This is a genomic window from Thiobacillus sp. (genome assembly GCF_018780105.1).
In the GTDB taxonomy this organism is placed as follows: domain Bacteria; phylum Pseudomonadota; class Gammaproteobacteria; order Burkholderiales; family Thiobacillaceae; genus Thiobacillus.
This window is the reverse complement of record NZ_JADMKC010000013.1, coordinates 1-48,900: the sequence shown is the minus strand read 5'-3', so window position 1 is coordinate 48,900 and position 48,900 is coordinate 1. Positions and strand designations below refer to the sequence as shown.

At 54.8% G+C, this 48,900-nt stretch carries 48 protein-coding genes and 1 pseudogene; 4 read left to right on the top strand and 45 right to left on the bottom strand.

Going from position 1 to position 48,900, the window contains the following annotated elements:
- Nucleotides 1-127 precede the first annotated feature (127 nt).
- The 43 genes and pseudogenes from IV098_RS09600 to cysS form a co-directional block, all read right to left on the bottom strand.
- Complete coding sequence (locus tag IV098_RS09600; protein ID WP_296888519.1) at nucleotides 128-1,069, bottom strand: SDR family oxidoreductase; 942 nt, start codon at nucleotides 1,067-1,069, stop codon at nucleotides 128-130.
- Nucleotides 1,066-2,193: a non-hydrolyzing UDP-N-acetylglucosamine 2-epimerase gene (gene wecB / locus IV098_RS09595; protein ID WP_296888517.1), complete on the bottom strand. Its 1,128-nt coding sequence runs from the start codon at nucleotides 2,191-2,193 to the stop codon at nucleotides 1,066-1,068. Before wecB ends, IV098_RS09600 begins: the two co-directional genes overlap by 4 nt.
- The gene (locus IV098_RS09590; protein WP_296888515.1) at nucleotides 2,190-3,317 is read right to left on the bottom strand and encodes an NAD-dependent epimerase/dehydratase family protein; all 1,128 of its coding nucleotides are present in this window, start codon (nucleotides 3,315-3,317) and stop codon (nucleotides 2,190-2,192) included. The genes wecB and IV098_RS09590 overlap by 4 nt, the downstream gene beginning before the upstream one ends.
- Nucleotides 3,310-4,347: a polysaccharide biosynthesis protein gene (locus IV098_RS09585; RefSeq protein WP_296888513.1), complete on the bottom strand. Its 1,038-nt coding sequence runs from the start codon at nucleotides 4,345-4,347 to the stop codon at nucleotides 3,310-3,312. Before IV098_RS09585 ends, IV098_RS09590 begins: the two co-directional genes overlap by 8 nt.
- Nucleotides 4,344-5,576, bottom strand: a complete 1,233-nt coding sequence (locus IV098_RS09580; RefSeq protein ID WP_296888511.1) for a glycosyltransferase family 4 protein — start codon at nucleotides 5,574-5,576, stop codon at nucleotides 4,344-4,346. The genes IV098_RS09585 and IV098_RS09580 overlap by 4 nt, the downstream gene beginning before the upstream one ends.
- A complete protein-coding gene (locus IV098_RS09575; protein ID WP_296888510.1) occupies nucleotides 5,573-6,730 on the bottom strand; it encodes a glycosyltransferase family 1 protein in 1,158 nt (385 codons plus the stop codon). The genes IV098_RS09580 and IV098_RS09575 overlap by 4 nt, the downstream gene beginning before the upstream one ends.
- A 45-nt stretch (nucleotides 6,731-6,775) precedes the next feature.
- The gene (locus tag IV098_RS09570) at nucleotides 6,776-7,645 is read right to left on the bottom strand and encodes a methyltransferase domain-containing protein (protein ID WP_296888508.1); all 870 of its coding nucleotides are present in this window, start codon (nucleotides 7,643-7,645) and stop codon (nucleotides 6,776-6,778) included.
- A 39-nt stretch (nucleotides 7,646-7,684) separates the two neighbouring features.
- The gene (locus tag IV098_RS09565) at nucleotides 7,685-8,467 is read right to left on the bottom strand and encodes a glycosyltransferase family 2 protein (RefSeq protein ID WP_296888506.1); all 783 of its coding nucleotides are present in this window, start codon (nucleotides 8,465-8,467) and stop codon (nucleotides 7,685-7,687) included.
- On the bottom strand, nucleotides 8,464-9,375 hold the full coding sequence (locus tag IV098_RS09560; RefSeq protein ID WP_296888505.1) for an alpha-1,2-fucosyltransferase: 912 nt from the start codon (nucleotides 9,373-9,375) through the stop codon (nucleotides 8,464-8,466). Before IV098_RS09560 ends, IV098_RS09565 begins: the two co-directional genes overlap by 4 nt.
- A gap of 2 nt (nucleotides 9,376-9,377) precedes the next feature.
- Entirely contained in the window at nucleotides 9,378-10,457 is a 1,080-nt protein-coding gene (locus tag IV098_RS09555; protein ID WP_296888502.1) for a glycosyltransferase family 2 protein, read from the bottom strand.
- 177 nt (nucleotides 10,458-10,634) lie between these two features.
- A complete protein-coding gene (locus IV098_RS09550) occupies nucleotides 10,635-11,885 on the bottom strand; it encodes a glycosyltransferase family 4 protein (protein ID WP_296888500.1) in 1,251 nt (416 codons plus the stop codon).
- Nucleotides 11,886-11,913: 28 nt separating this feature from the next.
- Complete coding sequence (locus tag IV098_RS09545; RefSeq protein WP_296888498.1) at nucleotides 11,914-13,299, bottom strand: hypothetical protein; 1,386 nt, start codon at nucleotides 13,297-13,299, stop codon at nucleotides 11,914-11,916.
- A gap of 23 nt (nucleotides 13,300-13,322) precedes the next feature.
- Complete coding sequence (locus IV098_RS09540; protein ID WP_296888497.1) at nucleotides 13,323-14,285, bottom strand: GDP-mannose 4,6-dehydratase; 963 nt, start codon at nucleotides 14,283-14,285, stop codon at nucleotides 13,323-13,325.
- 144 nt (nucleotides 14,286-14,429) lie between these two features.
- Nucleotides 14,430-15,935 (bottom strand): oligosaccharide flippase family protein, encoded by a 1,506-nt coding sequence (locus IV098_RS09535; RefSeq protein WP_296888495.1) that lies wholly within the window; start codon nucleotides 15,933-15,935, stop codon nucleotides 14,430-14,432.
- Between the two features lie 211 nt (nucleotides 15,936-16,146).
- Nucleotides 16,147-16,740 (bottom strand): annotated as a pseudogene (locus tag IV098_RS09530) (transposase); the annotation flags it as partial.
- Between the two features lie 48 nt (nucleotides 16,741-16,788).
- Nucleotides 16,789-17,781, bottom strand: coding sequence for an STELLO glycosyltransferase family protein (locus IV098_RS09525; protein ID WP_296888493.1), 993 nt, complete (start codon nucleotides 17,779-17,781; stop codon nucleotides 16,789-16,791).
- Nucleotide 17,782: 1 nt separating this feature from the next.
- Nucleotides 17,783-18,754: a glycosyltransferase gene (locus IV098_RS09520; protein WP_296888491.1), complete on the bottom strand. Its 972-nt coding sequence runs from the start codon at nucleotides 18,752-18,754 to the stop codon at nucleotides 17,783-17,785.
- A gap of 67 nt (nucleotides 18,755-18,821) precedes the next feature.
- Nucleotides 18,822-19,658 carry a class I SAM-dependent methyltransferase gene (locus tag IV098_RS09515; protein WP_296888489.1) on the bottom strand — a complete coding sequence of 279 codons (837 nt, stop codon included), beginning with the start codon at nucleotides 19,656-19,658 and terminating at the stop codon, nucleotides 18,822-18,824.
- Entirely contained in the window at nucleotides 19,637-20,731 is a 1,095-nt protein-coding gene (locus IV098_RS09510; protein ID WP_296888487.1) for a glycosyltransferase family 2 protein, read from the bottom strand. Before IV098_RS09510 ends, IV098_RS09515 begins: the two co-directional genes overlap by 22 nt.
- A gap of 28 nt (nucleotides 20,732-20,759) precedes the next feature.
- Nucleotides 20,760-21,608: a class I SAM-dependent methyltransferase gene (locus IV098_RS09505; protein ID WP_296888484.1), complete on the bottom strand. Its 849-nt coding sequence runs from the start codon at nucleotides 21,606-21,608 to the stop codon at nucleotides 20,760-20,762.
- A gap of 209 nt (nucleotides 21,609-21,817) precedes the next feature.
- On the bottom strand, nucleotides 21,818-21,961 hold the full coding sequence (locus IV098_RS09500; RefSeq protein WP_296888482.1) for a dTDP-4-dehydrorhamnose 3,5-epimerase family protein: 144 nt from the start codon (nucleotides 21,959-21,961) through the stop codon (nucleotides 21,818-21,820).
- A 93-nt stretch (nucleotides 21,962-22,054) separates the two neighbouring features.
- Nucleotides 22,055-22,900 (bottom strand): glycosyltransferase, encoded by an 846-nt coding sequence (locus IV098_RS09495; protein WP_296888480.1) that lies wholly within the window; start codon nucleotides 22,898-22,900, stop codon nucleotides 22,055-22,057.
- The gene (locus IV098_RS09490) at nucleotides 22,897-23,727 is read right to left on the bottom strand and encodes a glycosyltransferase (protein WP_296888478.1); all 831 of its coding nucleotides are present in this window, start codon (nucleotides 23,725-23,727) and stop codon (nucleotides 22,897-22,899) included. The genes IV098_RS09495 and IV098_RS09490 overlap by 4 nt, the downstream gene beginning before the upstream one ends.
- A gap of 764 nt (nucleotides 23,728-24,491) precedes the next feature.
- Nucleotides 24,492-25,340, bottom strand: a complete 849-nt coding sequence (locus IV098_RS09485) for a class I SAM-dependent methyltransferase (protein ID WP_296888476.1) — start codon at nucleotides 25,338-25,340, stop codon at nucleotides 24,492-24,494.
- Between the two features lie 162 nt (nucleotides 25,341-25,502).
- Complete coding sequence (locus IV098_RS09480) at nucleotides 25,503-27,284, bottom strand: ABC transporter ATP-binding protein (protein WP_296888475.1); 1,782 nt, start codon at nucleotides 27,282-27,284, stop codon at nucleotides 25,503-25,505.
- A 106-nt stretch (nucleotides 27,285-27,390) separates the two neighbouring features.
- Nucleotides 27,391-28,320: an NAD-dependent epimerase/dehydratase family protein gene (locus tag IV098_RS09475; protein WP_296888521.1), complete on the bottom strand. Its 930-nt coding sequence runs from the start codon at nucleotides 28,318-28,320 to the stop codon at nucleotides 27,391-27,393.
- Nucleotides 28,321-28,328: 8 nt separating this feature from the next.
- Nucleotides 28,329-30,038, bottom strand: a complete 1,710-nt coding sequence (locus tag IV098_RS09470) for a thiamine pyrophosphate-binding protein (RefSeq protein ID WP_296888473.1) — start codon at nucleotides 30,036-30,038, stop codon at nucleotides 28,329-28,331.
- A 25-nt stretch (nucleotides 30,039-30,063) separates the two neighbouring features.
- Nucleotides 30,064-31,377: a lipopolysaccharide biosynthesis protein RfbH gene (rfbH, locus tag IV098_RS09465; RefSeq protein ID WP_296888471.1), complete on the bottom strand. Its 1,314-nt coding sequence runs from the start codon at nucleotides 31,375-31,377 to the stop codon at nucleotides 30,064-30,066.
- A 33-nt stretch (nucleotides 31,378-31,410) separates the two neighbouring features.
- Complete coding sequence (gene rfbG, locus IV098_RS09460; protein WP_296888469.1) at nucleotides 31,411-32,490, bottom strand: CDP-glucose 4,6-dehydratase; 1,080 nt, start codon at nucleotides 32,488-32,490, stop codon at nucleotides 31,411-31,413.
- Nucleotides 32,484-33,254 carry a glucose-1-phosphate cytidylyltransferase gene (rfbF, locus tag IV098_RS09455; protein ID WP_296888467.1) on the bottom strand — a complete coding sequence of 257 codons (771 nt, stop codon included), beginning with the start codon at nucleotides 33,252-33,254 and terminating at the stop codon, nucleotides 32,484-32,486. The genes rfbG and rfbF overlap by 7 nt, the downstream gene beginning before the upstream one ends.
- 123 nt (nucleotides 33,255-33,377) lie before the next feature.
- Nucleotides 33,378-34,031, bottom strand: a complete 654-nt coding sequence (gene hisG, locus IV098_RS09450) for an ATP phosphoribosyltransferase (protein WP_296888465.1) — start codon at nucleotides 34,029-34,031, stop codon at nucleotides 33,378-33,380.
- A gap of 1 nt (nucleotide 34,032) precedes the next feature.
- Nucleotides 34,033-35,286, bottom strand: a complete 1,254-nt coding sequence (murA, locus tag IV098_RS09445; protein ID WP_296888463.1) for a UDP-N-acetylglucosamine 1-carboxyvinyltransferase — start codon at nucleotides 35,284-35,286, stop codon at nucleotides 34,033-34,035.
- Entirely contained in the window at nucleotides 35,287-35,523 is a 237-nt protein-coding gene (locus IV098_RS09440) for a BolA/IbaG family iron-sulfur metabolism protein (RefSeq protein WP_296888461.1), read from the bottom strand. It lies immediately after the preceding gene.
- Between the two features lie 2 nt (nucleotides 35,524-35,525).
- Entirely contained in the window at nucleotides 35,526-36,281 is a 756-nt protein-coding gene (locus IV098_RS09435; protein ID WP_296888459.1) for an ABC transporter permease, read from the bottom strand.
- Nucleotides 36,278-37,183, bottom strand: a complete 906-nt coding sequence (locus tag IV098_RS09430) for an ABC transporter ATP-binding protein (RefSeq protein ID WP_296888457.1) — start codon at nucleotides 37,181-37,183, stop codon at nucleotides 36,278-36,280. The genes IV098_RS09435 and IV098_RS09430 overlap by 4 nt, the downstream gene beginning before the upstream one ends.
- The gene (locus IV098_RS09425; protein WP_296888456.1) at nucleotides 37,180-37,458 is read right to left on the bottom strand and encodes an STAS domain-containing protein; all 279 of its coding nucleotides are present in this window, start codon (nucleotides 37,456-37,458) and stop codon (nucleotides 37,180-37,182) included. The genes IV098_RS09430 and IV098_RS09425 overlap by 4 nt, the downstream gene beginning before the upstream one ends.
- A complete protein-coding gene (locus IV098_RS09420; protein WP_296888455.1) occupies nucleotides 37,455-38,042 on the bottom strand; it encodes a phospholipid-binding protein MlaC in 588 nt (195 codons plus the stop codon). Before IV098_RS09420 ends, IV098_RS09425 begins: the two co-directional genes overlap by 4 nt.
- Nucleotides 38,043-38,139: 97 nt before the next feature.
- Complete coding sequence (locus tag IV098_RS09415) at nucleotides 38,140-39,525, bottom strand: TolC family protein (RefSeq protein ID WP_296888453.1); 1,386 nt, start codon at nucleotides 39,523-39,525, stop codon at nucleotides 38,140-38,142.
- The gene (gene mlaD, locus IV098_RS09410; RefSeq protein ID WP_296888451.1) at nucleotides 39,522-39,989 is read right to left on the bottom strand and encodes an outer membrane lipid asymmetry maintenance protein MlaD; all 468 of its coding nucleotides are present in this window, start codon (nucleotides 39,987-39,989) and stop codon (nucleotides 39,522-39,524) included. The genes IV098_RS09415 and mlaD overlap by 4 nt, the downstream gene beginning before the upstream one ends.
- A gap of 5 nt (nucleotides 39,990-39,994) precedes the next feature.
- A complete protein-coding gene (gene mlaE, locus IV098_RS09405) occupies nucleotides 39,995-40,783 on the bottom strand; it encodes a lipid asymmetry maintenance ABC transporter permease subunit MlaE (RefSeq protein ID WP_296888449.1) in 789 nt (262 codons plus the stop codon).
- Nucleotides 40,776-41,588, bottom strand: coding sequence for an ABC transporter ATP-binding protein (locus IV098_RS09400; RefSeq protein WP_296888447.1), 813 nt, complete (start codon nucleotides 41,586-41,588; stop codon nucleotides 40,776-40,778). The genes mlaE and IV098_RS09400 overlap by 8 nt, the downstream gene beginning before the upstream one ends.
- 96 nt (nucleotides 41,589-41,684) lie before the next feature.
- A complete protein-coding gene (locus IV098_RS09395; RefSeq protein WP_296888445.1) occupies nucleotides 41,685-42,134 on the bottom strand; it encodes a hypothetical protein in 450 nt (149 codons plus the stop codon).
- A complete protein-coding gene (cysS, locus tag IV098_RS09390; protein ID WP_296888443.1) occupies nucleotides 42,131-43,498 on the bottom strand; it encodes a cysteine--tRNA ligase in 1,368 nt (455 codons plus the stop codon). Before cysS ends, IV098_RS09395 begins: the two co-directional genes overlap by 4 nt.
- A 106-nt stretch (nucleotides 43,499-43,604) precedes the next feature.
- On the opposite strand from cysS, the gene IV098_RS09385 reads away from it, so the two are divergent.
- From IV098_RS09385 to IV098_RS09370, 4 genes are read left to right on the top strand one after another with little or no spacing between them, the layout of a single operon-like run.
- Nucleotides 43,605-44,573, top strand: a complete 969-nt coding sequence (locus IV098_RS09385) for a tetratricopeptide repeat protein (protein WP_296888441.1) — start codon at nucleotides 43,605-43,607, stop codon at nucleotides 44,571-44,573.
- 5 nt (nucleotides 44,574-44,578) lie between these two features.
- Nucleotides 44,579-45,733, top strand: a complete 1,155-nt coding sequence (locus IV098_RS09380) for a murein L,D-transpeptidase family protein (RefSeq protein ID WP_296888439.1) — start codon at nucleotides 44,579-44,581, stop codon at nucleotides 45,731-45,733.
- Between the two features lie 8 nt (nucleotides 45,734-45,741).
- Complete coding sequence (locus tag IV098_RS09375; protein ID WP_296888417.1) at nucleotides 45,742-46,233, top strand: peptidylprolyl isomerase; 492 nt, start codon at nucleotides 45,742-45,744, stop codon at nucleotides 46,231-46,233.
- Nucleotides 46,234-46,241: 8 nt separating this feature from the next.
- Nucleotides 46,242-46,973 carry a UDP-2,3-diacylglucosamine diphosphatase gene (locus IV098_RS09370; RefSeq protein WP_296888415.1) on the top strand — a complete coding sequence of 244 codons (732 nt, stop codon included), beginning with the start codon at nucleotides 46,242-46,244 and terminating at the stop codon, nucleotides 46,971-46,973.
- Here IV098_RS09370 and IV098_RS09365 read toward each other — a convergent pair.
- Both IV098_RS09365 and IV098_RS09360 read right to left on the bottom strand, forming a co-directional pair.
- A complete protein-coding gene (locus tag IV098_RS09365; RefSeq protein WP_296888413.1) occupies nucleotides 46,968-47,639 on the bottom strand; it encodes a hypothetical protein in 672 nt (223 codons plus the stop codon). The genes IV098_RS09370 and IV098_RS09365 overlap by 6 nt on opposite strands.
- Complete coding sequence (locus IV098_RS09360; protein ID WP_296888411.1) at nucleotides 47,636-48,805, bottom strand: O-succinylhomoserine sulfhydrylase; 1,170 nt, start codon at nucleotides 48,803-48,805, stop codon at nucleotides 47,636-47,638. Before IV098_RS09360 ends, IV098_RS09365 begins: the two co-directional genes overlap by 4 nt.
- Nucleotides 48,806-48,900: the final 95 nt, after the last annotated feature.

The following is a 48,900-nucleotide window of genomic DNA, read 5'->3' as shown; positions in this document are numbered from 1 at the left end:
GGCGTCGGTGTCGCGTGCAGCGAACGCTCATTGGGATGATCCATCGGCAGTCGGCTGCGCCGCAGCAAGCCGGCCAGTACCAGCCAGCAGATCACAAAGGCAAAAAAAACCGACACCCCCAGCCCTGTCATTTAAATGACGCCACTGTTGCAGCCATTCCTTCTTCCATTGAATACGGCGGCGTCCATCCCAGGCGCGACCGAATGGCAGAGCCATCCACAAACAAGGAACCCGTTAGCCGCGCCACTGCAGCACGCTTGCCCAGCAACGTTCCTGCAGCTTCCAGCATCCACACCGGCACTGCCAGCAAATGCGCCGGACGCCCCAAAGCGCGCGCCACCGCACGGATCAACTCCGGCGTCGAGACCGGCTTGCCATCGTCCAGTAAAAAAGTCTGACCCGCGGCGGCGGGGTGTTCCACACATAACCGGATCGCATCCACAAAATTTTCCAGATATAACAGGCTGCGCCGATTGCGAATCGCACCCAACGGCAGCGGCCAACCTCTATTAACAATTTGAATCAGCCGCTGAAAATTCGCTTTCACCCCTGGCCCATACACCAGCGGTGGCCGCAGGATGACGACCTCCAGCCCGGTTTCCTGTGCAATCTGCCGCAAACCCTGCTCAGCCTCCCACTTGGAAATCGCATAGGCATCCTCGGGCGCTGGCGCATCGGTTTCGCGATAAGGCGTATCGCGCCCTTCACCATTGACTTTGATGGTGCTGATGAAGATGAAGCGCTTAACCCCTGCCTGCGCAGCTTGGCGGGCTAGATTGAGTGTGGCATCGGTGTTGGTTACCCGGTACAGCGCCAGTGGGTCCTCGGCGGTGTCGTCCATCACATGGACGCGTGCGGCCAGATGCACGATCGCCTCGCAGCCAGACAAAGCAGGCTGCCAATCGGTCACGCCCTCGATATTGCCCACTATGACTTCGCCAGCCAGCCCCGACGCATGGCGAACGACCGGGACGACAGCATGATCATGGGCTAGCAGTTGACTGCATAAGGCTTGCCCAACAAATCCGGTCGCCCCGGTTACTGCAACTTTCATCTTGGCAAGATTCATTGCCGCCATACAACGCGTTTCACATAATCCGTATAGCTCAGGATGATGCGAAGCACCTTGTCTGACACGTTCTCGACGGCATAGTCCTGCACCGGCAGGATCAGGCGTTGACTGCGCGGCTGGTCGGCAAGGATGTCCAACGCCTGGGAAATTCGCGTCAACGACAGCCCTGTCATCATGACCGTGCCCTCCTCCATGCCTTCCGGGCGCTCATGCGCCTCGCGGATATTGAGGGCGGGGAAATTCAGGATACTGGCTTCCTCGGTGATCGTTCCGCTGTCGGACAGCACTGCGCGCGCATTGCGCTGCAGTTGAATGTAATCCGGCAGGCCCAGGGGTTTCATGAGCTCGACCAATGGGCTGAGTTGCGCCCCGCTCGCGGTCAGTCGGTTACGGGTGCGCGGATGAGTCGACATGATGATGCGTAAACCATACTGCTCGGCCAGACCATTCAGGACTTCCACCAACTGACCCAGATTGCGATCCGAGTCCACGTTTTCTTCGCGGTGGCAGCTCACCACAAAATACTGCTCCGGCTCCACCCCCAGCCGAGTCAGCACAGTCGACGCCTCAATCAGCGGCAGGTAGTGATGAATCACCTCGTGCATCGGGCTGCCGGTTTTCACCACGCGGTCGGGGGGAATGCCTTCGCGCAGCAGGTAGTCGCGCGCGATGGTGCTGTAGGGCATGTTTATGTCGGCCAGATGATCGACCACCTTGCGGTTGCTTTCTTCCGGCACGCGCTGGTCAAAGCATCGGTTCCCCGCTTCCATGTGAAAAATCGGAATCTTGCGGCGCTTGGCCGCGATTACGGCGAGGCAGGAATTGGTATCGCCCAGCACCAGCAATGCATCCGGCTTTTCGCTTTCGAGCAGCGGATCGACTCGCGCCAAAATATTGCCTATCGTTTCGGCCACACTGCCGCCAACCGCCTCGAGAAAATGATCCGGACGGCGCAACTTCAATTCATCAAAGAAAATCTCGTTCAGCTCGTAGTCGTAGTTCTGCCCGGTATGCACCAGAACATGGTCAGTGTATTGGTCCAGTTTCGCCAGCACACGCGACAACCGAATGATTTCCGGCCGCGTCCCCACCACTGTCATCACTTTCAGCTTTTGCTTCATGCTGCGTCCACCCGTTCGGGAAAGGTATCCGGATCGACCGGATCAAAAATCTCGTTCGCCCAGAACAGTGTCACCAGTTCGGACTGCCCGGTATTGGTGATGTGATGGGTGTAAAAAGTCGGGATATCCACATAGCTGGGCGCTTCGCCACGCACCTTGAAGATGATCACCTCGCCGCTGAACAACTTGCGCAGACGAATATCTGCCTCGCCGCTTGCCACCAGAAAGCGCTCGACCTTGCGGGTATGGAAATGGTTGCCGCGGGTGATCCCCGGATGGGTGGTGGACATGAACACTTGGCCGCCGCTGTTGCTTTTGACCACTTCAAACAGGCTACCGCGTGCATCGCTATGCAGGGTGAGCGCGACCGGATAATGCGCGGGAAATAAATAGGAGCGCAGCGTGTTGAACAGGCGCACATCCAGCGCGGAAACGAGTGGAGGCATCACCATCGCCTGGTAACAGTCACGCATTTCGGTCAGATGCCGAAGCAGTTCGCTGACTTTCATGCCGACGCCCTGCATGCGGATATCGCCACGCTGGTTTTCCCGGATCGCTTGCCAGCACTGCGCCACCACATCCTGCACGTGCAGCAGTTCGAGATCGCCATCGGTAATGATCTGCGGCGTTTCCTGGCGTGCTAGCTGATGGCAGAACGTGGACACGACGGAATTGTAGAAAGGCTTGCCGAACTCGCCGAACACATGCGGCAGGATCAGGTTGGCAAAGCCTGCGCCGCACTGCTCCGCCCAGCGGCGAAACGTATCAGCAGCGGCCCGCTTGCCACGGCCATAGGCGGTATCCCGATCCTGATGCGTGGAATTGGCATACACCACAAAAGGACGGGTTCCCGTCTGCTCACAGGCCGCGACCAGATCGCGGGCCAAGGCTGTGTTGGTCGCTTCAATATCGGCATCGTCACCGCGATTCATCCCGGCCAGATGAATGATCGCATCCAGCCCAATTACAAACTCTGTCAGCAGGCCGGGCTGCTTGAATGTTGCACGATTGGCGAGACGAATCTCGTGGTCGACTCCGATTGTCTTGAGATAGGCCCGCTGGTGCCAGCCGATCAGACCCTCAGATCCGGTAATGCCTATCTTCATGCGCCGGTCTTCATGCATGGCCCGCCGCCTGCAGCGCTTCCCGCACTTCGGGCAAGGTCAGCATCAGCGCTTCCACGGCCGCCACGTCCAGCTGCTCGGTATTGTGCGAGGTGTAGTCTTCGAGGGAGGATTCGGTCGTGTCGCCTTCGGTGAAATACTTGCTGTAATTCAAGTCCCGCCCGTCCATCGGCACCCGGTAGTAGTCACCCATGTCTTCCGCCTTGGCGAGTTCCTCACGGGTGGCGAGGGTTTCGTAGATTTTTTCGCCATGACGCATGCCGATCACCTGGATCGGCACATCGGAATGGAACAGGTTCTTCAAGGCCTGAGCCAGATTCTCAACCGTGCAGGCTGGCGCCTTGCGCACAAACAGATCGCCCTGCTGGCCATGATTGAATGCAAATGCCACCAGTTCGATCGCCAAGGGCAAGGGCAGCAGGAAACGTGTCATCTCCGGCACGGTCAAGGTCAGCGGCTTGCCCTCGCGCATCTGCTTGATGAACAGCGGAATGACCGATCCGCGCGATGCCATCACGTTGCCATAGCGCACGCTGGACATAATCGTGCCGCCATTACTGCCTGCACGAGCCGCAGCTTGTGTCACTTTTTCCATCAGCGCCTTGGTCATGCCCATGGCATTGACCGGATACACCGCCTTGTCCGTAGACAGGCAAACCAGCCGCTGCACGCCATGCGCCATGGCTGACTCAATGACATTGTGGCTGCCGGTCACATTGGTCAGCACCGCCTGCATCGGGAAAAATTCGCAGGAAGGAACCTGCTTGAGTGCAGCCGCATGGAAGACGTAATCGACGGACCGCATGGCATTGTCCACGCTGTCGCGATCCCGCACATCGCCAATATAGAACTTGATTTTGGGGTCGGCCAACGCCACCCGCATATGTTCCTGCTTCAACTCGTCGCGCGAGAAAATGCGGACTTCGCGGCAGTCGCGCGACTTCAGATAATCCAGAAACTCATGCCCGAAGGAGCCGGTACCGCCCGTAATCAGCACGGTACTACCGGCGAATGGATTGCGCTCTGTCATTTTGAATGTTTTCTTTCCTGTATGGCGTTTTCCAGCCAGGTTTCCAGTTGATCGAACAGCCGAGTCCGGTCGAAGTTCGCCTCGTAATATTGCCGCCCGTTTTGCCCCATTGCACTGCGTTCGGCGTCCGACATGGCGGCCAGCTCAAGGATCCGTGCCGCCAGCCCCTCGGCATCGCCCGCCGGACAGGCAAGCCCTGCGCCGGACTCCTGGACAATGCGGACGCCCTCGCCATCCAGCATGGCCAGAATGGGGCGGGCACATGCCAAGTAGGATTGTAGCTTGCCCGGTATGGTCAGCGCGAAGATGGGTTCCCGTTTCAAGGGCAGCAGCAGCGCATCGGCTGCGGCATAAAAATGCGGCATGGCCTCCAGGGGATGGCGGCCCAGAAAATGCACCTGCGACAAGCCTCGCCGCTCGACTTCCTCTTTTGCCCATGCCGCCATGCGGCCGTCGCCCACGATCAGCCACTGGATGTCGGTGCGATCCCGCAACAACTCGGCCGCTTTCAGAACAGCCGGCAAATCCTGCGCTTCCCCGATATTGCCGGCAAAGAGTACCTTGAAGCCCTCCGGCAACGGCGGCAGCAAGGTGGCATCTGCCTGCTGTAAAGGCTGGAACAGCGACTCGCCCCAACTGGGGAAATACAGAATCCTTGAATCCGGCACCCCATGGCGTGCGATCTCCGGCACGAACGCACGGGACTGCACCAACACACGCGAACAGTTCCGATAAATCCATTTCACCAGGCGGTCGACTGCCAGCAGCACCCCGGGTGAGCGCACCCCGCCTGCGGCAGTCAGGGATTCAGGCCATAAATCGAGCACCCAAAATAGAATGGGCGCGTTGAACCGCCGGCTGGCAACTATGGCCGGGATACCTACCGTGATGGGGGAAACCTCGAACACGAAGACGGCGTCAAACTTGCCGCGAAGCCTTAGCCAAACACCAAGTACACCAAAGATGGCAAATGACAGATAGTTCAGCGCCAGCCTGATGGCACCAGCAGCCCCCCTGGGCACAAGTGGCACCCGAATAACTCGTGCCCCTTGATAGATTTCGGTGCAGGGCAGTGCCCAACCATAGCCCGGAAAGAATCGCCCCGATGGGTAATTCGGCTGCCCGGTCAGCACCGTGACTTCATGGCCGCGCCCAACCATATCGGCCACGAGATCATTGATGCGGAAATTCTCAGGCCAGAAATACTGGCTGACGACCAGCAGCTTCACACCCCACGCTCCTTGGCCACCCTGGCAATGAAGGAGAACGTGTCCGACGCGCAACGCGACCACGAATACTGCGTTGCCTTTTCAAAGGATTGCTTTGCACGTAGTTGTCGAGATGCCGGATCCTGCATGGCTTCGACAATTGCGTTGGCAATCGATGTTGCCGAATACGGGTCAAAGTACCAACCGGCGTCACCCAACACCTCCGGCATCGGACCTCGGTTCGAACTCAGGATCGGCAAGCCGCTTGCCATCGCCTCGATCAGGATATTAGGAAGATTTTCACAGCTGGACGCGAACACGAAAGCATCTGCCTCGGCATAGAGCGCATGAAGTCGCTCGAATGGAACCGGGCCGAGCAGTTTCAGAAAAGACTGGTGTGGGTCGATGCGGAGGAATTCCTTCTCGACGGCCTTGCCGTAATTCCCCCACAGGTCCCCGGCAAACTCGACACTGACCGATATCCCTGAGTCGCGCAGTCGAGCCACGGCTCGCCCAACTTCGAGCTGATGTTTATAGGGCATCAGGATCGACACATAGAGCAGGCGAAATGGCTTGGCAGCCGAACAATCTGCCGCTTCCCTTGCTGGACGAGGCGCACAGAAAAACCGTTCTTCGATTCCATGCGGGATCAAGGCCGTGCGCTGTGTATCCAGTACCAAGCTTGAGCAAAGTCGAGTGCGGGCATAGTCGGAAAGAAAGATAATGCCATCAGCGGATTTGAGCGAACGGCTCTGACCTATCCTGAGCAAGGACATCTTGAGCCGCATGGGATGCATGGCGCCAAATAGCCTTGCCTCCGCCGGTTCAAAAGGCAGCATGTTCTGCGACATTGTCACGGAAGTGACTGGACATTTTCCAGGCAGCATACCGCCTGGGGAAAAGAGAATATTGCAGCCTGTCTTGATCAGCTCCGATGGCAGCATGCGCTTTTGCCAAAGAAGCCGCGTTGGCAAATAAGACTCCAGCTCCTTGCTAGAACGCTTCTTCAGCCAAGCTTGGTCAGGCAAAGTGGCCAGAGTGCGTGCACAACTCCATACCGTCACGCTTTCGATGCCGTGCATCGCCGGAACAGCAGAGGACAGCAAACGCGAGAGGTGGGTAACCCCACCACCCTGGCGAATGTTCGATGCGTCTATTCCAAGTTTGAGACTCAAGACGTTTGATACACAGAATAAGTTTGAGCTGCGGGCCAGGCCGGGTCAGGACATGCGGGGAACACCGCTGGATACGTCAAATCTTTTATGGCATCCCCTGCATGTGATCCCATTCTCGGAAAACGCTAGTTGATCCGAGCCACAAACCGGGCACTGCATCAATTCGGATAAATTCAAGCCTTTGTTTCGTTTCGTCTGCGAGAAGAGCAGTCTGGCAGCGGCCAAACCATATCGGCCGATGAGGGCACGAAGCGAAAAAGGTGGGCGCGTATTTGTTTCCACAGTTGGCGCGGGCCAACTCGCATCCACTTCCGCATTCAGAATCTTGAATGGCAACCGATCCGACCAGAAGAAGCGGGTATGGAAGATAAACGGATTGCCGGGGATGGTCCGGTTCGCGATCAGGGCTTTGGCTCCGTGTTCATACAGTTCCACCAACTCCTCATCCACGATCCAAGCCGGCTTTTTCCTGATTGTAAGGACGCCGTCCCGTACCGTTACTTCACTACGGTGATCCCAGTAAGGATTGATCCGCTCCATGAATGCACCCGGCGTTTCTATGTAACCGGCCTTGGCCACCCTTTGCAATTCAAGGAGAAAACGCTCCGGATCGGCAGAGTGCTCCAGCACATGTGATGCAATCACGAAATCGAAGATTTTGTCCTTGAAAGGCAAGGCCTCACCCACGCCAAGAACCGAGGGCCTATCCGTGATGAACGGCGCCCAGTGGCGCTCCCTCGTTTCTTCATAAGCATCAATCAGCACATTGGAACGGAAATAGGGGCTGCCGCCGGATCCAACTTCTAGCACCAGCGCTGACTTCGGTACGGGGCAATACAGGCGCCGGCAGGCCCACGCAATTCGTTCCATGCCAAGCGCAAGGAAAAATTTCATTAAAAGAGAGTGTTCTTTCATCAGCGGTCAGTGCAACTCAAATGGTTATGGCATAAAACCTCAGGCATGGTGGGACCGCATGAAGCGCTTCACGATGCTGAAGATGGAGATCGCCGATCCCGCAAGCAGTGACACTGGAAGCAGGATTTTTTTCGCAAACGCACTGTGCGTGCGCCAGACAAATATCGTGAACGACATATTCAGCAACACCAGGTTTTTCAAGATCAGCCTCCAGTTATAACGAGGCCGTGCACTGAGAATGTAGGTCGCCAAGTTGGCTGACATATAGTAACCAGGCGTCAGAGTCAGGCACTTGAGCCAAGCCAGATAATCCTCGGCGAACGCCATTCCCGTACTGAACACCGGTGCGGATTGCAGCAGAATTTTACGTTGGACGAGGACTGCGCTGGTCGCCACAAAATTCCCTCTCCACAGACTGAAGGCGGAAATAGGCCTGGACCGGCTTATCGGCTGGTCATTCACCGTTCCACAGATAAAACCGGCACCGGTATCGGCTGCAGTCTGAATCTGGGCTTTTAGCTTGTTCTTTTCCCACAAATCATCCGCATCAAGAAATGCGATCCATTCTGCGACGGATCGTTCGATCCCCAGATTTCTGGCGGAGGCCACACCATGGTTGCTGGTGCGAAACAGCCGAATTTTATCGGACCCGATTGCTGCGACAACCTCCGCACTGCCATCCGTTGATCCATCATCCACCACGATGATCTCGTTCAGCAGATCGCCTTCTTGGGCAAGCACGCTGCGCAAGGCAGCCTCGATGGTGGCGCGACCGTTGAATACAGGAACCACGACGTCCACTGATCCGGGCGCCTTGCTCATATAGCAAGCCAGCGGTCGGGAAGCAGATACGGAAAGCCCCAGGCTGTCGAACTATGGCCAGGGTCAATATTCACTGCCGGAGCAACCACCGTAGACAGCCCCTTCTGCTCCCCCAACCAGGCAGCCCACCATGCAAAAGTGCTGTTGCCGATCACGAAGTGCTGGCACAGGGACATCAGCCAGAAGTCGGAAGAAGCATCCTGGCTTGCCCGGTTGTGATCCACGAAGGTGTGACTCCCGCCCCCCAGCAGCGGCCCAAGCAGCCTGGCTGATTGTTTCGGATCGTCAGAGAAAACGAAGAAATGCGGGTCTTCCACTTTGGCCCTGATGACCTCAATCGCGCTCTGATAATAGCTACGCGACATATTGGATGCCGAGCCGTGATCGTTGGTGTCAAACCATCTGACATGCACGGCGACCGCTATGGATGAGCGGATCTTGCAACTCATTTCCTCGTTGGCGGAATCGGTTGGCGGATGCATTTTCAGGTCTTGCCGGATGACCTCGTCTACGTCAGCGAAGTACCGCTCGCTTTGGCCGAAGCCATCGAAATAGGTCATCCCAGGCTGCAGTTTCAGCGAGAGCAGTGCGTCCTCGAATCCGACGCCGACTTGTCTGATGTATCGCTTTCTATCCAAAGGCAGGGATTCCGAGGCCTTGCGCATCAGCAGTCGACGAAGGCGGCCGAAGGGTTCCAGTCGCTCTCGAGCGCTCGCCATCCGGGCCGGAATGCTAAACGCGCCGAGCGCGTATTGCCGCTTGTACAGATGGTCGTACTTGAAACCGGTCACATCGTCGAGCACCAGTTCAGCATTGCTTTTCAGCGCCAGGCGTCGCCCGGTAGCGTAGCAGAACAATTGATTGCCCAAGCCACCCTTCAGGCGAACGATCAGTTTAGCGTCAGCCATGCTCAGTCCTTGCCCTTGTCGCCTGTCTGGTTACGGGCGTGGCCGGCATAGACATTGCCGAGAACAGGAGCACGTCCTTTGATTCGCTTGAGCGAGGCAATGATGCGGTCACAGGTGCTGCGACGAAGCATGAGCAACCCGCAAGCATAGATGTAAAACATCGGCACTTTCCAGAATCCTAGCTTGGCGATTTGCCAGAGGTAGAGCAAGAACTCACCAATCGAACGGTCAGCCTGGATAGAAAGAATTGGATATGAATAATTGCCGATATCTTTCGTTATCGGCATATAGACGGGCAAACCAAGTGTCTGCTCCAAGTCGGATGCAATCCGCAACATGCCACACATGAAATGTACTGAAGATTCCGGCGTTTGCTCACGGGGCACGAACCGTCCCTGCTCCGCTACGCTGTTGCCGAAATCCGGTGTACCCCCCAGACGGTGATGCGACAAGATTTGCGGAAGGTAAACGCCATTCTCATTCGCCAGTATCTGCCCAACCAGATGCTGTTGATACAGTAGCGTGCCGTCGAAGCGATTGGTGGAATGCCGGTGCGCGCTCGCACGACGCACCACCATGCCTGATATAAACACACAACGACGGAAAAAGGTCACGATAGTCTGCGTGCCCGCTGGAAAGAAACTTTCGCTGTCGAAGTAGCGAAAAATTTGCACCGGGCGCTCAGGATCATCGTAGAAAGAGTCGTAGCTGCGAAGTACAACCCCGACGTCCGCATGAACACGCACTGCAGCAGCTACAGCAGCCAACGCTCCCTTGGCAAGCAGATCATCGTTGCCCATGAACAGCACATACTCGCCCCGGGCTAGTTCGACCAAACGTCGAAGATTGCCGTCATAGCCCAGATTGACCTTGTTTTCGTGATAGGAAAGCTGGCTGGGATAGGCTGTTGCATATTGTTCGGCAACCTCGCGTATCTGTTCGCGCTCTGGCGATGCATCTTCACAAATCACAATTTCATAATTCACCCCTGACTGAGACACAATGGAATCGAGCAGGGCCGGTAGTAACGCCGCACGGTTGTATGCTGGTATGCATATAGAAATAAGCGGTGTATCAGACAAGGTCAGAAACCAAATTTAAATATTTCATTACAATCACAAGTATCAGCTGGGGGGGCAGACGACCGCCACTGGCGTGTCCAACCGGCAGAGCATGCTCTTCCCGCCGGGTTGATGGACGAAGGCAGGCGCTACTCACGCTTTGCATTTCTTAGCCGAACGATGCACGCAACTATTCATTCAATGGAATTGAGAACTTTCCTCGTGCGCGTTCAACTGATATGACTCTATTGCGGAACGATAGAGCTCTTCATATTGTGGCCCGAGTTTTGACCAAGATAATTGGTCATGCGCAAGTCTAGAGGCCTCGCGGCCAAGTGACTGTCTTTTCTCTGCATCACCAAGTAATAACAAAACCTCATTAGCCAGGGACGGAATCGATTCTGCGATCACACAATGCTCGCCACTACGCACGTATTCTCGCAAACCTTCGAAGGCCACCGCCGTACCGACAACCGTAGCACCACACCCGAGAGCTTGTAATGCCCTGGTTTTGATGCCGGTTCCAGCCTTGTCAGGAAGTACCACCACCGCAGCTGACCGGATCAAGTCATCCAAATCATCAACCCACCCCGACGCTTCTAGATTTGGGGCAGATATACCAATACAGTGCAATAGTTTTTCGGTACCCCTCCCCTGTATTCGAAACTTTACTGCCGGAAACTTTTGTGCGATTTCAGGAACAGCGAGACGGACGAATTCCTCGATTCCTGCGGCGACACCCGGTACGTTTGCACCGCCCAAAACCAATACGAGCCTGCTGTCTATCGGCGCGCTGGTCATTGGGTTAACTGCCCAATTGGCTTGGGGGGGAGCGACGCCAAACGGGATGAAGGCAACATCAGCACCTACAACCGTTGATTGAAGGTAGTTGGCATCCACACTTGACACTACGTGGATCTTCGTAAAATTGGAATAATTACGCCGCTCGTAGCGCCCTAGCAGGGAGGCACCAACCTTCAACTTCAGCCGTGTTAGCCAATGTTTCACATTGGCTGCCATACGTGTATAGAACAGCGACGTCGCATCGTTCGGCGAGTGCACCGACGGAAGCCCCTCGACGTAATGTTGAACCATGTTAACAATATCGTAATGTACAACGTCATATTGACGGCTCGCCAAGGCCGCCCTTAACGAGCGAGTGAATGTCGGGTTTTGGAATCGTCCCAAAGATGCGGGCCGCCCGGAAAGCACAGCCAAGACAGCTCGTATCAAGCGCAGAGCCCCTGATGTGGCCGGCACAACTGACAACCAATTAACCCTTGGCAACTCGCGTTTGAGCGCAACCAAATCCGGTTGGGCATCAGCAGAAAACGCAATGACGTCACACTGGTGTCGCTCGGACAAATACTGCAGCAAATAAAACACCTTCCAGCGCATCCCGTCCGAGACAGGGAATGGGATGTCCTGCAAAAGAAACAGAATTTTCAATGACTTACCTTTACAAATATTCAGCTTATTATCGATGATTGAAACGCACAGCCATGCGGATGAACCCCTCAAGCGTTAGCACTGTGAAGAGCATAGCCAGGAACATTTTCAGCATGGAGTCCACTGTGCCTTCGGTCAACGCGGTAAATAACAGCATCAAGACAAAAACCCTTGTCAATACCGCAGTGTGAGTCGCGAGTTTAAGTGTAAGCGGCCAAGCAATCCGGACAAACAAGCCTAGTGAGGCGCCACCAAGAACCACACCAGGGACGCCAAGCAAGAGATACCACCATCCGAAATAGCCGGGTGCAGCAAGATGGGGGTGGCTAACTGGTGTCAGGAAAACGTCATTCGTGAGATAACCCGCGATCCCGTTTGGTCTCGAAAAGATCTCAAACCATTGATCACCCACTGGCGATGCATGGTGTCCAAGGATGGCAGTCAAGATGTCAACGCCCGGCAGTCGATAAATGACCCAAGTGAAACCGCGGAGAAGCAATTCAACAGGGTGGAAGTCAGCGCTGACAGCAGCACTGGCGATTGACTCCCAAACCCCCTGACCCGAAAGCCTAAAAGTGCGCAGCGTATTGAAGTAGGGCAAGAGGATCAATAAGGGAACACTTATCGCTACCGTCAAGACCACATGACGTACGCGAATCTTGACACCAGAAGCAATAATCAGGAATGCTAAATACAAGAGGGGCGCCAGAATTGATGCCTTGCTCGACCGAATAGCCAAATCCGCGACACCATTTAGTACCAAAAGCCCGATTGCGATCCAAGCCAAACCTCTATACGACCTGCGATAAGCGAGGTAAACGGTAAGCAGTAGCAACCCTGTCAGGAAGTAATTGCGCAGATAGAAAACGATGCCTCGCAGACGATAAGGCAGTATGGCCCTGATTTCGGAACCCATCAGGCCAATGTCAAAGCGATATGAGACCCATCCGGATACCAAGCTCAATATGAGCGCAACCACGAGCAAGGCGATCAGACTTCTTCGACCAACCCTATCTGCATTGGGGATCGGCACGAGTCCCGGATAGGCGACAAAAGCTGGCACCGCAAGCACAGCTACGCTGAAGGCAGTGATGCCTGCGGCCGTGAGCAGCAGCACGTCAATGATCAATAAAGGGTAATCGAATTCACCCAAACCCACTCGGGGAACCATACCTAATACGACCGGGCTCTCTGGGGAAACAACAATCAGGAAAAGCTTGACGCAATACGATGACAAGAAAACCAGAATAACCATCCAGAGCGCTGCGTTTTCAACCTGCATCGGCAGCGTTCGGCGACAGGCCATCATGACCGCAAGCCCAATTACGAACAGACCAATGCCATAAGCCACTTCGTGGTTGACCATGCGATCAACGGTAAAAATATAGCCCGCCATTAATATGGTCAGCGTCATACCGACAAGCCAATACGCGTTTCTCATTGAAATGCACTAACTTTGACTGCTTCAACCATGCGTCTGACCATCTCCTCGAACGATATGCGCGGTGACCAATCGAGCATGGCCGCAGCCTTGGCGGGATTCCCCTTGGAGAACTCAATATCCAAGGGGCGCGTCAGATCATGATTAACGATCACATAGTCCCGCCAATCCAGACCAAAGCATTCGAAAACCTGGGAAAGGAAGTCATTAAGCGTATGCGATTTCCCTGTGGCGATCACGAAATCGTCGGGGGTATCCAACTGCAGCATCCGCCACATTGCGTCAACGTAGTCGGGTGCCCAGCCCCAGTCTCGACTAATCTCAAGGTTGCCAAGTTCAAGCTCATTTATTTCACCCTGTGCAATTCGGTACGCGCCATTGATGATTTTGCGCGTCACAAAGTTTGGCGGCCGAAGTGGGGACTCATGATTAAAGAGAATCCCAGAACAAGCATAGAGACCATATGCAGCCCGATAATCGGCGACCTGCCAGTAAGCAGCCGCTTTGGCGATCGCATACGGACTGCGGGGCCGAAACGGCGTCATTTCATCCGCGCCAGCGTCATCCGTATTACCAAAGCACTCGCTTGAACATGCATTGAAGAACCGTCCCGAAAACTGCAGCACTCGCATAGCCTCCAGAAGATTCAGCGTTGCGACGCTTATGCTTTGAAGTGCCTCGATCGGCTGTGTGAACGATAGCCCCACAGAGCTTTGGCCGGACAAATTGTAGATCTCATCGGGCCGCAATCTTTTCAATAAGCTCAACACCGCGTCCGGCTCAATGACAGATAGCGGCTCGATGCGCACGTGATCGCGAATGCCTAATGCTACAAGGCTTGTGAAATGTGCTTCGTCCGTAGAGCGTGACGTGCCTACCACCTCATATCCTTTATCGAGAAGCAACTGCGCAAGATAAGCGCCATCCTGCCCACTAATCCCACAAACAAGGGCGCTCATTATTTAGTTACCTTTCTGTACTCGCTTCTTAAGCTCAATCGATGGGCACGTCATTCTGCAACCATCCGATACGGACAATTTTTTTATTGCAAAATACACTGTGGCGCATTGCAGTTAGCAGCACCAGGAGAGTCTGCTGGTTTGTCATGCCACTTCTCTGGGATAGCCTAAAAGGCGATGCCAAAGTTTTTTACGCAGGCTTTGCGCTGCCAGTGTGGCAAGGGCAAGGGTTGAAACTGCTGCCAGCATCAATTGCGCAACCTGACCAAATGGACTAACCGGTGTTGGAGTGGCCCAGCGGACCAAAAGAGCGGCGAAGGTGGCGGCTAACAAAGGTAATGCGAGATCTCTCAAGTACCAGTCTAGTTTCTCGCCGGCAAGTATTTTACGATACATAAAGGGCGTGCCGATCAGCAAATAGCCGGCATTCAAGCAGACCCAGACCCATGCAGCGCCTTCGGCTCCATAGCGAGGGGCGACCCAAAGTATGGACGGCACTATGAGCAGAACCAAGACAATGTTAATGCGCACAGCCAGCCCAGGCCAGCCATGGGCGATTTGCGCTTGGTGAGGCATGCTCGTCAGACCATTCAGCAGGTTGCCGAAAGTCAGCAGGCTGACAAGTGTCGCTGTCTGCCTAGTTAACGCTGAATCCTGCGTCCAAAGCTGCAGTAATGTTCCAGCAAAGACGATCACCACAATCGCTGCACTACCCACTATTACAGAGAGCATTTGTGTAGCCATATGGTAGGCAGCAGCCATCCCTTCGCGGTCATTCAGGGCATATAGCTCGCAAAACTTGGGGTACCACGCTTGAGTCATTGGGCTCACAAGAACATGCACAGCCCCGGCCACCATTACCGCTAGAGAGTAGTAACCGAAATCGGACAGACTCAACAGACGGGAAAGCAGAACTTTATCCACCTGGGTCAAAAGCAGAGCCAGGAAGGTGACCCCCATCATCCCGCCAGCAAAACGCCTGACGCCACGCAGAGCGGCAAGCGAAAATCGACCACCATGTTCAGCCTCAGGCAAGGCACGGTAAGTAGCACACGCGAGAACGCCGACGCTGAGGGATGAAATCAACCCTTGCCAGACAAAAAAGGCCTCAATGGTGGGTGAAAACCAAACAAGGACAACCACGGCGCCAAGCCATCGTAGCGTAGCCATAATCGCGTTGACAGCACTGAACAGCACTTGCCGCTGCAGGCCGATGAGGCTACTACGATAGACTCCTTCGACCAGTCGCAATGCAGTGACTACGCCCATAATACTGAGGGCTTGCGACACGACACCCAAAGGCAATTCTCCAACCCGCAGCCAATCGCTGACCAGCCAGGAGGAGGCAGCCCAGATCCCTACCGTAACAAAAACCGCGATGCCAAACGTGACCCACTCCACGCTGCGCAAGAGATCTCTAATCGACTGAATGGTATGCGCGCCTGCAGTGAACCGAGCCATCTCGCGATTGAGTGTGGGCGTCATACCCATATCGAGCAGGGTTAACGACGCCTGCAATACTGCGAATAGCCCAATCAAGCCATAGGCCTCGATCCCCAAGTATTGAATGTAAAGAGGAATAAAAGCCAACCCCATAAGGGCGACCCAGCCTTGGCTGAGATAGTTGGCGGTGAGATTGCGTTTAATCACCAACCGCCCCTGTAAGCGGATTTAGCACCAGCATTGCATCGTAGTTGGCAAACACGTAATAGAGCCGAAGCCATCAGGTTCGAGGCTCCGACGTCCCGACGTCCCCCCGGTTTTCAGTAGCACTTGGCTTTAGAGTCCGGTGGTTAATGTAGTCGATTTGTCGTCGAGTTTTCTGGCGTAGGCCGACGGTGTCAGTCCGCCCAGCGATTTCTTCGATATAAGCATTTTGGTTGGGCTTGCCGGGCTCGATCAGGAACAATCTCACGCCGCTCGCATGCGCCCAGGTCAGCATCGCCCGCCCGCAGAACTCCTTGCCGTTGTCGGTGCGGATCGCCTGCGGCAATCCTCGTTCCATGGCCAGCCGGTCAAGCATACGTGTCAGCGCGTGGCCGCCGATGGCCCGCTCCGGCACGATGGCCACAGTTTCGTGCGTAGCGTCGTCCACGACCGTCAGGCACTTGATGACGCGTCCTTCAGCGGTGCGATCGAACACGAAATCCATCGACCAGATCTGATTAGCGGACAGGGGCCGTCCCAACGGCTGCCGATCTGCAACCGGCACTTTCTTGCGCCGGCGGCGCCGTACCTGGAGGCCGGCGAGCAGCTTCTTGAGGCGGGTGTTCTCGGTTTCCAGTTCCTTCAGGCGCTTGGCATCGGACACGCTCATGCCGCCAAACTTGCTGCGCCAGAGGTAGTAGCTGGCTTCGGAGAAACCGTGCCGCCGGCACAGTTCCTTGATCGGCAAGCCGGCCTCTGCCTCCCGCAGGAATCCAATGATCTGCTCTTGGGTAAAACGCTTCTTCATGTCCAATCTCCTTCGTCGGTGGGATTGGACTCCATAGCTACGTACTACTCAAACTGGGGGGACGTCGAGACCAACGATACCCAGCCAGCAGCTCAAAATCTCGAGCTCTTTCTCCAAAACCATGCCCTTGTCGCAAAGCGCGCGATACACCGACACCATGTTCTCGGGAATGGACCTATCGGAGGATACGGAATCCCTGGCAATTTGCACGACCTTTTCTGCCGATAGATAACAAGGGATTTCTGATTCGAAATCTTTCAGATAGTCATGCGGATTTCGCTTTTGAAGAACGGTTGCGCCCGCGAAACCCAGATGATAGCCCGCAGCCCAAAGGATAGGCTGAGCAACCAGTCCTCTCAAGATGTCTGTGAAGCGAAACGTGACTGTCGACGGTAAATAGAGGAGCGGGAATACCTCCTGCCGGAAATAGGTGTTCTGAGAATTGAATGGACAACAGACACCCCGATCCAGTACCAATGGATCACGCCATTTGAAATAAATGGGGGCGTTGACCGTCAGTCGATAAATCGCATCGACATCTGGATCCTCGTCTGCAAGATACTGCCAAACTCCAACCTTAAGATTTTTCGCAGGTCCGACATCAGGAGTCTCTGCGTCCAAAACACAGCGCAGAGGAAGGCCTCGCGGCCAGACTTTCTTATCAGTGAAATACGAATAGATGTTTACAAACGAAGCGTCGCTGATGAGCTCAGCGTCAATTGCAAACTCAGGCTCGTTGACCCAATTCTCTAGAGGGATGTTGTCATCATCTGACTCATAGATGACCCGAGCCCCCTGAGAGATGGCATGCAAATATCCAATATTTTTTCTCGTGTACGAATTCCAGGGGAGTAATTCTGAGAACTCGCTTGAAACCTTTTGTTGGCCCTCAGGCGAAAGATATGTCACGCCCGGGAAGTCCCAATCGGGCGCCGTCTTCTTGTCGCCAACCACAATTACTTTCCAGTCTTTCAGCTTCGCGAATTTTTCAATCGCCTCCGATGGCGGAAAAATGGAAGTAATGACTATATATTTGTTCATGCTAAATTTTTTTTAAATACTTATCAAAAAATGCCGCGCTCGTGTACTGATCGACAGCTCGGCTATACGCGTTGTCAATAACTGGCAGATACCTATCGTAATTACCGAGTATCTTATTAACAGTTTCGACGAGGCGACCCTCTTCATAGTAGATAAACTCCTTGTCAGGCGTAAAATATTTCTCTATCACATTGAAGCTATCTTTCTTGCAAAGAATCAACGACCTGCAGAATGCAGCCTCAAAAATTCGCGACTTCAACTGAGGCACCTCAATCTCCGGCCCTGTCAGGAGTCGCTTGAGAAGTCCGAACACCCCCGGAATATCGGTGAATGCTTTGTTGGCCCTCCAATCCGGGTATTTCCACACGTTCAAAACGTGGCGCACGGTGGGATACAAAAGATTATGGGTCAGCGTGATCTTTGATTGAGAAATGAGATCCAGCTTCTCTTGATATCCAACCCCGCGATCCGTCACCAGCTCATGCCCCGAGTTCGAAACCAGCCGGTAATTGAATCGGCTGATCGTCTTCATGTCCCGCATGATGGGCTTAGGATGAAGATGTCCGGTATAGATGATGTCGTACCGCTTTTCACACTTAGTGGGAATGAAGTCCACGTTGAAAGGGAAAAAGATCGGGACACGCCGCTCAACGCCCTGGCGTTCGTTAAAATACTCCGCGGTAAACGGACATAGCGTGAGAACCTTGTAGAAGTCTCCGTCGTAAGCATCAAAGTTTTCTGGAATGAAGAATTTGTTGGGCTCTTCAAATTCAAGTCGCACCACATGCATCTTCTTGACTGCATCCAGCTCAGCCGGCGACAGCTCGAACTGATCCCAGCACCCTGCGGCTTGATCAAACGCAGCGATGATGAGCGCAACATCAGCTGCCCCATGTCCATCGTAGGCCTCAAACCCCAAATTTTTCGTTGGGTCCTGCGTGTATCCGTGAGAGCTTCTTTTGATGACTTTCATAGCACTATGAATTGAGGAACATGGCAAGGACGATGAGCACTCTAAAATAATCCGCCTTCGCGGACCCTTATCGTTTGGCAATTAATGCCTGTCCCGTGGGGAACTGCAAGATATCCAATCCCCGACTTTGGAGCCACTTTTCGACTTCGACGCGCGTCTCCTCGTACCCCGGCCAAGCAAAGTCGTCCAGCAGCACGAGCCCTCCAGGCAACAGGCGATCCCAAAAATAGTCCAGTGAGGCAATCGTAGGCATCGACGAGTTCAAATCAATATGAATCCAAGCAAGGCTTTCTGGGTTGCGCGAATGCGAAAACGACTCAGGCACATAGCCCTTATTGAAAACAAAACTGTCGTCGCCACACAGGGCCAGATTTCTTTGCGTGTTTTCAATGTTAAGGTATGCGTAGCTTCCCACCGAGCTCGCTTCGGAAGCCGTCAAAAGATCAGAGCGCATCTCTTCCCATGCGTCGTACAAGAAGAACTCACCTCCACACTTCGAGCTTTGCCGAGCACGACTGGCGAACCAAGCGGTCAGGCCGTCACAAACGCCCATTTCAACAAAATTCCGCTGGTCACCCCCTGCAATTCGAGAAGCGACGGTCGCTGACCAATAGACCAAGTAGTGCCGCCACCTCAATTGCGCGACCTCTGCCGCCACCGATTTCGGCCGAAACTGGGTAAGGACGACCTTGCGCGAGCCGATATGCCCCGCCAACTCTTGGTCGCACTTCGCAAACGCTTGCGCAAGTGAATTGCTGCCACCGTCATGCCAAGGCACACGAGTGCCTGTTGCCATTTTCCAGCCAACAAACTCAATAGGCGGCGCTATATCAACGATTACTGATCGTCCTAGCAGGACCTTCGCAATCATTTTTAAAAAACTCATTTCTTCAATAGACCCCATTGATTTGCAATTGGCCTTAAAAAGTCTTTTGCTCGCAAGAGTGGCAGACGCGCAATCGTCTTAACCATCAACCGTTTGCGATTCATTACAAATGAATATCGAATGAATTCGATTAAATATCGCGGGAAGTTTTTCATCTCTCCGCTTTTGAGAAATGTGTTATTCAAAACCGTTCTCAATGTTTCCCATATTCCATCGTCGATCTGATACTGAACCAATTGTCGATCTGTGGCATTTTCACCAAGGAGCCATTGGGAGCTGATCGTTATTGATAGCGTCACTTGCTCTAGGAAGTCTGGACGCCGAAAGATCTCCCACATATAGTTTGTGTCATGCTGATACGGAATAACCAAGTAGTCTCGTACCAACAAAACAGGATAGTGATACGCCAGCCGCAACCAGAATTCTGCGTCTGGACAATATTTGACTCGTTCGTCGAACGCACCCAATTTCTCCGTAATTTCTCTATGCCAGAACTGCCCAGAAGCAGGAGGGAGGGCAACCCTGTTAGCAGCGGCAACACCCGGCTCGATCCATTCGCTTTCGAAACTGATCGAAGAGTTCTGAAGTATTAAACAGGGCTTCGGCGTCGTCGAGATCAACTTGCGGATTCGCTCGATCGAATCCGGCTTGAACAAATCGTCATCGCACATAAAGCCGATCCACTGACCGCGCGCATATTCGATTGCCTTATTCCAATTCCGCGTCATGCCAATATTTGTGGCGTTTCGATACAGTTTGACATTCAAGTTTGAAGCCGCAATATCCTGAAGTAGTTTCCAGTTTTTTTCCTCGGAACAGTCATCAACAATAACAACCTCAATGTCACCTGCTTCGTTTTCGGCATTGATTAACTCCACCAACCTACCCAATAGAACCGGGCGATTCCAAGTAGGGATGACAATGGATATTAATATTGGAGTGGAGCTCATACTGTCAACGCTCCTCGCCGTGTTGATTTCTCTCGCCCCGAACCAAAGATGTTGGCGAATCGGCCGCCTCCCACGTGCAGGTTTCGAATACACGGTAAACAGAAAATCTTCCTGATTCAACAGCACAACATTGCTTGTCATTGTTGATAGCATTCATACTGTCCATACCTTATCTGTTTTCTCTAAGTTTGTTCTTGATTGCTTTAAGCACTGCACCCAAACCATCTTTATTAAATTTCAGATAAGCACGTGCAGGCACACTTTGCTTGCAAGAAACCACTAGAAGATCCATCAACGTGACCTCCGGCGAGAGGTTTCGAAAATTCGGTTTTGTAATGACCTGCCTCCAAGAATCAGGTGCGGCCTCCAGGGCTGGGTCAATAGAACGAAAGATGTAGTTCGGCAGCGTTTCGTCTGTGATCGGCATCATGACCTTACCATGCCGAATCATGTCGTAATAAGAAGCCGATTCGATCTCTGATATTGAGGAGAAAAGTGGTGCCCGTGTACTTCTCTCAGCCTTCCAGAGCACAGTTTGTGGATTTCCCCCCATTAGGGTGCAGTATGAAATTTCGGGGAAGCGGTCGTGAATTGCAAAGATCGTCTTGTACACATCGCCGTGCCAATCCCCACGATCCAAGCCTGCTCGATGCCTCTTGTAGCTAGAGATTTCAGGGTTTGGCAGAGCGCTATATGCATCTGAAGGCACGGTATCATCAATCAACCACAAAGTTTTTTTGTGCGAATAGCGAAGACTATTCTCAAAGTCTCTGAACGACTGTTCAAACGTGTGATATCCATCGATAAATATGATATCGAATTTGATGGGTTGCGTTGAAGACGTTTGACGGAGAGGAAGATCACCGCAATCTAGCTTCTTAAAAAATTCATCCGATTTGATTTCAAAAAAATGGGTGCCATCCTTCGCATGTTCTGATGGTTCAAATACGAAACATGGATCTACAGCAACCTTGAAGGGGATTTCAACTGGGAAAAAGGTACTCCCCCCCCCAAACACCTATCTCAAGATATTTATCAGCATTGTTCAGGCCGCTCAGATAGGAAATTCGACCGTTATAACTTGTGAAATCGTTGTGCATATACGTACTTTCTATTTTTGAATTAGCGATGGTTTCCGAGCCAATTACTTGGCCGCCGTATTTTTTGAGATCAAAGGTTACGCTGCACATATATGCAACGCCCCTCTATGCAGTTAGAGCAGAGGCATTAGCCTTCGCGAAAATCCCATTCGAGCCCCATTTTGGAAAATTCTTCATTATGGAAGGTCTGCAAAAATGCGCCACGTGAATCCTTGTGGACGTCATGCTCAATAATGAAGACGCCACTTAGTTCTGTTTTTTCAAATTTCACGTCGATTCCTTGAGTTTCTGAGAATCCTGCTCACTCACTCTTCACCGATGCACCCGTGCACACCCGAATTCATCGTAAGTGCGGTTTGAATTTCTACACGCCATTTTTTAGCAACTGCTCTTTTTTCTCAGCGTTTTTTCTAATCGCGTCGTCAAATGTCAATTGATTCGTTAACTCCCAAAGAATGATTGAAACATTAAAGTCGTAAATCAAGTTCAAGATCGAGTACACCAACCCCTTTGACCCTTTGGCGAAGGAGCCGGTTCTTAGATATCTATAGAGAAATCGACTCAATGGTCCAAGTGCCAAACCAATCCCGCTCATGCGTTCCCCTGCGGCGAAGCGCTGCCTTGCCTCAATTGCTTCGTAATTGATCGTCTTCTTGGTAAAACTCTCACAGTCTTCGTCTTGGAAGAGATGCAACGACAACTCATCTCGACCAGGAAGCCGGATCATCGTCTTTTCATCAAATGAGATCGCCAATTCATCGTGAATCTTGGATTTCTCGAAATTGATGATGCTTTTTTTATAGAAAACGCATGCGGATGAAATTCTTCTGAACAATGTCCGATGTACCACATCGCCGTAGCGATAAATCACCACATCATGGAAGACGGCCGACTTCTTATTCTCGTTCGCCACCTCCGAAAACTTTTCCAGCAGTTGCTTGGGGTATGCATGCGCGCCATAAACTTGAATAACGTATTCTGTCGGCGTGTTCTCGTACACCCATGCAAGCGTATTAAGCCGCATGACGGTCTTATCTTCGGGACGCGCGACAAATTTGATGCCGTTCTTCTTGCAATATTCCTCAGTCCCATCGGTGCTACCCGCATCAAAGACTATTACTTCGCAGAAGTCCTTTAGATTCTGGTATATCGAAGGGATTCTTCTAGCCTCGTTACGAGCAAAAACAATCGCCGTTATATTCTTATTCATTTGAACAACCCAGTTAGTTTTTCCGTGAAGTTACTCCAGTTAGAGGACTCCACCGACCGACGCGAAGCTTCAGACATACACTTATATCGCGCGCCATCTGAAATGCTTTCAGCAAGCATCACTTCGAGATTCGGCCCGCCTTCTTCAAGGATATACGCCACATCCTTTAAATTTGGAAAATAACTATTCAAGCTCTCGTTAGGTCTAACAACGATAGGATTGTGGAAGTACATGGCCTCTAACAGTGCCTGAAACCCACTCCATCCCGGTGTGGTGTTTACAAATAGCCTGGCATTGGACAGCAGCTCGTAATATTTCTTCTTATCTTGGCTATTCTCCTTATCCAAATAACCATGCACCTTTAACCAACCGTACTCGACTTTTATTAGGCTTGAATCGATGCCGACGATATCAACCTCAAAGTCCGCGCCCTGTTGCCTGAGATTGCGCACAGCCTCAATAAGCTCCAACGCCCCAGGGAGATAGAACGGCTGGCCGACAAACAGCAATCGTTTCGACTTGGTTTTTCTTTGCTGAATGTCTGCAGGTATCGCCACATCGTCACCCACATTCACGACGTTTCCAAAGCAATAGATGTTCTTGTTCTTATATTTCTTCAACATATATTCACGAACATTTGGAAATAGCGTAATGACCGCATCGGCAGCTTCGATGACTGCATTTTCTCGGTCAATCGATCGGCGCTCAAAACGACTGGGCTGACGCTTGAGGAACTTCTCAAACAAATATTCAGACGGCCAGTCCCCGAGAACGATTTGTTTATTTTTTCCGTTGTGCATGGGATATGAAAAGCCTTGAACCACCATCACATCATGCTTAGTAGATATCAACCCGATATACCGACTGTATAAATATGTGGAAAAAAAGTGAACCGGAGTTCTCACGTAGAAATATGTAGTCCCGAGCTTAAAGAACTTATTCAATATTCTTACGGGGAAGTTGAAAACCGTTTTCAACGGCTCAATTTCTCTCATCACGTAATTCGTTACCGAATAGCCTCTTTTTTCCAGATTCTTATGCAACAAATAGGGAATATTGGACCAGCTCTTGTAGTTCTTTGATGGTGCGGTCGTACAGAAATATATTTTCATTAATCACCTACCGTCTCGATTACCTGGCGCTCGCGGTGTAGTGCGTGGCCCTCGAACCAATCTGGCGTGCGCCCCTGAAATGCTCGAAGGCGTAGACAGAGGGCCAGTCGCCGAACAGGAACACGGGCTTTTTCATGGGTCGAGAAGGGCTATAGGAAAAGCTCAGCACGAGCACACCATCATGTACGCGCTTCCTGCACACGCTGTCCATCTGTCACCGCGAGAGCAAAGGACGCGGCCTTGGGCGTGAATAATCACATGAAGTCTCGAAGGCTGTCAGCACGCGAAGCACTTTCTTCAGCGCCAGAACAAGGAATCGCAACAATACGTTTTCCTGATTGTGACTTGCTCCAAGTTGATGCCTGGCAGTGGAGCGTCTCACAGAAAAGTTAGGGCACATTTGACCAGGAGCTGAGGTCCGACGACTCCTGCGTGGCGAACACAATCAGCCTTTCTTATGCCTTGCTGATAGGGCGCCATCAATCGCTTTTAGAAAAAAAGCGCTTGTATTTAACGGTTTCCATGCGAGATAGCACAAACAGCGCAGTGTCAGCGAGAAAGCGTAGACCTCGGCAGATCACAGCCATAACGCCCCTGCGGTCTGTGGGAAGGCGGGTTTTGAAGGAGGACAGCGCACTCTGGACCACGTTCTGATATCGAAAATCCGAAGCATCCCTGGTTCGTCCACCATTCGCGGTTGGCTTGCTGCGCACGCACAGTCGCGAGTCAATATGAAAAGCCACGATAGATTCAAAAAAGCTGATGCTATAGACCTTCGACGAATAGCGTGTATAGCTGCTGCGGAGGGCAAAAGCGCGCGAGTTGATTCCATCAACGATCCTGAATGCGAAGTTCAGGAATGAATACTTATAGGGGTTGCCGAACTCACGAAAATAGTTTGTGTGAACATCCTCAACAATCAGCAACCCGCCATCACGAATCTGGGGGATTGCATGATGCGTGGTCACTACTTGCTGCAGGTTAGTATGGCCTCCGTCGTCGATGACAACGTCAACCGGCCCAGTCTTCCTGAAAAAGTCTTTCCAGAACTGCTCGTTACCCTGATCACCAATGTAGATCTCGAAACCGTGCTTCTCCCATTCCTTGGCATCAGGATTCAAGTCCACCCCGATGATGCGTGCCTCTGGCCCGAGAAATTCGCGCCACATAAACAGGGACCCACCGTTGAATATACCTACCTCAACCAGCGTGATGCTCTGACCCCGGTACTTGGCCAGAAGCGCTTCGTACACAGGAAAATAGGTATCGTACTTGATAGAAAGGTACGGGGCATCTTGGTATATTTGTTGCAGTTTAGGGGGTGTCATGGGTCTTGATCGTTTCAGGCATATGCCGCTTCCATCTGTCGGCATTCGAAGGATTGTCATGCATGCGCATAATTCAACGCACTTCACACACGGGCTACCTCCAAGTAACGTCGGCATAATGCCCGTCTTGTGGGGGGTGTCAAGAACTGACTGGCGTGATGATCAAAAACTCTCAGCCTTGGGATCGACTATTTCCGCATACGATCCCCTACGTGTGATCTGTCCATCACTCAACTCAACGATCTGCGTGCAATTCTTGAGTGTGGACAGGCGGTGAGCGACGATCAAAATCGTAAGTTCATCACCCAGGCTTTCAATAGCTTTCATCACCGCACGTTCGGTATCGTTATCCAGGGCACTTGTGGCCTCATCAAATACAATGACATTGGCTTTTTTATAAAGCGCACGCGCGATACCAATACGCTGGCGTTGACCACCAGATAAACGAATGCCCCGCTCACCCACGAGTGTGTCGTATTGCTTTTCCCACGACTCGATCGTTTCGGCAATCTGCGCTTGTTGTGCAGCCTGACGCAAGCGGATCTGATCAATTTGATCCAGCGGAACGCCAAAGGCAATATTTTCTGCGATGCTGGTATCGGCCAGAAAAATGGCCTGTGGCACGTGGGCGATGTGCGCCTGCCAAGCCCGATAATTTTGTGGGGTGATCGTTACCCCGTCGATGGACAGACTGCCGACGGTGGGTTGTAGCAAGCCCATGATGATATCCAGCAATGTACTTTTGCCACTTCCCGTGGTTCCCATGAAACCAATGCGGCTGCCTTTGAGTATGGTGAGATTCAATCCCTCAAGCACCCATGGTGATTGGGACGTATAACGAAAAGCCAGATTGTTGAGGGTGATGCTCTGCTGAAATGGCATGGGGACAGACAATGGTTCATCCGCATGTTGGGGAAGCGGCTGATCTAACAACTCCAGCGCATCACTCAAAGATACCTGACCACCGCTCATTGAAGACCAGCTTGAATAGGCCTGTTGCAGCACAGGTAACAGGCGCTGTGCACCCAGCGCCAGCGCGCCCAACACCGGGATGGCGCCTGAAATACCCTCTGATCGCCCCGCGAGTGAGTATGCCAATGCCAAAATAAGTACCATCCCCAGTGCCTCGATACCATACCGCGGGCTACTACCAATGATCTGGATATTGGCCTGTGCACGGCGCAGCGGCAAGTCGGCATTGCGATATATATTGCAATAAGTAGCCTGCGTACCATCAATGAGTACGTCACGAATGCCACCCAGGCCTTCTTGCAATGCCTTGATCACCTGATTCTGTTCAAAGCTGATGCGTTGGCTGTCCAGTGCTACACGTTTCCTGGTCACGAGAATAACCAACACATAGATGCCGCCAAACCCGGCAAAGGCGGAAAAGGCAACCACGGGCTCGATGGCAACCAAGGCCATCAGGATTGCCAACAACATCATGCTGGAACTCAGAAGAGTAAGTGCGGGCATCAGCGTGGAATACACAACGGTATTTGCCTTGTTCGAAATACCTGCAATCACCTCACTACTGTTGCGCGCCACGTGCACTGCATAAGGCTGATAAAGCGTGCGCCGGTAGATGCTGATACTGAAGTCTGCACCAATGGCATGGCTGAATCGGGTTTGTGCCCATAAAAGGCCCAGACGCATGGCGCCGGAGACCAAGACTGTAATTCCGAAGGCGACGGTGAGTGGCAACAATAGCTGGCGCGGCTCGGTGAGTTTTAAAACCTGAATAAGTGGCTGTGCGATTGAATGTGAAAATACTCGCTCTGGCGCCGTAAGCACGCCTAAAAATGGCAGCACCGCACCTATGCTAATAACCTCGGCAAAGGCCGCGAGAATCATTAGTGCAAACAAGATACCGAATTGCATGCGCCGCCGTGGCATGGTGTGGAGCCACAGGCGACGAAGCAATTGTTGAATCGAATGATGCATCTGTACGTGCCCTATTGGTTGCAAACACAGCCCATCGAGCCCTGCCTGTTTCCAGGACGGTCAACCAAGTCGCACAGGAGGAATATTGAAATGGGTTGTAGCGCAATCATTTCCATCCTCTCACCATCAGATGTGCTTCACTTAATACGCTTTCCAGTGAGGATTTTTCTGGGTCGTATTTAAACGTTTGCGCTCTGTGATTCCTTGAAAAATAATTGGTCTTCACGCCTGTTGCATTCACTCCAACAGGGGTTTGCCTTATCTCATACATCAACCCGAAGTTATGACTCATGCTGGAGAGCAGTGTCACTTTGTCTACTGGTGCTTTAGTGTAGCAATCCACCACATCATTCGTGACTGGTGCTGCCAGAATTAACGCGACCATCTGGTAAAAGTCATCCGGCCCGATGTAGTCACGAACAATATTGTCCGATGAAGTAATCAGCGTGTCGCCATGCTGGATTGCCCGCAAGATATCAGTGATCAAAAAGCGTGCGGAAACATCGTGTGTATGGCTGAAATAATTGAAAACCCGGATATCGACTATTGGCAGATGTGACAAAGCGCGGTGATGGCATTCCGCATACAATTTTGCAACCGCATACCAATCTTGGGGCTGCAGATGGTTGATCGCGATGGTTGCCTTGCTGTTCTCATCAACAGGCTCGTCAAAGTTTGGGCCATAAACTGCCCCGCTGCTTAGAAATAAATACCGGCAGTCAGGATGCTGATGCAAATAATCCAGTGCCAGAATGTCGTATTTCAAAGTTATTTCGAATATGGAATCGCCCATCGCAACAGCCTGGGCCGGGTTGCCCACTCCGACGAAATTGATGATGGCATCAAACTCTCCTTTGGTGAATTCGGAAAAGTCATCTACTGGATAGCGCCCTGACAACCCAGCTAACACCAGCCATTTCGCAACCTCATCCGGACGGCGCGCAAACAGATGCAGGGATTTGTCCTCCGAAGTAGAAAACGAAATGATCAGATCTCGGGCGATCTGGCTGGTCGCTCCGAGAATGGCTATTCTCATCACGTTGGCTAACCGTCCAGTTTGGGAAACTGCTCATCCAGTTTCGACCCAAAGGCCAAGCGTGGACGGCATTCCGTTGCACCATCCATCAGGATTTCGATGAGCAGCGGGCCTTTGCCGTCCATTATCAAATTCAAGACACGATCCAAATCCGTCGCGTTAGTGGCACGGTGAGCCGTGATCCCATAAGCCATTGCAATATCTGTGAAAGAGGGACTGCTATAGCCCTTTTGAGTCGATTGGTCACGGCCATTGAAATACATATCCTGAAAATTTTTCACCATACCTAATACTGAGTTGTTCATTACGACAATAGTCAGGTCCAATCCGAGGCGATTAAGCGTATCCAGCTCCTGAATGTTAATTTGCAGACTTCCGTCGCCAGTAATCACCACAACTTTGTTCTTGGACTGAAGAGCAACTCCCAATGCGGTGGGCAAAGCAAAACCCATTGCGCCCATGCCGCCGCTGTAATGAACAGCCTGATTAGGCGATAAACGCAAGCTTTGCGCGGCCCACATCTGGTGATTGCCGACATCGCAAACATAATCGACCGGCTTCCCTGAAAAAATGTGATTCAGTTTTTTAAAAAACTCGCTGGGGCTAATTTCCCAATCTGCATATTCATTAGACGGTGCCCGGTCCCGTTGTATTGAAATCACAGTAGCCCAACTCTTATCCAGATTGAGGAATGTAGAAGCTCGAAGCGGAAACGCTTTGAAAAAGCTCTCGGCTGCCGCGCAGATATTCAAGTCGGCCTGAACGCGATTACCCAACTGGGCGGGGTCAATGTCGATCTGGACGATACGCGCTTTACGAGCAAAATCATCCACATCCGCACCTGTTTGCCGAACATCGAGTCGCGCCCCTACCACGATTAGCAAATCACAATTCTGTATTGCCCAGTTGGCCTCACGATTGCCATAACTACCGATCATATTGAAATAATTGCTGCGCTTGATCACCCGTTCATGCCCCATGAGTGTCGACACATAAGGAATGCCTTGATAATCTGCAGCCAACAGCCACTCGTCCATCGAATCGGCCCAACGCGCTCCGCCGCCGATACAGATCAATGGGCGCTGTGCATTCTTACACAGCGCCTCTAGTTTCATCAGGTCGCCCGCACCAACTTCCGGAGCGCGGCCAGCATCCAATGGCTTGCTCAACCACTCCTCAACCAATGTTTCCGGAATGTCGGAACGCTGAACATCATTTGGGATATCCAGTAATACTGGACCTTGGCGACCGCTCAGCGCTGCCGATAACGCCTTATGCAGTTCCGGCAACAAATGTTCAGGGCGATCAACCCTCACCGAGTATTTGGTCAGTGAGCGCACGACTTTAACGATATCTAGTTCCTGGAAGCCTTGTTGCCTAATCGCCCGATCCCCCTTGAGTTCACGCGTATTGACCTGCCCCGTGATAAACAAACATGGCACGGAATCGAACCAGCAGCTTCCGATGCCTGTAAGCAAGTTTGTTGCGCCTGGGCCGCTGGTACCCATGGCAACCGCGATCGTTTTTCCCTTGGTGTACCTTGCCACCCCTTCCGCAGCGAAGGCAGCGGATTGTTCATGATGCATCGAAACGATGTTAAATTTCCCCGATTCGGCAAGGCTATCGAGTAGGTGCGTAATCATTCCCCCAACGAGTTCAAAACAGGTTTGAACTTGATGTGCTACCAGAAATTTGGCGAGTGCATCAGAAGCCTTCACAGTTTTTCCCGGTATACACGTCGTTCTAGAAGTTCACACCGAAAAATAATTCGATCTTCTCTGCCACAAAACTCAACATCTCTTCAGTCAAGCCGGGATACACACCTATCCATAAAGTGTTGTTCATGATGTTATCTGTGTTGGACAACTCACCGCTAATACGATAAGTGCGGCCATCAAAATATGGCTGACGCGTGAGATTCCCTGCAAACAACAGGCGCGTACCGATCTTGTATTGATCTAGATATTCCAACAACTGGACCCGATCAACACCCCCCGATTCGCGAAGGGTCATGGGAAACCCAAACCAAGATGGCTCACTGCCTGCGGTGGCCTCCGGCAGAATCAAGAAGTCTTCACAAGATTTTAGGCGGTCCTTGAGAAAAGCGAAGTTGCTTTTGCGCGCCTCAATGAAGTCCGGAAGCCGATCCATCTGCGCCAAGGCGCATGCGGCTTGCATGTCGGTAATCTTGAGGTTGTAGCCCAGGTGGGAATAGGTGTACTTATGGTCATACCCTTTTGGCAGTGAACCCAACTGCCAACCAAAACGTTTACCGCAAGTATTGTCACAACCGGGTGCGCAGTAGCAATCGCGCCCCCAATCGCGGAAGGACTCAATGATCTTGCGCAATTCACTATCCTTGGTGAACACCATACCGCCTTCACCCATGGTGATGTGGTGGGCGGGATAGAAACTGCATGTGGCGATATGGCCGAAGGTACCGACATGCTGACTTTTGTAACGCGAACCTAGAGCGTCGCAGCAATCCTCGATGACCCAGAGATTATGCTTATTGGCCACGGCCATGACTGCGTCCAGATCGAACGGATTGCCCAGTGTGTGCGCGACCATAATGGCGCGAGTCCGTTCGGTGACCGCCGCTTCGATCTTCTTCGGGTCGATGTTGTAAGTCGGGATGTCCACGTCCACGAATACTGGCACCATGCCGTTCTGCAACATGGGGTTGACCGTGGTAGGGAAGCCGGCGGCCACGGTGATGATTTCATCGCCGGGTTTCAGTGCCCGGTCGCCCAACTTGTGTGAAGTGAGCGCAGTAAATGCCAGCAGGTTGGCGGATGAACCGGAAGTAGTCGTTAGCGCATATGGCACACCAACGAATTCTGCGAAGCGCTTTTCAAATGCCTCGTTAAAGCGGCCGGCAGTCAACCATCCATCCAAAGAGGCGTCCACCATGTTTTTCAGCTCACTCGCGCCGAGCACTTTTCCGGAAGGCGGAATGACACTTTCACCCGGCGTAAATGACTTTTCTACAAAGTGCAGCGCGCTGTATTGCTCAACCAAGTCAAATATTTGTTGTTTTATCGTTTCTTTGTCCACATAAACCTCTGCTCGTTCTAATTCACAATCTGGCTACGGCAATAAGCCGTTGTATGTGGCGATTTGCTGGAGCGTTACTTCACGCATGGCTTTCCCCGCCCTATACGCATGATGCCAGTCCACAATTGCGCTCAATGTGCTTTCGAGATTCCAGCGCGGCTGCCATTCCAGGCGTGTTTTAGCCTTTGAACAATCGAGTTTCAAATAATGCGCTTCATGCGGATGATCGCGTCCATCCAGAGTCCAAGTAGCGCCTTCACCCCATGTTTTAGTCAGGTGCTCCACAATCCATGACACAGGCTTTGCATCTTCGTCATTTGGGCCGAAGTTCCAGCCTTCTCCATAAGCAGGGCCATCCTCCCACAGCTTTTGCGCCAGTTGCAGGTAGCCGGCCAGCGGCTCCAGTACATGCTGCCAAGGCCGGATGGCATGGGGGCTTCGAATATGAACCGGTTTACCCTGGGTGATGGCACGTATGATGTCCGGGATGAGCCGGTCTTCCGCCCAATCGCCACCACCGATTACGTTGCCTGCCCGCACCGACGCCAACGCTACACCGTGGTGGTTGAATTCCTTGGGGTTAAAGTAGGAAGCACGGTAGGCGGAGGCAACCAGTTCCGCGCACCCCTTACTGCTGCTGTAAGGATCGTAGCCGCCCATGGGTTCATTTTCGCGGTAGCCCCAAATCCACTCGCGGTTGTCGTAGCATTTATCGCTGGTGATATTGACCACGACCTTTACGGAACCCGCTTGACGCACGGCCTCCAGCAGATTGACCGTTCCCATCACATTGGTGGAATAGGTTTCTACTGGATTCTGGTAGGAATAACGCACCAGGGGCTGGGCTGCCATGTGGATAACGATCGCTGGCTGATGCTCGACCATGACGGCAGCAAGCCGGGCCAAGTCCCGGATATCGCCTTCAATACTTGTCATGCCATCCGCTACCCGTGCCACTTCGAACAGGCTGGGGTTAGTGGGGGGCGGCAACGCGTATCCGACAACTTTTGCGCCTAGCTCCTGAAGCCACAAGGATAGCCAGCCCCCCTTGAAACCAGTATGACCAGTGAGAAATACAGTTTTTCCCGCCCAGAAGGATGCGTCGATCACCATATTTTCCAGGGAGCTTTTCCGCTTAACCAAAGCTCTTCCAAATGATTCTTGTCTCGTAGTGTATCCATGGGTTGCCAGAAGTCTTCATGCTCCCAGGCCATCATTTCGCCCATTTCGGCCAGGCGTACCATAGGCTCGGCTTCCCAGATGGTGCGGTCGCCTTCGATCAGATCGAACACCTTGGGCGAGAGCACGAAAAACCCGCCATTGATCCAGCCCCCGTCGCCGCGTGGTTTCTCGACGAAACCGGTGACGCGGTTATTGCTGTGCTCGATCGCGCCATAGCGGCCCGGCGGCTTCACTGCAGTCATCGTCCCCTGCTTGCCGTGCTTGCGGTGAAAATCAATACTGCTCCTGATGTCCACGTTGCTCAGTCCATCGCCGTAGGTGAAGCAGAAAGCTTCTTCGCCCTTCAGGTAGGGGCTGACCCGTTTCAGGCGTCCGCCGGTCATGGTGTCTTCGCCGGTATCCACCAGTGTCACCCGCCACGGCTCGGCATTGCGCTGGTGTACCTCCATCTTGTTGGAGGACATGTCGAAAGTCACATCCGACATGTGCAGGAAGTAATTGGCGAAATATTCCTTGATGACATATCCCTTGTAGCCACAGCAGATGATGAAGTCGTTCACGCCATGGGCGGAGTAGACTTTCATGATGTGCCAGAGCAGAGGCTTGCCACCTACCTCAACCATGGGTTTAGGTTTCAGATGGGTTTCCTCTGAGATTCGGGTGCCGTATCCACCGGCGAGAATGACAGCTTTCATGTAGTCCTCATTGTTCCTGATGTCGCACGACGTCCTGATAGGTGCCGATCTGGCAGACCTTACCGCTCATCAGTTCCACCACTATTGAGCAGTTACGACGCGTGGAGAGGCGAGGTGACACGATTACGCGGCGGCGCGTGCATCCACCGCCGCCGCAAACGCATCAATCACCGGCTGAATCAAGCTGCGTTTAAGTTTGAGCGCAGCCTGATTCACCACCAGCCGCGAGCTGATGTCGCTGATGTGTTCGACCGCCACCAAGCCGTTGGCCTTGAGGGTGCCGCCGGTGGAAACAAGATCGACGATGACGTCGGACAGTCCGACCAGCGGGGCGAGTTCCATCGATCCATAAAGCTTGATGAGATCGATATGCACGCCTTTCGACGCGAAGTGGTCACGTGCGGCGTTGACGTATTTGGTGGCGACGCGGATGCGCGCGCCCTGCTTGACTGTGCCGGCGTAATCGTAGCCTTCGCGCACGGCGACCATCATGCGGCAGCGCGCGATCTCCAGATCGAGCGGCTGATACAGGCCGTTGCCGCCATGCTCGTTCAAAACATCCTTGCCGGCGATACCGAGGTCGGCCGCGCCGTATTGCACGTAGGTCGGGACGTCGCTGGCGCGCACGATGATGAGGCGCACGTCGGCGCGGTTGGTGCCGATAATCAGCTTGCGCGACGACTCGGGGCTTTCGCTCGGGACGATGCCGGCAGCGGCCAGCAACGGCAAGGTTTCTTCAAAGATGCGGCCTTTGGACAAGGCAAGTGTAATGCCCATCTCAATGCACCCGCTGAATCCGCGCGCCCAGCTGGGTGAGCTTTTCCTCGATGCGTTCGTAGCCACGGTCGAGGTGGTAGATGCGCTCGATGGTGGTTTCGCCCGCGGCCACCAGGCCGGCCAATACCAGGCAGGCGGAGGCGCGCAGGTCGGTCGCCATCACGGTGGCGCCGTCGAGTCGTGGCACGCCGCGCACCAGGGCGGTGTGGCCGGTGACTTCGATGTTGGCGCCCAAGCGGCGTAGTTCCTGCACGTGCATAAAGCGGTTTTCGAAGATCGTTTCGGTGATGCTGGCCACACCACTGGCCACGCAATTGAGCGCCATGAACTGCGCCTGCATGTCGGTGGGAAACGCGGGGTGCGGCGCGGTGCGCACGTCTACCGCATTCAGCACGCCGTCGGACTCGACTTCGATCCAGTCTTCGCCCGAGGTGACATGGGCGCCCGCATCGGCCAGTTTGCCCATCACCGAAACCAGGGTGTCGGGCTGGGCATGGGTGGCGCGGATACGGCCGCCGGTCATGGCTGCGGCCACCAGAAAGGTGCCGGTTTCAATGCGGTCGGGCATCACGCTGTGCTGCGCACCATGCAGTGCCGGCACGCCGTGGATGGTGATGACGCCACTGCCGGCACCTTCGATTTTGGCGCCCATTGCGATCAGGCAATTGGCCAGATCGACAATCTCTGGCTCGCGCGCGGCGTTGGCCAGCACCGTGGTGCCGTCGGCCAGCGACGCCGCCATCATCAGATTTTCGGTACCGGTAACGGTGACCATGTCCATGGCGATATGCGCGCCTTTGAGCCGCTTGGCCCTGGCGTGGATGTAGCCGTGCTCGATATGGATTTCCGCGCCCATCGCCTGCAAACCCTTGATGTGCAGATCGACCGGGCGCGAGCCGATGGCGCAGCCGCCGGGCATGGACACGCGCGCCTCGCCAAAGCGCGCCAGCGTCGGCCCCAGCACCAGGATCGCGGCACGCATGGTTTTCACCATTTCGTAGGGCGCATCCTTGTTGGGAATCGATTCGCCGCACAGCGTGACGCGATTCTGGTCGTCCAGCGTGACGCGCACGCCCATGTGGCCCAGCAGCGCCAGCATGGTGCTGATGTCCTTCAGATGCGGCACATTGGCAAGCTGCAAGGGCTCGGCGCTGAGCAGCGCAGCCGTCAGAATCGGCAATGCAGCGTTCTTGGCACCGGAAATGCGCACCTCACCGGTCAGCTTGTTACCGCCGTGGATCAGCAGGGATTCCATTCAGCGGCTGGCCCACTCTTCGGGAGTGTAGGTTTTCATCGAAAGCGCATGGATTTCTGCGTGCATGCGCGCGCCCAGTGCGTCGTACACCAGTCGGTGCTGCTGGATCATGTTTTTGCCGCTGAAAGACGGGCTGACGATGACCGCATTGAAATGCTGGCCGTCGCCATCCAGTTCGATGTAATCACACGGCAATTTCTCGGTGATCCAGCCTTTGATATCGTCGGGGTTGACCATGCTTAGTGCCTCAGTTTGTAGCCGCTCTTCAACATCAGGAGCGAAAGCGCGGATATTGCCACAAAGCTGCCTGCCACGACCAGCAGCCCGAATCCCGGCGCGACGTCGGACTGCCCCAAAAAGGCATAGCGAAAGCCGTCGATCATGTAAAACACGGGGTTCCAGTGCGATACCGTTTGCCAGAAGGCCGGCAGGGAATGAATGGAATAAAAGACGCCCGACAGAAAAGTCAGGGGCAGGATCAGGAAATTCTGGAACGCTGCCAGCTGGTCGTATTTTTCTGCCCAGATGCCTGCCATGGTGCCCAGCGCACCCATCAACCCGCAGGCCAGCAGGGAAAAAGCGAGCAGCCAGCCTGGGTGCGGGACGCTTGGCGTGCCAAAGCCCAGCGTCACCACCCACACCCCCAGCCCTACCACCAGCCCGCGCACGATCGCCGCGATGAGATAGGCGCTGAAGAATTGCAGATACGACAAGGGCGGCAACAATACGAACACGATGTTGCCGGTGAGTTTGGACTGGATCAGGCTCGACGAACTATTGGAAAAAGCGTTCTGCAGCATGCTCATCATCACCAGCCCCGGCACCAGAAACTGCGTGTAGCTCACGCCGGGGTAGACCTCGATGTGCGCTTCCAGCACATGGGAAAAAATCAGCAGATAAAGCAGCGCGGTGACGACCGGCGCCACCACGGTCTGCACCGCCACCTTCCAGAAGCGCAGCAGTTCCTTGTAGAGCAGTGCGAGGAAGCCGTTCATGCTCGCTTCATGATGTCGGTGAAGACATCCTCCAGATCGGCTTCGATCAGCTGCATCTCGGTTACCTGCCCACCTGCGCTGCGCACAGCGGCCAGCAAAGCCTCCAGCTCGCTGAAATCGCTGAAGTTGAAGCGCCAGCCGCCGTCCGGCAGCGCTTGCAGGCGCTCGGTCCAGGCGGCAGGCGGCGCGCTCGCGAGGCGCAACGCGGCGCAATGTTCATTGGCGTGATGCAACAGGTTGCGCGTGGTGTCGCAGGCCACGATGCGCCCGGCCTTGAGCATGGCGATGCGACCACACAGTGCCTGCGCCTCTTCCAGATAATGCGTGGTCAGCAGAACGGTATGGCCTTCGCGGTTGAGACGGCTGATGAATTCCCACAGCGAGCGGCGCAGATCGACGTCGACCCCGGCGGTGGGCTCATCGAGCACGATCACCGGCGGCTTGTGCACCAGCGCCTGCGCCACCAGCAGGCGACGCTTCATGCCGCCCGACAGGTTTTGCGTGTTCTTGTCGGCATGCGGGGTGAGGTCGAGGTGATGCATGATTTCGTCGATCCAGCCGTCGTTGTGACGCAGCCCGAAATAGCCGGACTGGATACGCAGGGTTTCGCGCACGTTGAAAAAAGGATCGTAGACCAGTTCCTGCGGCACCACGCCGAGCGCACGGCGCGCTTGCCGGTAATCGCGCACCACCTCATGTCCCATGATGGCTGCGTAGCCGGCATCGGCACGGGTGAGCCCGGCGAGAATCGAAATCAGCGTGGTCTTGCCGGCGCCGTTCGGCCCCAGCAGGCCAAAAAACTCGCCCGGCTGGATGTCGAGTGAAACCCCATCGAGCGCCTGGGTGGTGCGAAAGCGTTTGCTCAGACCCTGAACGCTGATTGCCGCAGCGCCCGGATTCATGTGGGGATCAAATCCGACACGCCGTAAAGCTCGGCAAGGCTGGTAAAACTGGCTGGGAGTCCCTTGCAGACGAAGCTGTGGCCAGCTTGCCGGGCATGGCGCATGGCACTGAAGATGAGCGTCAGCGCCGCCGAGTCGATATTTTCAACACCGCTGAAATCGAGGGTATCCATGCCGTTTTCCAGCTGCGGCTGCAGTTCGCGCAGCAGTCCGCCCACGCTGTCCACGGTAACCGTGCCAGCGATCTGGCAGCAGTTGCCCTCGCACGTCATCATGAGCCGGGGCGCGCCGCCGGTTTGGCGCTATGCGATTTGGCGGCAAGCGTGGCAATCAGGCCATCGATGCCGCTCTGCCGGATGGTGCTGGAAAATGATGCGCGGTAATTGGTCACCAGGCTCACGCTGTCGATCGCCACGTCGTACACCTTCCAGCCAAACGCGGTTTTGTACATGCTGTAGTCGATGGGGATCGGCTGGCTACCCGGCTGGCGAATCTCGGAATGCACTGTCACGTCAGTGTCGTCCGGCTTGATCGTCATCGGCTTGAACTCGACCGCCTGATTGGAAAACTCCAGCAGTGAACTGGAGTACGTGCGCACCAGCAGATTACGGAATTCGGTCACCAGCGCCTGCTTCTGCTGCGCGGTCGCACGCGGCCAGTGCTTGCCAACGGCCAGCTGGGTCATGCGGTTGAAGTCGAAATTGGGCAGGATTTTGGCTTCGACCAGCTGATAAACCCTGGCCGGATTGTCACTCAGGCTTTCCTTGTCTTTCTTCAGGATGCTCAGGACTTCCTGCGTCGTGGTCCGCGCCAGCACATCGGGTGGAATATCGGCAGCCTGTACCAGACTTGAACTCAAGCCAAGCGCCAGGGCCAATGAGAGAAAAAAAGATCGCAACATAATCAGACAGTCCTGTTCAAAAAAGGGGGTCAGCAAGGAAGTAGACGCTGCCCGCTTACTTGAGTTCACCCGTCATGCGTGCCAGCTGCGCGACGTTCATGTTGTAATCGTTGATGGAACGCACGTACTCGGTTTGCGTCAGCACATAATTCTTCAGCGCCTCGACCATCTTGTCGGCGCTTTCCAGCCCGGCCGAAAAATCGGCCAGCGACGCCACCACCCAGCGCCGTGCCGCAGTGGCACTGGCACCCAGCTCTTTTTGCGACGCGTAGTTGGCCTGGGCATTGGCATACGCTTCACTGACTTCGAACGGCACGCCCTCCAGGGCGAAGGCGCGCTTGTGGTTGAGCGCTTCCAGTTCGGCCTGCGCCTGATTGACGCGTGCACTCGCCACGTCGAATATCGTGTCCCACTTCACGCCGACGACCGGGGTCAGACCGCCGCTGTTGAAGACATCATTGGCGTAAGGATTGTCCAGACTGTCGCGCTGCGAAGCGTAGTTGAATTCGCCAATCACGCCGGCATACAGATCGGGCATGCGATCCGCCTTTTTGGCGGCCACCAGCGCACGGCGGGCACGCAGGCCGGCTTCCAGCTGTTCCATTTCGGGGCGGTCCTGCAGAGCGCGTGACTGCAAATCGGCCAGCGCCGTCTGCGGGAACGGTACCGGCTCGATCCGCTCGTCGGCCACGCTCAACTCGCCCGCCAGGCCGATTCCCGTCAGCACTTTCAGGCCATCCAGACTGATTTTTTCCAGTGCACGCGCCTGATTGCCGTATTTGGACAGCAAACCCTTTACGGTTTGCAGGGCATACAGGTCCGATTGCTTCACTGTACCGTTATCGTCCGCCAGGCCTTTTTCCACGCTGGCGAGTTCCTTTTGCAAACGAGCCAGGATGTCGTCCAGGTAGACCCGGATGTCGCGCGCCGCCAGATAGCCGTAATAGGCGCGCTTGGTGTCATACACCGTATCGGTGCGCGTTTTTTTCAATTCGCCGCGCTTGATGTCGATGTTGCCCTGCGCAGCTTCGCCGTAATGCTCGACCTTGCCAAAGGTGTAGAGCGGCTTGATCACGGCAAAGCCGATATGCGACCAGTCGGAAACGCCATTGATTTCATCGCCGTCGCTGCGCGGCGTACACGGAAAAGCCGTACACGACTGCGCGCCCCCCTCAAAAAAGCCGCCCTCGACTTCCGGGGCCAGGCCGACGAAGGCGTTGACGCCAACCCGCCAACCCATGTTGCCCTGAACTTCCTGCAGCAGGCCGCGCGCCGCCTCGACCACCTGCTCGCTTTCCTTGATGCGGGGATCGGCGGTCAGGCTCATCTGCACCGCCTGCTGCAAGTTGATGGTATCGGCCGGGGCAGACGTCGCAGCCATCAGCAGGCCCGCTGCTGCCAGCACACGCGTCAGGCGGGTGAATCGTGAGGTGTGTGTCATTGCGGCGCTCCTTCCTGAGCCTTGTCATACAGAAACCGGCCAATCAGGTTTTCCAGTACCACCGCATCCTGAGTGATGAGAATGCGGTCCTTTTCCTTCAGCTTCACGCTGTCCCCGCCCGCTTCCAGGCCGACATATTGTTCGCCCAGCAAGCCCGAAGTCAGGATGGCCGCTGAACTGTCCTTGGGGAATGCGTAGCGCTTGTCCAGACGCAGCGTCACTACCGCTTCGTAGTTGTCGTCATCGAACTGGATGTCGGCCACGCGCCCGACGACCACGCCCGCGACTTTGACCGGCGCTCGCGGTTTGAGGCCGCCAATGTTTTCGAACCGGGCGATCACTTCGTAGCCTTCAGCAGAATTGAGCGCGCTGGTGCTGCCCACCTTGAGCGCCAGAAACAGCAAGGCAACAATGCCTGCGGCGACAAACAATCCCACCCAGAGATCAAGTTTGGTCTTGTTCATGATGATTACCCAATTCCCCGGAACATAAATGCGGTCAAAACAAAATCCAGCGCCAGCACGACCAGACTGGAGGTCACCACGGTACGCGTCGTCGCCCCCGCAACCCCTTCGGCCGTGGGGGGCGCATCGTAGCCTTCGAACAGCGCAATGGCAGTCACGGCAATGCCGAACACCACGCTTTTGATCACGCCATTCAATACATCGCGCTCGAAATCAACCGCGTTTTGCATCTGTGACCAGAAAGCGCCTTCGTCAATTCCTATCAGCTGCACGCCGACCAGATACCCGCCAAAAACGCCCATCGCGGAAAACAGCGCGGCCAGCAGCGGCATGGAAATCACCCCGGCCCAGAAGCGCGGCGCCACCACGCGCGCCAGCGGATCCACCGCCATCATTTCCATTGCCGACAACTGTTCGGTCGCTTTCATCAAGCCGATCTCAGCCGTGATTGCGCTGCCGGCCCGGCTGGCGAACAGCAGTGCCGCCACCACGGGCCCCAGTTCGCGCACCAGCGACAGCGCCACCACAATGCCCAGCGACTCTTCTGCGCCATAAGTCTGCAGGGTTTCGTAGCCTTGCAGGCCCAGCACCATGCCGACAAACAGCCCCGATACCAGAATGACGATCAGCGACAGCACACCGGTGAAATACAGTTCGCGGATGGTGAGGCCGAAACGCCGGAATGCCATGCCGGAATGCAGCAGCACCGTCACGAAAAACCGCATCGCGAGCCCGACAGTCCAGAGCGCGTCCAGCGTGCGGCTGCCCAGATTCGTGATGGCCTGCTTAAGCACGCTGCCCCCCCAGTCGCAGATCATCAGCGTAGGGAGGGGCCGGATAGTGGAACGGCACCGGACCGTCCGCCTCGCCGTGCACGAACTGATGCACAAACGGCAATCCGGAGGCGCGAATCTCATCTGCCGTGCCCTCGGCAACAATCACACCCTCAGAAATGAAATAGATGTAGTCGACGATTTTCAGTGACTCGTGAATATCATGCGTCACTACAACGGAAGTCAGTCCCAGCGTGTCGGTCAGGCGGCGAATCAGGTTGCCGGTCACGCCGAGCGAAATCGGATCAAGGCCCGCAAACGGCTCGTCGTACAGCACCAGCATGGGATCGAGTGCAATCGCCCGCGCCAGCGCAACCCGCCGCGCCATGCCGCCAGAGAGTTCAGCGGGCATCAGCTGCGCTGCACCGCGCAGGCCGACGGCATGCAATTTCATCAGCACCAGATCGCGTATGGCGTCTTCCGGCAAATCGGTGTGCTCGCGCAACTGAAATGCCACGTTATCGAACACCGTCATGTCGGTGAACAGCGCACCGAACTGGAACAACATGCCCATTTTGCGACGCAGGCGACACAGGCCATCACGGTCGAGGTCGCCTACCGACTCGTCCGCCACCCTCACCACGCCCTGGTTCGCCTTCAGCTGCCCGCCGATCAATCGCAGCAGCGTGGTTTTCCCGCAGCCGCTGCTGCCCATGATCGCAACCACCTGGCCGCGCTTTGCGGTCAGGTTGATGTTTTTCAGGATGGATCGCGTGCCGTAGCCAAAAGCCAGTTGTTCGATTTCGATCAGATTGTCGTTTTGCAAAGGGAATCAAGCCCCGTCATGAGGAAAGCCAAGCGCAGCATTTTACCGAATACTGGTGAACTAATCCCCCTCCTGCCTGTGCGATTTCTGGTGGCCTCAGTAGCCCAGCACCTCGCTCAGGATCATCGCCTGTTCCATTTTTTCCAGATCGCCGCTGCGGCTGATTACAAATAGCGGCTCACCATGGGCCGCACGCGCACTCGCTTGCCGTGCCAGTTCACGCAGGTCGGGAAACGCATCGATCCACCACAGATGCGCGTCGCACCACGCCGGCGTCGCCACGATGATGCGCGCATCGCAAGGCGGGGGCAGGGTTCCGGGTTCCAGCAAAAATCGAAAACCGGGCTGCGTGTCAGCCAGCCATTGCACCCAGTCGGCAGCCGTAGCGGTCTGCCAGCAAGCTGCCGGCAAATACACCGTTTGAAACCGGGTGTTGTAGTAGGACAGCTGCCAGTCGTCCGGCAGGCCGTCTGGATAAAACGCTTCGCGCCAGTGCGGATGCAACCAGTCTTCCGCGCCGACGTAAATCAGCCGGGATGCGCTCAAGCGCGCCGCCAGACCGTTCCGCCCGCGCCATCTTCCAGCACGATGCCGGCAGCCTGCAGCGCATCGCGAATACGATCGGATTCGGTGAAATTTTTCGCGGCCCGTGCTTCGCGGCGCGCCACGATCATGGCGTCGATTTCCGCTTCGGACAAACCCGCACCCACAGCGCCTGATTTGAGGAAATCGGCCGTATCGCGCTGCAGCAAGCCGAGCACGCCGCCCAGGTTGCGCAGCATGTGCGCCGAATCGGCATCCCCGCGATTGGCCGAACTTGCCAGATCGAACAACACGGCCAGCGCCTCGGGGGTATTGAAATCGTCGTCCATCGCCACTTTGAACGCCTGCGCGGCGGGCAGCGTCCAGTCGACGGGCGTCGTACTCAGGGGCGCGCTTTTCAAAGCTGTGTAAAGCCGGGCCAGCGCACTTTTGGCGTCATCCAGGTGCGCATCGGAATAGTTCAGCGGACTGCGGTAATGCGCACGCAAAATGAAAAAGCGCACCACTTCGGCATCGTATTGTTGCAGCACTTCGCGAATGGTGAAGAAATTGCCCAGCGATTTCGACATCTTTTCGTTGTCGACCCGCACAAAACCGTTATGCATCCAGTAGTTCACAAAAGTACAGTCATGGGCCCCTTCGGACTGGGCGATTTCGTTTTCATGGTGCGGAAATTGCAGATCCTGCCCGCCGCCATGGATATCGAAATGATTGCCGAGCAGATCGGCGCTCATCGCTGAACATTCGATATGCCAACCGGGGCGACCCGATCCCCACGGCGACGCCCACGCCGGCTCGCCGGGTTTGGCCCCCTTCCACAGCACAAAATCCAGCGGATCACGCTTGAATGTATCGATCTCGACACGCTCGCCCGCCCGCAGCTCATCCAGGCTTTTGCCCGAAAGCCGGCCATAGCCGGGAAAATCGCGCACGCTGTAGTACACATCGCCATTGGACGCCGGATAGGCCAGCCCCTTCTCGATCAACTGCCCGATCAGCGCCAGCATCTGCGCCACATAGGCGGTCGCGCGCGGCTCATGGCTGGGCGGCAGCACGCCAAGCGCACGCTCATCCTGGTGCATTTCCTCAATGAAACGCTCAGTCAGCGCACCGGGCGTTTCACCATTTTCAGCCGCACGCTTAATGATTTTGTCGTCGATGTCCGTAATATTCCTGACGTACTCGACCTGATAGCCGCTGGCGCGCAACCAGCGGGTCGCCATGTCGAATACCACGAACACCCGGGCATGCCCCAAGTGGCAGAGGTCATACACCGTCATGCCGCAGACATACATGCGAACCATGCCGGGGGTCAGCGGAACAAATTCTTCTTTAGAGCGTGTCAGGGAATTGTGGATGTGCAACATAGTGAAATCCATTTGGGCAAGCGGGAAACCACCCCGGATGTGCTGTCTTAGCACCTCCGAAATTGTTAGAATTCGGACTCTCATACCGTCGATTCGAGCATATCACATGGCTTTATCCCGCTTCTTCGCCGTTGCCGCCGCTTGTATCGTGCTTGCCGCTTCGCCCGTACTGGCCGACGAAGTCCAGGAAATCAACCAGCAATACCGAAGCGGCAATTTGTCAGGTGCGCTCACGCGTGCCAATGCCTACCTCGCCAAGAACCCCAAAGACGCGCAAACCCGTTTTATCAAAGGCCTCATCCTCGCGGATCAGGGCAAAACCAACGAAGCGATCGCCGTATTTACCGGACTGACCGAGGATTACCCCGAGTTGCCCGAGCCCTATAACAATCTGGCAGTGCTGTACGCCTCGCAAAACAAATACGCTGCGGCCAAGAACGCCCTTGAAATGGCGATCCGCACCCACCCGAGCTACGCTACCGCGCACGAAAACCTGGGCGATATTTACGCCAAGATGGCTTCGCTTGCTTACGACAAGGCCCTGGCACTGGACAGCAAAAATGCGGCCGCGCAGACCAAACTTGCGTTAATTCAGGATCTGATCGGCGGACAGCCGGCCAAGCCCGCGACCTCCAAAGTGATCCCTGCTGCGAGCAAGCCGGTTGCCAAACCCGTTGCTGCCGAACCCGCGCCAGCAGCCAAGCCGACGCCGGCCAAGCCCAGCCCGGTCAATGCTGCCCCGGCAAGCAAGGAAGTCGAGGCGGCCGTCACGCGCTGGGCCCAAGCCTGGTCCGCCCGCAATGTTGATGCCTATCTTGCCGCCTACGCCAGCGATTTCACTGCCGAGGGTTTGACCCATGCCGAATGGGAGGCCCAGCGCCGTGCCCGGATCACGGGACCGGCCACCATCACTGTCAAAATCAGCAATCTGAAAATCGAACAGCAGGGTGATATCGCCCATGCCCGCTTCAGTCAGACTTACCGTTCTGACCGGCACCAATCCACCGTCAGGAAAACGCTGAAGCTGGCTTTGCAAAACGGCCAGTGGCGCATCGTCGGCGAAACATCGAATTGACAGCGATGCGGTATCTATTGCTCACCTTACTGCTGGCGGCACCTGTACTGCAGGCTGCAGAGCTTGATGCGGACCGCCAGTTGACCAACAGTTTGCTGGCGATTTCGCAGTCACGGGTGCCGGAAGCGCTCGACACCCTCGATTCGCTGACGCAACGACACCCCAATTTCCGCCTGGCTCAGCTGATCAAAGGGGACATGCTGCTGGCACGCGCACAGCCTCTGCAAGCGCTCGGCAACCCCAATGGCGCCTCCAGTCCAGATCTTGAATTGTTGCGCGACGAGGCGCGGCAACGCATGCGCGCCGTCACCGATTTGCAGCCCAACAACAAGATCCCGGCCTATTTACTGAACCTGGAAGACGACTATCGCCATGCACTGGTGGTCGACGCCAGCCGCTCCCGCCTGTACGTATACGAAAACCGTGCGGGCTTGCCGCTGCGGGTCGCCGATTTTTACGTCACCATCGGCAAGGCCGGCGCGGGCAAGCAGAAAGAGGGCGACAACCGTACGCCGGTCGGCATTTACAGCATCTCGGGTTTCAAATCCTCAAAGGAGCTGGGCGACTTTTATGGCAGCGGCGCATTCACCCTGTCCTACCCCAACGAATGGGACAAGCGTCAAGGCCGCAGCGGGCACGGCATCTGGATACACGGCAGCCCAAGCAACACTTACAGCCGCGCGCCGCGTGCGAGCGAAGGCTGCGTCGTGCTCGCCAACGACGACCTCACCCGGCTAGGCGGCTACATCAAACCGGGTAAAACCCCGGTCATCATTGCCGAGCAGGTCGAGTGGGTTTCGCAAGACGCACTCGACGCACGCCGCAACGACCTGGCGGCCGCCATTGACCAATGGCGAGTCGACTGGGAAAGCCGCGACACGGCACGCCTGCTCACGCACTACAGTGCGACGTTCCATAATGGCGAACAAAACCTGTCGAACTTTGCTGCCAACAAGCACAAGGTGAACGCCGACAAAGCCTGGATCAAGATTGGCCTCGACAAGGTCAGCCTGCTGCTCTATCCCGAGCGCTCCGATTTCGCACTCGTCAGTTTTGTGCAGAATTACCGAAGCAACTCGCTTAACGACCGCACCACCAAACGCCAATTCTGGAGCCGTGAAAACGGACGCTGGAAAATCATTCACGAAACCTCACTTTAGGATCACACATGGTCAAGCTGCACACCAACCACGGCATCATCACCCTTGAACTCGATGCCGAAAAAGCACCCAAGACAGTCGAGAATTTTCTTCAATACGTACGTGACGGTTTTTTTGACGGAACGATTTTCCATCGTGTCATCGACGGCTTCATGATTCAGGGTGGCGGCTTCGAACCTGGCATGACACAGAAACCCACTCGTGCTGCGATTCCCAACGAAGCGGGCAACGGTCTCAAAAACGACACCTATACCATCGCCATGGCGCGCACCAACGATCCCAACTCGGCCACTGCGCAGTTTTTCATCAACGTTGCCAACAACAGCTTCCTCAACCATACCTCGCCGACTCCGCAAGGCTACGGCTATGCCGTATTCGGCAAAGTGGTCGAAGGCATGGACGTCATCGACAAACTGAAGAAAGTCAAAACCGGCAATCGCGCCGGCCATCAGGATGTTCCGCTGGAAGATGTCGTGATCACACAGGCAGAAATCGCCTGACACCTCTGATGCGGACAGGTCGCACCTACTTCGTCGCCGACCTGCACCTCACCGATGAACGCCCGGTCGCCACCGGGCGTTTTTTTCGTTTTCTGGCCGAAAATGTGGCCGGGGCTGATGCGCTGTACATCCTTGGAGATCTTTTTGAAACCTGGATCGGTGATGACCACGACGAGCAGGTTGCGCATGACACCGCGCGGCATCTCGAATCGCTGGTTGCCTCGGGCACGTCCGTATTTTTCATGCATGGCAACCGCGATTTCATGCTGGCCAAGGCTTACGCTACCCGTTCCGGCATGACGCTGATTCCCGATCCGACACAAATCGATTTATACGGCGTCGCCACCCTGTTAATGCATGGCGACCTGCTGTGCACTGATGATGCCGCGTACCAGAAATTTCGCCGGCGAGTTCGGCATCCCGTGATAAAGGCCATTTTGCGCACGCTGCCGCTTAACTGGCGCCGAGGCATCGCACGTCAAGCGCGTGCCGGCAGTGCCGCAGCCAAAGCCGAGAAGCCCCATGAAATCATGGATGTCAATTCGCATGCTGTAGTCGATATCCTGCATTCACAGCATGCACAACGCCTGATTCATGGACACACCCATCGCCCGGCACATCACGTCCATCTGGTAGATGGGCAGACATGCGAACGCTGGGTGGTGCCGGACTGGTATACGCGCTGGGGCTACGTGGTGTGCGACGCACAGGGCTGCGCACTCAAAGTGGAAGAACTATGACGGTGCATCAACCAGGGGCATCCCCTTGGGTACGAGAAACAGCACCGGATCCAGAGGAATACGGATTTCGCTTTCAAATTGTCGGGTACGCCCTCTGAAATCCCGCTCTTCGAGAGGAAGCCCCAGCTCAAGTACGCTCTCAAACGCCCATACTTGATTCGCCAGATCGCAATCATGCTGCATTTCGGCGGGTGAATCCCGCCACATGCGATATTGGGTAGCCGCTAGAACAGCTTTCATTTCAGCCATTGCCCGTGCTGCATCTACAGCTGCCTGCTTCGCTGCCACGCCTTCCAGACAAGTCACCCCGTTCAGAACCAGACTGAAACGCCGGGTGCCTTTTGCAGCCGCATGCGAAGTCAGTTTCGGCTTCCAGCCCACAGGTGCCGCAGGCACTTTACCGGGTGTGAACACCATGGCCAGATTGTTGCCCCGCATCACATTAATGAGCCGGCGCTGCTTTCTGTCCAGCAAAATGTAATCTCCATCATCATGGCCATCATCCATCCGCATGAAATCCGGCGTTACCAGAATGCGCGTGAGATAGCTCGGATCGCCAGCATCCTGATCCACATAACGCAGCTCAGTTACTTCCTGCAGTGGCGAAGCTGCCGCGGCATGGATCATTGCCTGCCCCAGCAGCAACACTAGCAAAAGCAATCTCATGCCAAGCCACGTTCCAGATCGGCCTGAATATCGGCGATCGATTCCAGCCCCACAGCGATACGTACCAGTCCATCGCTGATGCCCGCTGCCATGCGCTGCTCGGGCGTCATGCGACTATGCGTCGTGGTGGCTGGATGTGTAATCGTGGTTTTGGTATCGCCCAGGTTGGCAGTAATCGACAGCATCTTCGTTGCATCGATGAGTTTCCACGCTGCGTCCTTCCCACCCTTCAGTTCGAAGGCAACAATTCCACCGCCCGTCTTTTGCTGCGCCATGGCCAATGCATGCTGCGGATGCGATGGCAAGCCCGGATACAACACCCGCGCAATGGCTGGCTGTGCTTCCAGCCATTGCGCCAACGCCAGCGCATTCCTTGAATGAGCTTCCATACGAATAGAAAGCGTCTCCATCCCTTTCAATATCACCCAGGCGTTGAAGGCAGACAACGTCGGGCCCGCCGTACGCAGAAAGGTATACACCCCCTCCATCAGCGCCTGACTACCCAGCACAGCCCCCCCCAATACCCTGCCCTGACCATCGAGATATTTCGTGGCTGAATGAATGACAATATCGGCCCCCAGCGCCAAAGGATTCTGTAACGCCGGCGAGCAAAAGCAGTTGTCCACTGCAAGCCAGGCCCCTGCATCATGTGCAATTTTGGACAACGCACGAATATCGCTCACTTCGGTCAGTGGATTCGAGGGCGACTCGACAAAGAAGAGTTTCGTATTAGGCTTGACTGCCGCCTGCCACTCTCCCGGATCAGTAGGGGAGACGTACGTTGTCTCGATTCCGAAGCGCCCGAGAATGTTGCTGAATAACTGCACGGTTGAGCCGAATATCGAACGGGATGCAACCACGTGCTCACCCGCTTTCATCAGCCCCATCACCGTTGCAAGAATGGCAGCCATACCCGAGGCAAATGCGACGCACCGCTCTGCACCTTCAAGAGCCGCCAAGCGTTCCTCCATCATGCTTACTGTAGGGTTCGTAAAGCGCGCGTAGATCGGACCTGGCTGTTCCCCTTTGAAACGCGCCGCGGCTTCTGCCGCGCTACCAAATACAAAACTGGACGTGAGGAACAAAGCTTCGGAGTGTTCGTTGAACTGACTCCTTACCGATCCAGCACGAACGGCCAGTGTGTCAAGGTCATATTCTTCGTTCATTTTTGCATCCAGTAATTTGAGTTAATGCTCATGCGCTCTTGCCAATTTTTGCCCAGAATGGAACTGTCCATTGTTGATGCGTCGGAGGATGGGAA

What these genes read in the sequence shown, in the direction of transcription:
- mlaD (WP_296888451.1), bottom strand. Translation starts at nt 39,989, where the DNA reads ATGAACAAGACCAAACTTGATCTCTGGGTGGGATTGTTTGTCGCCGCA.
- IV098_RS09495 (WP_296888480.1), bottom strand. Translation starts at nt 22,900, where the DNA reads ATGAATAAGAATATAACGGCGATTGTTTTTGCTCGTAACGAGGCTAGA.
- cysS (WP_296888443.1), bottom strand. Translation starts at nt 43,498, where the DNA reads ATGTTGCACATCCACAATTCCCTGACACGCTCTAAAGAAGAATTTGTT.
- IV098_RS09585 (WP_296888513.1), bottom strand. Translation starts at nt 4,347, where the DNA reads ATGACAGAGCGCAATCCATTCGCCGGTAGTACCGTGCTGATTACGGGC.
- rfbF (WP_296888467.1), bottom strand. Translation starts at nt 33,254, where the DNA reads ATGAAAGCTGTCATTCTCGCCGGTGGATACGGCACCCGAATCTCAGAG.
- wecB (WP_296888517.1), bottom strand. Translation starts at nt 2,193, where the DNA reads ATGAAGCAAAAGCTGAAAGTGATGACAGTGGTGGGGACGCGGCCGGAA.
- rfbG (WP_296888469.1), bottom strand. Translation starts at nt 32,490, where the DNA reads ATGGTGATCGACGCATCCTTCTGGGCGGGAAAAACTGTATTTCTCACT.
- hisG (WP_296888465.1), bottom strand. Translation starts at nt 34,031, where the DNA reads ATGGGCATTACACTTGCCTTGTCCAAAGGCCGCATCTTTGAAGAAACC.
- IV098_RS09415 (WP_296888453.1), bottom strand. Translation starts at nt 39,525, where the DNA reads ATGACACACACCTCACGATTCACCCGCCTGACGCGTGTGCTGGCAGCA.
- IV098_RS09385 (WP_296888441.1), top strand. Translation starts at nt 43,605, where the DNA reads ATGGCTTTATCCCGCTTCTTCGCCGTTGCCGCCGCTTGTATCGTGCTT.
- IV098_RS09475 (WP_296888521.1), bottom strand. Translation starts at nt 28,320, where the DNA reads ATGAGAATAGCCATTCTCGGAGCGACCAGCCAGATCGCCCGAGATCTG.
- IV098_RS09490 (WP_296888478.1), bottom strand. Translation starts at nt 23,727, where the DNA reads ATGGTGGTTCAAGGCTTTTCATATCCCATGCACAACGGAAAAAATAAA.
- IV098_RS09430 (WP_296888457.1), bottom strand. Translation starts at nt 37,183, where the DNA reads ATGAATCCGGGCGCTGCGGCAATCAGCGTTCAGGGTCTGAGCAAACGC.
- murA (WP_296888463.1), bottom strand. Translation starts at nt 35,286, where the DNA reads ATGGAATCCCTGCTGATCCACGGCGGTAACAAGCTGACCGGTGAGGTG.
- IV098_RS09435 (WP_296888459.1), bottom strand. Translation starts at nt 36,281, where the DNA reads ATGAACGGCTTCCTCGCACTGCTCTACAAGGAACTGCTGCGCTTCTGG.
- IV098_RS09365 (WP_296888413.1), bottom strand. Translation starts at nt 47,639, where the DNA reads ATGAGATTGCTTTTGCTAGTGTTGCTGCTGGGGCAGGCAATGATCCAT.
- IV098_RS09600 (WP_296888519.1), bottom strand. Translation starts at nt 1,069, where the DNA reads ATGAATCTTGCCAAGATGAAAGTTGCAGTAACCGGGGCGACCGGATTT.
- IV098_RS09540 (WP_296888497.1), bottom strand. Translation starts at nt 14,285, where the DNA reads ATGAGCGCCCTTGTTTGTGGGATTAGTGGGCAGGATGGCGCTTATCTT.
- IV098_RS09515 (WP_296888489.1), bottom strand. Translation starts at nt 19,658, where the DNA reads ATGGGGTCTATTGAAGAAATGAGTTTTTTAAAAATGATTGCGAAGGTC.
- IV098_RS09370 (WP_296888415.1), top strand. Translation starts at nt 46,242, where the DNA reads ATGCGGACAGGTCGCACCTACTTCGTCGCCGACCTGCACCTCACCGAT.
- IV098_RS09485 (WP_296888476.1), bottom strand. Translation starts at nt 25,340, where the DNA reads ATGACACCCCCTAAACTGCAACAAATATACCAAGATGCCCCGTACCTT.
- IV098_RS09360 (WP_296888411.1), bottom strand. Translation starts at nt 48,805, where the DNA reads ATGAACGAAGAATATGACCTTGACACACTGGCCGTTCGTGCTGGATCG.
- IV098_RS09440 (WP_296888461.1), bottom strand. Translation starts at nt 35,523, where the DNA reads ATGGTCAACCCCGACGATATCAAAGGCTGGATCACCGAGAAATTGCCG.
- IV098_RS09560 (WP_296888505.1), bottom strand. Translation starts at nt 9,375, where the DNA reads ATGGCTGACGCTAAACTGATCGTTCGCCTGAAGGGTGGCTTGGGCAAT.
- IV098_RS09375 (WP_296888417.1), top strand. Translation starts at nt 45,742, where the DNA reads ATGGTCAAGCTGCACACCAACCACGGCATCATCACCCTTGAACTCGAT.
- IV098_RS09545 (WP_296888498.1), bottom strand. Translation starts at nt 13,299, where the DNA reads ATGACGCTGACCATATTAATGGCGGGCTATATTTTTACCGTTGATCGC.
- IV098_RS09565 (WP_296888506.1), bottom strand. Translation starts at nt 8,467, where the DNA reads ATGAGCAAGGCGCCCGGATCAGTGGACGTCGTGGTTCCTGTATTCAAC.
- IV098_RS09570 (WP_296888508.1), bottom strand. Translation starts at nt 7,645, where the DNA reads ATGAAAGAACACTCTCTTTTAATGAAATTTTTCCTTGCGCTTGGCATG.
- IV098_RS09425 (WP_296888456.1), bottom strand. Translation starts at nt 37,458, where the DNA reads ATGATGACGTGCGAGGGCAACTGCTGCCAGATCGCTGGCACGGTTACC.
- IV098_RS09480 (WP_296888475.1), bottom strand. Translation starts at nt 27,284, where the DNA reads ATGCATCATTCGATTCAACAATTGCTTCGTCGCCTGTGGCTCCACACC.
- IV098_RS09380 (WP_296888439.1), top strand. Translation starts at nt 44,579, where the DNA reads ATGCGGTATCTATTGCTCACCTTACTGCTGGCGGCACCTGTACTGCAG.
- IV098_RS09590 (WP_296888515.1), bottom strand. Translation starts at nt 3,317, where the DNA reads ATGCATGAAGACCGGCGCATGAAGATAGGCATTACCGGATCTGAGGGT.
- IV098_RS09525 (WP_296888493.1), bottom strand. Translation starts at nt 17,781, where the DNA reads ATGAACAAATATATAGTCATTACTTCCATTTTTCCGCCATCGGAGGCG.
- IV098_RS09520 (WP_296888491.1), bottom strand. Translation starts at nt 18,754, where the DNA reads ATGAAAGTCATCAAAAGAAGCTCTCACGGATACACGCAGGACCCAACG.
- IV098_RS09510 (WP_296888487.1), bottom strand. Translation starts at nt 20,731, where the DNA reads ATGACAAGCAATGTTGTGCTGTTGAATCAGGAAGATTTTCTGTTTACC.